Origin of the sequence: Streptomyces sp. NPDC005791, assembly GCF_042871485.1 — a bacterium.
Taxonomy (GTDB): domain Bacteria; phylum Actinomycetota; class Actinomycetes; order Streptomycetales; family Streptomycetaceae; genus Streptomyces.
Genome location: NZ_JBIAIP010000010.1, coordinates 285,810 through 337,783 on the forward strand (window position 1 = coordinate 285,810; position 51,974 = coordinate 337,783).

Below are 51,974 nucleotides of genomic sequence, written 5' to 3' on the forward strand. Positions count from 1 at the left end.
GCGCCCGCTTGGCCGCACCCGAGTCGATCGACTCGGCGGCCCGTGCGATCTTGGCGGCGAGCTGCTCGTCGAGAGTGCCCTCGCCCGGGTCCAGCGCGACCAGCGCGGCAGCGGAGTTGAGCAGCACGGCGTCACGTACGGCGCCGGTCTCCCCGTCGAGCAGCCGACGGGCCACATCCGCGTTGTACGAGGAGTCCGCGCCACGCAGCGCCTCGACGGGAACCAGGTCGAGGCCGACGTCCCGTGGGTCGAAGGCCTCCTCGCGGACGGTGCCGTCGCGGACGATCCAGACCCGCGACGTGGCCGTGGTGGTCAGCTCGTCGAGGCCGTCGTCGCCCCGGAAGACGAGCGCCGAATTCCCCCGGTCCGCCAGCACGCCCGCGACGATGGGCGCCATCCTGGGGTCGGCGACCCCGATCGCCTGCGAGCGCACCCGGGCCGGGTTGGTGAGCGGGCCCAGAATGTTGAAGGTGGTCTGCGTGCCGAGTTCCTTGCGCGCCCTGGCCGCGTGCCGCAGGGCGGGGTGGAACTTCACCGCGAAGCAGAAGGTGATGCCCGCTTCCTCGGCGACGGCGACGACGCGCTGCGGCGTCAGTTCGAGATTGACGCCGAGCTTCTCCAGCACGTCGGAGGCGCCGCTCGCCGACGAGGAGGCGCGGTTGCCGTGCTTGACGACCTTCGCGCCCGTCCCCGCGACGACGATCGCCGACATGGTGGAGATGTTGACCGTCTTGGCCATGTCGCCGCCGGTCCCCACGATGTCGACCGTACGGCCGGGCACATCGATGGTGTGGGCGTGTTCGTACATGGCGCGGACGAGTCCGGTGACCTCGTCGACGGTCTCGCCCTTGGCGCGCAGCGCGATCGCGAATCCGGCGATCTGGACGTCCGTGGCCTCGCCGCTCATGATGCGGTCCATGGCCCACGCGGTGTCGTCCGCGCCGAGGTGCTCGCCTCGCAGGAGGGGTGTCAGCACGCCGGGCCAGGTCCGGGCCGCCACGCTGTCGCCGCCGTCCTGGGTCACCACGTTCATGGTCCGCTCCTGGGGGTCCACAGCCGATACAAGGATGCCTCCCACCCTATCCAGGCCCCGGGGCAGCGAAGAGCCCCGTCCATCGGATGGACGGGGCTCCCGCTGTGGCGGTCAGCTGAGGTGATCAGTGGTGGCCGTGGCCGCTGGTGATCTCCTTGTACTCCTCGGCAGTGGGCTTGGCGATCTGGTTGTTCTCGCCGTAGTAGCTCTTGCTGAGCCTGGCCCGCAGCCTCTGCAGCGCCGACGGCTTGCGCTGGACACCGTTCTTGTCGACCGTCGGGCCGAGCTCGAGCGGCTTGTACTGCTCGTGCGCCGTGAGCGTGTGCAGCTGCTCCTGGCTGAGCGGCTCGTGGATCTCCACGAACTCACCGTGCGGCAGGCGCTTGATGGTGCCGGACTCGCGTCCGTGCAGCACCTTCTCCTTGTCGCGGCGCTGGAGGCCGAGGCAGATCCGCCGGGTGACGATGAACGCGAGGACCGGGCCGACGAAGAAGGCGATCCGTACGAACCAGCTGATCGCGTTGAGCGACAGGTGGAAGTGGGTCGCCCAGATGTCGTTGCCGCCGCCGATCAGCATGACGAAGTAGATCGTCACCCAGGCGACACCCAGCCCGGTGCGGGTCGGAGCGTTGCGCGGACGGTCCAGGATGTGGTGCTCGCGCTTGTCGCCGGTGATCCACGACTCGATGAACGGGTAGAGCGCGAGCGCCCCGAGGACGACACCGAACAGCACCAGCGGGATGAGCACGCCCAGGACCAGTGTGTGGCCCCAGAGGTTGATCTCCCAGCCGGGCATCACACGGACGAAGCCTTCCGCGAAGCCCATGTACCAGTCCGGCTGGGCGCCCGTGGACACCTGGTCGGGACGGTACGGGCCGAGCGCCCAGATCGGGTTGATCGTGGCGATCGCGGAGAGGATCGCGATGAAGCCGAAGACCAGGAAGAAGAAGCCTCCGGCCTTGGCCATGTACACCGGCAGCAGCGGCATGCCGACGACGTTCTTGTTCGTCTTGCCCGGGCCGGCGAACTGCGTGTGCTTGTGGAAGAAGACCAGGATGAGGTGGCCGACCACGAGCCCGAGCATGATGCCCGGCAGCAGCAGGATGTGGATCGAGTAGAACCTCGAGATGATGTCCGTACCGGGGAACTCCCCGCCGAACAGGAACATCGAGATGTACGTGCCGACGATCGGCATCGACAGGATCGCGCCCTGTGTGAAGCGCACACCCGTACCGGAGAGCAGGTCGTCCGGGAGCGAGTAGCCGGTGAACCCGGTGAACATACCGAGCACGAACAGCAGGAAGCCGAACAGCCAGTTGATCTCACGCGGCTTGCGGTACGCCCCGGTGAAGAACACCCGGAACATGTGCACGAACATGCCGGCGAGGAAGATGATCGCGGCCCAGTGGTGGATCTGGCGGACCAGCAGACCACCGCGGACGTCGAAGCTGATGTCCAGCGTCGAGGCGTAGGCCGCGGACATCCGGATGCCCTGCATCGGCTCGTACGAGCCGTGGTACACGACCTCGTTCATGCTCGGGTTGAAGAACAGCGTCAGATACACACCCGTGAGGATGATGATGATGAAGCTGTACAGGCAGATCTCACCCAGCATGAAGGACCAGTGGTCCGGGAAGATCTTGCGCATGTTGGCCTTGGCCAGGCCGTAGATGCCCAGCCGGCCGTCCGCCCAGTCGGCCACCCGCTCACCGGCGGGCGCCTTGCGCTGTGTTTCCGTCGCAGTACTCATCCGCGCTCCCAGAAGGCAGGACCGACGGGCTCTTCGAAGTCACCGAGCGCCTCGAGGTTGCCCTCGCTGTTCACGCCGATCTGCAGCTGCGGAAGGGGGTGACCGGCCGGACCGAAGATGACGCGGGCGCCGTCGGAGAGGTCGAAGGTGGACTGGTGGCACGGGCAGAGCACGTGATGCGTCTGCTGCTCGTACAGGCTGATCGGGCAGCCGACGTGGGTGCAGATCTTGGAGAAGGCCACGATTCCCTCGTGGGCCCACTCGCGCTCCCGCGGGTCCTTGATGTTCTCCGGCTCGATGCGGATGATCATCAGGGCGGCCTTGGCGATCTGCGTCTGGAAGTCGTGCGCGTCCTCCTCCAGGCCCTCGGGCATGGCGAAGGTCAGCGAACCGACGACGACGTCCTCGGGACGCAGCGGCTCCATGGTGTTCATGTTGACGAGCTGCTTGCCCTTGGCCCACATGGTCTTGCGGAGCTTCTTCTCCGGCAGCGGACCGAGGTCGCGCAGCAGCACCACACCGGAGAGCGGCACCAGGGCCAGCGCACCGAACATGGTGTTGCGGATCAGCTTCCGCCGCCCGATCGCGGACTCCTGGGCACCGGCCGCGAAGTCGGCCATGACCTTGGCCTTGACCTCAGGCGTCGCCTCGATGGCGTGCCGGTCGTCGGCGACCTCCACGTCGGACATCAGGGTGCGCGCCCAGTGGACGGCCCCCGCGCCGATGAGGAAGAGCGCCAGGCCCAGGGTCAGACCCAGGGAGAAGTTCAGCGCGCTCACGTGGCCGAACGGCCAGATGTAGACGATCTTGTCGACCGGGAAGATGACGTAGGAGGCGATGAAGCCGACCGTCGCCAGCATGGACAGCGTGAACATGAAGGCGACGGCTCGCTCGGAGCGGTTCGCGGCCCGTTCGTCGATGTCCTGGATGCGCGGCTTGTGGGCCGGCAGCCCCGGGTCGGCGAACGGGTCGCCCGCACCCTCTACCGCGCCGTGCGCGGTGCCCTGCTCTACCGGCAGGTTCTCTTCTGGAATCTGTTGGCTACTCATGACTTCTTGGCCTTAGCGGTGTGGGCCGCGACCCATACGGCGATGGCGATCAGGCCGCCCAGGCCGAAGATCCAGCCGAAGAGACCTTCGCTGACGGGGCCGAGACCACCGAGCGCGAGCCCGCCGGGGCTCTCGGAATTGTTGCCGTTGACGGTCTGGACGTACGCGATGATGTCCTTCTTCTGCTGCTCCGGCATGGTGCTGTCCGGGAAGGAGGGCATGCTCTGCGGGCCGGTCTGCATGGCCTCGTAGATGTGCTTCGGGCTCACGCCTTCGAGGTCAGGGGCGAACTTGCCTTCCGTCAGCGCACCACCCTTGCCCGTGAAGTTGTGACACTGCGCGCAGTTGTTGCGGAACAGGTCGCCGCCCTTGGCCACGTCCGCGCCCGCGGGGTCGACCTGGCTTTCGGTCGGCGTGATCGGACCGGCGCCCAGGGACGCGACGTATGCCGCGAGCTGGTCGATCTCGGCCTGGGTGTAGATGACCGGCTTCTTCGGGACCTGGGCGCCCGGCTGCTGAGCCGGCATACGTCCGGTACCGACCTGGAAGTCGACGGCGGCGGAGCCGACGCCCACGAGGGACGGCCCGTCGGTGGTGCCCTGACCGCCGGTTCCGTGGCAGCTTGCGCAGCCCACGGTGTAGAGCTTCTTGCCCTCGTCGATGGCGAGGGACTGGGCGGTTTCGTCGGCCTGCGCCTTACCCGCAGGCGCAAACGCGGCGTACAGCCCCCCGGTAGCCGCCAGCGCGAGGAGTAGTACGACGACTGCCGCCAGCGGATGGCGTCGTCGTGCGGAGAGCTTTTTCACGGATTACCCCGGTGTCAGGATCTTCTGCGTCGATGGTGGGTGGGTGCGAACCCGGTTACTTGATCATGTAGATCGTGGCGAACAGACCGATCCAGACGACATCGACGAAGTGCCAGTAGTAGGACACGACGATGGCCGCGGTGGCCTGTTCATGGGTGAATCTCGAGGCCGCGTACGTCCTGCCCAGGACGAGCAGGAAGGCGATGAGACCGCCTGTCACATGCAGACCGTGGAAGCCGGTCGTCAGGTAGAACACCGAACCGTACGGGTCGGAGGACAGCGAGAGACCCGCTTCCTTGACCAGCTCGGTGTACTCGAGGACCTGACCTCCGATGAAGATCGAACCCATCACGAACGTGATGATGAACCAGGTGCGGAGCTTCTTCACATCGCCCCGCTCCGCGGCGAAAACGCCGAGCTGGCAGGTGAGAGAGGAAAGCACCAGGATCGTGGTGTTCGTCGCCGAGAACGGGAAGTTCAGATGGTGAGCCATCTCCTTCCAGTGATCGGGTCCCATCACCGATCGCAGGGTGAAGTACATCGCGAAGAGGGCCGCGAAGAACATCAGCTCGGAACTCAACCAGATGATGGTTCCGACGCTGGTGAGGTTCGGCCGATTGACCGACGGGTGCGCGTGCCCGGTTTCTACTGTCGTTGCTGTCGCCACGACCGACATTATGTCGGTCGCTTATCCCGCCCTCACTCCCGGGGGTGCCGTTCGGTGTGTCAGAGCCGTGTGTCCTCACCGAACGGCCCATCGAATCGCTGTCCTTACCGGTGCTGACAGGCAGTCCGCCGGAGTACGATCCGCCCATCGGTTCATGCCCGGAGAGCCCCGAAGACACAGACGTCACGGAGGAACAATGCAGCCGACCGCCACGGTCCTGGTCTACAGCGACGACGCCAACACCCGTGAGCAGGTGAGGCTGGCAGCCGGGCGCAGGCCCGCGGCGGACGTCCCACCTGTGGAGTTCCTGGAGTGCGCGACCCTGCCGGCCGTCCTGAGCGCACTGGACCGGGGCGGTGTCGACGTCTGCGTGCTGGACGGTGAGACGGCCCCTGCGGGCGGTATGGGCGTCTGCCGGCAGATCAAGGACGAGATCTTCGACTGCCCGCCCGTGCTGCTGCTGATCGGGCGCCCGCAGGACGCCTGGCTGGCCACGTGGAGCCGCGCGGACGCCGCTGTGACCCATCCGGTCGACCCCGTGGGCTTCGCTGACGCCCTGGCCTCCCTGCTGCGCCAGAGGTTGTCCGTGGGGGCCTGAGGCCGAGTGGCCCCGCGCCCCTGCGCGGTGTCCTGCCGGGGCCCGGCTCGTTCCCGGCCGGATCAGACCTGGGGGCGCAGCCGCGCCGCCTGGACATCGGTGCCCGTGGCCGGCGTGGCGCCGCCGTGCAGGGCGCTGCCCTTCTGCCAGGCTTCCCATGACAGGTTCCAGTCGCCGAAGCCGTTGTCGAACGGCGTCATCATCTCGCCGTCGCTTCCGACGACCTCGACGATGTCGCCCTCGCGCACGGTCTCGAAGAACCACTCCGCGTCGGCGGTGCTCATGCCCGTACAGCCGTGGCTGACGTTCGCGCTGCCCTGTGAACCTGTGGACCAGGGCGCCGCGTGGACGTACTCACCGCTCCAGGTGACCCGCGTCGCCCAGTAGACCGGCAGGTCGTAGGACTCCGAGGAGCCGGCGGCGATGCCGATGCTCTCGCCGCGCATACGTACGAACTGCTCCTTGGCGAGCACGACCTTGACGCCGTTGCGGGTGTCGAAGCCCGGTTTGCCCGTGGTGACCGGCATGGTGTTGATCACTTCGCCGTTGCGCAGAACGGTCATGGAGTGGGCCGCGGCGTCGGTGATCGCTTCTATGCGGTCGCCGGTGGAGAGCTTCAGGGGTTTCGCGGCGGCCCCGTAGAGGGCGTTGGTGACCTTTATGCCCTTCAGGTTGCTGCGGATGTCGATGCTGGCGTCGGCGGGCCAGTACTCCTGGGGGCGGTAGTGCAGGGTCTTGGCATCGACCCAGTGCCAGGATCCCGTGACGGCGGGTGCGGACCGGACCTGGAGCCCGCGTTCCACGGTGGCTCTGGCGGCCCTGTCGGTGACCGGAGCGCTGAGTTCCGCCGTGAGGGGCTGTCCGACGCCGTAGGTGCCCGCCTGCGGGCCGAAGGTGACCTTCAGGAACTTCTTGGCCGAGGTCGTACCGAAGGCGTACGTGAGGCGGCCAGGAGCGCCGTCGCCGTTCTCGGTCGAGACCTTGACGGTGTAGCGGGTGCCGGCCGCGAGCGGGGTGGTGGAGTGCCACCGCTTGCCGTCGGCGTCGAGTTCGCCCGCCAGATGGCGTCCCTCGGTGTCGACGGCCGTCACATCCGTGACTTTCGTGTCGTCGTCCTTGACGGTGACTTCGAGGGGCTTGTCGGGGTCGGCCTTCTCGCCCTTGGACGGGCCGTTGAAAGAGACCAGGTCGGCTGCGTCGTGGGACTTCAGCGACAGCGGATGACCGTCGGGCTCGCCACAGGCGGTCGCACCTGCGACCAGGGTCACGACCAGCAGAGTGCAGCTCACTACGGTGCGGATGCGCGGCGTGTGGTTCATGCACCCACGCTAAGAAGATTCATCCGATCCAGCGCGTTCAGTGACTGCAAACGGGGGCCCGGCCCGCTCGTTGCTGAGCGGGCCGGGCCCCCGTACGGGTGCGACATGTCCTGTGCGGGCGTGTCCTACTGGGTGCGGTTCTCGCCCCGGTAGTACTCGAAGACCCAGCCGAAGAGGCCGATCAGGAGCAGCGGGGCCGAGAAGTAGGCCAGCCACCAGCCGAAGACGACGGCCATGAACAGGAAGGCGCCACCGATGGCCAGCGAGAGCGGCTGCCAGCTGTGCGGGGAGAAGAAGCCCACCTCACCGGCTTCGTCCGCGACGTCGGCTTCCTTGTCGTCCTGGGCCATCGCGTCGACCCTGTTGGCCGTGAAGGCCAGGTAGAAACCGATCATGATGGACAGCCCGAAGGCCAGGACCAGTGCGGTGGTACCGACCGGCTCCTTGGACCAGACGCCGTACGTGACGGCCATGGCCAGCATGAAGACGCTCAGCCAGATGAAGAGCTTGCCCTGGATCTTCACTTGCCGTCCTCCTTGCCGCCGACGAGGACCTTCTCACCCTCGGGCAGGTGATCCAGCTGCTCGAGCGCCGCGATCTCCGGGTGGTGCAGATCGAACGCCGGGGATTCGGAACGGATCCGCGGCAGGCTGAGGAAGTTGTGCCGCGGCGGCGGGCAGGACGTCGCCCATTCGAGCGAACGGCCGTAGCCCCAGGGGTCGTCGACCTCGATCTTCTTGCCGTACTTCGCGGTCTTCCAGACGTTGTACATGAACGGAAGCATCGACAGTCCGAGCACGAACGAGGAGATCGTCGAGATCGTGTTCAGGGCGGTGAAACCGTCGGCCGCGAGGTAGTCCGCGTAACGTCGCGGCATGCCCTCGGCACCCAGCCAGTGCTGCACCAGGAACGTGCCGTGGAAGCCGATGAACAGCGTCCAGAAGGTCATCTTCCCGAGCCGCTCGTCCAGCATCTTGCCGGTGAACTTCGGCCACCAGAAGTGGAAGCCGGCGAACATCGCGAAGACCACGGTGCCGAAGACGACGTAGTGGAAGTGCGCGACGACGAAGTACGAGTCGGAGATGTGGAAGTCCAGCGGCGGCGAGGCCAGGATCACGCCGGTCAGACCACCGAAGGCGAAGGTGATCAGGAAGCCGACCGACCAGAGCATCGGTGTCTCGAAGGACAACGACCCCTTCCACATCGTGCCGATCCAGTTGAAGAACTTCACACCGGTCGGCACCGCGATGAGGAATGTCATGAAGGAGAAGAACGGCAACAGCACGCCGCCGGTGACGTACATGTGGTGTGCCCACACCGTCACGGAAAGGCCGGCGATGGCGATCGTCGCGCTGATCAGACCGACATAACCGAACATCGGCTTGCGGCTGAACACCGGAATGATCTCGGAAATGATTCCGAAGAACGGAAGAGCGATGATGTACACCTCTGGATGGCCGAAGAACCAGAAGAGGTGTTGCCAGAGCAATGCGCCACCATTGGCCGCATCGAAGATATGTGCGCCGAATTTCCGGTCGACCTCCAGCGCGAAGAGCGCGGCGGCCAGAACGGGGAAGGCCAGCAGGACCAGGACACCGGTCAGCAGGACGTTCCAGGTGAAGATCGGCATGCGGAACATCGTCATGCCGGGGGCGCGCATGCAGATGATCGTGGTGATGAAGTTGACCGAGCCGAGGATCGTGCCGAAGCCGGAGAAGGCCAGACCCATGATCCACATGTCGGCACCGACACCCGGCGAGCGGACGGCGTCCGACAACGGGGAGTAGGCGAACCAGCCGAAGTCGGCCGCGCCCTGCGGCGTGAGGAAGCCGGCGACGGCGATCAGCGAGCCGAAGAGGTACAGCCAGTACGCGAACATGTTCAGCCGCGGGAACGCCACGTCGGGCGCGCCGATCTGCAGCGGCATGATCCAGTTCGCGAACCCGGCGAAGAGCGGCGTCGCGAACATCAGCAGCATGATCGTGCCGTGCATCGTGAACGCCTGGTTGAACTGCTCGTTCGACATGATCTGCGTACCCGGGCGGGCCAGCTCGGCGCGCATGAAGAGCGCCAGGAGGCCACCGATGCAGAAGAACGCGAACGAGGTGACCAGGTACATCGTGCCGATCGTCTTGTGGTCAGTGGTGGTCAGCCACTTGACGACGACACTCCCCGGCTGCTTGCGCCGCACCGGCAGCTCGTCCTCGAACGAGTCGTCTGCTGCCGCGGCACCCTGGGATTCATTGAGGATGCTCACAGTTTGTTCGTCTCCGCATTCCTGGCCGGGTCCGTCTGCTCGATGCCTGCCGGCACGTAGCCCGTCTGACCCTTCTCCGCCAGCTCCTTGAGGTGCTGCTGGTAACGCTCGGGAGAGACGATCTTGACGTTGAAGAGCATCCGGGAGTGGTCGACGCCACAGAGCTCGGCGCACTTACCCATGTAGGTGCCCTCCTTCTTCGGCGTGACCTCGAAGGAGTTGGTGTGGCCCGGAATGACGTCCTGCTTCATGAGGAACGGCACCACCCAGAAGGAGTGGATGACGTCACGCGAAGTCAGGACGAAACGGACCTTCTCGCCCTTCGGCAGCCACAGGGTCGGGCCCGGGTTGCCGTTCTGCGGGTTGCGCGTACCGGGGATGCCCACGTCGTAGACGCCGCCGGCGCCCTCGGGGAAGTCCTTGCGGTACTTGTCGGGGATGGCGTCGAGCTCCTTGGGGACCTCGCTGCCGGCGGAGGGCTGGCCCTCCACCTTCTCGATGTAGTTGAAGCCCCAGCTCCACTGGTAGCCGACCACGTTGATGGTGTGGGCCGGCTTCGGAGTGAGCTCGAGGAGCTTCGATTCATCGCGCGCGGTGAAGTAGAAGAACACCGAGACGATGATCAAGGGGACCACTGTGTACAGCGCCTCGATAGGCATGTTGTACCTGGTCTGCTGAGGTACCTCCACCTTGGTCTTGCTTCGCCGGTGGAAGATGACGCTCCACAGGATCAACCCCCAGACAAGGACGCCCGTGGCGAGCGCTGCCGCCCACGAGCCCTGCCAGAGGGAGAGGATCCGAGGGGCCTCTTCCGTTACCGGGGTGGGCATACCGAGGCGGGGGAAATCCTCCCAGTTGTATGAACAACCGGAGGCCGTCGCCAGGACCAGGCCCGCAGTCAGCACCTGCGGCAGCTTCCGCCGCATCGGGCGCCGCGACGAGCGGTCGGAGCCGTTGGGACTCACGTAGCGCCTTCCCGAGAGTCTCGCCCGCACGGTCGGCGCGCCCGTCTCACTTGGTCGGTCGCCGGCCCTGACGCGGGCAGGGGTTTGGATGTTTATGCGGACCAAACCCTACTGGACGCTATTTGGGGTCGCGCGGGGAGGGTGCCCAACGCGCCGCACGACACCCCGAAGGGATGGAATGCACGCCTCCGGCCGCCATCTGACGCCCCCTCTCCCCCGTGGCACAGCGGCCGGTCTCCTGACCACGCCCCCGCGCGGGCTAGCGTGACGGTGTGCCCTACTTCGATGCGGCTTCCTCCGCGCCCCTGCATCCCGTCGCCCGCCAGGCGCTGCTTGCCTCACTGGACGAGGGCTGGGCCGATCCCGCCCGGCTCCACCGCGAGGGGCGGCGTGCCGCGCTGCTGCTGGACGCGGCCCGGGAAGCCGCGGCGGAGGCCGTCGGCTGCCGTCCGGACGAGCTCGTCTTCACCTCGTCCGGCACCAGGGCGGTGCACTCGGCGATGGCCGGAGCGCTTGCCGGGCGTCGGCGCGCCGGCCGCCATCTGGTCCTCTCGGCCGTCGAGCACTCCTCACTCCTCCATGCGGCCGCGGCCCTGGAGTCCGAGGGCGGCTCGTTCACCGAGGTGGCGGTGGACCGTACCGGGGCGGTGGATCCGGGGGCATTCGGCAGGGCCCTTCGTGGGGACACCGCGCTGGCCTGTCTGCAGTCCGCCAACCACGAGGTGGGAACCGTGCAGCCGGTGGCGGAGACCGCCGAGGTCTGCGCCGAAGCAGGCGTGCCCCTGTTGGTGGACGCCGCCCAGTCACTGGGCTGGGGGCCGGTGCCCGGCCGCTGGTCGCTGCTGGCCGCGAGCGCCCACAAGTGGGGCGGGCCCGCCGGGGTCGGCCTGCTCGCCGTGCGCAAGGGGGTCAGGTTCGCTCCCCAAGCCCCCGCCGACGAGCGGGAGTCGGGCCGGGCCGCCGGCTTCGAGAACATCCCGGCCGTCGTGGCGGCTGCGGCATCGCTGCGAGCGGTGCGCGAGGAGGCCGAGGCGGAGGCCGCGCGGCTGCGCGCCCTGGTGGACCGGATCCGAGCCGCGGTGGGGTCGCTGGTGCCTGACGCGGAGGTGGTGGGCGATCCGGTGCGGCGACTGCCGCATCTGGTCACCTTCTCCTGTCTCTATGTCGACGGAGAGACGGTGCTCCATGAGCTGGACCGTGCCGGCTTCTCCGTGTCGTCCGGGTCGTCCTGCACGAGCAGCACCCTGACACCCAGCCATGTCCTCAAGGCGATGGGGGTGCTCACGGAGGGGAACATCCGTGTCTCGCTCCCGGCCGGGACGACGGACGAAGAGGTCAGCGACTTCCTCGACGCACTGCCGGGCGTGGTGGCCGCGGTGCGGGAGCGGCTCGGCGCGCCCGCCTCGGCAGCCCCCTCCCCCACACCGCGGGACTCGCTCGTGGTCGACGCGCTGGGCAGGCGCTGCCCGATTCCGGTGATCGAACTCGCAAAGGTGATCGGAGAGGTACCCGTGGGCGGCACGGTGACGGTGCTCTCGGACGACGAGGCCGCCCGCCTGGACATCCCGGCCTGGTGCGCGATGCGCGAACAGGAGTACGTGGGCGAGGAGCCGGCGGACCGTGGCTCGGCCTATGTGGTCCGCCGGCTCCTCTGAGCCGGTCCGTGCCGCTGCCACACCGCACTCGGAGGCCGGCCCCCAGTCACCCGCGTCAACAACCCTGCGGGTCAATACACCTAGGAGAGGTGCTTCCTGACCTCGGAGGCCGCCTCGTCCCCGTAGGCCTTGGTGAAGCGGTCCATGAAGGTGGTGCGGCGCAGGGTGTACTCCTGCGTACCGACCGTCTCGATGACCAGGGTGGCGAGCATGCAGCCGACCTGGGCGGCTCGCTCCAGGCCCACACCCCAGGCGAGACCGGAGAGGAAACCGGCCCGGAAGGCGTCGCCGACGCCGGTCGGGTCGGCCTTGCGCTCCTCCTCGGCGCATCCGACCTCGATCGGGTCCTGGCCGGCGCGGTCGATGCGGACACCGCGGGCGCCGAGGGTGGTGACGCGATGGCCGACCCTGGACAGGATCTCCTCGTCGCTCCAGCCCGTCTTGGACTCGATGAGGCCCTTCTCGTACTCGTTGGAGAAGAGGTACGTCGCACCGTCGAGGAGGATCCGGATCTCCTCTCCGTCCATCCGGGCGATCTGCTGCGAGAAGTCCGCGGCGAACGGGATGCCCCGCGTGCGGCACTCCTCGGTGTGGCGGAGCATCGCCTCGGGGTCGTCGGCCCCGATCGAGACGAGGTCGAGACCGCCGACGCGGTCGGCGACGCTCTTCAGCTCGATCAGCCGGGCCTCGCTCATGGCACCGGTGTAGAAGGAGCCGATCTGGTTGTGGTCGGCGTCCGTGGTGCAGACGAAGCGCGCCGTGTGCAGGACCTCGGAGATCCGGACCGATCCGGTGTCGACGCCGTGCCGGTCGAGCCAGGCGCGGTAGTCGTCGAAGTCGGAGCCGGCGGCCCCCACGAGGATCGGCTGCGTGCCGAGCACGCCCATGCCGAAGGCGATGTTCGCGCCGACTCCGCCGCGGCGCACGTCGAGGTTGTCGACCAGGAAGGAGAGCGAGACCGTGTGCAGCTGGTCCGCGACCAGCTGGTCGGCGAATCGGCCGGGGAAGGTCATGAGGTGGTCTGTGGCGATGGAGCCGGTGACTGCGATACGCACGGGGAGGCTGCTCCTGCGGAAGGCGAAGGGAACGCGTGAGCGCGCCCTCCGGGACGGCGTGACAGTTCACGCTACCCGGTGGCGCCACCGTGCCCGAAAGGGCAAAACTACCCGATAGTAGGTCTTTCTACCTGGCCCTCACGTGCGTACGGTGCGGATATGTCGAACAACATCGTTCCCCGCGAGTCCGAGATGAGCCTGGCCGAGCTGCGCGGTGACTGCGCACGGATGGCGCCGCACTGGGTCGTGCCCGCGAGGACCGCCACGAAGCCGGTGGAGCCCTCCCGCATCCACGGCGTCACGGTGCCACCGTCCTCGGCCCGTCTGATCGACGCCATGTCCGACTACGGGGACTGATCCGGTCCGCCGGGCGGCTCCCCCCGCGCATTCGGTGGAACCACGCGCTCCCCTGGCCCGTCCCACCGGCGTCCCCGCCCCGGGGGCGGATGATGGGCCGGTGACGGCCAGGCAGCCGAAGGAGCGATCCGGTGAGCAGCGAGCGACCAGATGACGACGTGACCGGCCCCCGGCGGCGGCGTCCGCCGCTCGCCGTGGCCTCGGTGGCTGCGGCCGTGCTGCTGACCGGGGGCGGAGCGGCGTACTGGGCCTCGGCCGCCTCCGGGGACAGCGGTACGGAGGCCGGCCTGCCGGCCTCCGGGGGGAGTTCCCCTCCGCCGCTCGCGCTGGACCTCTCGGACAGTTCGTCGGCGCGGCCGCCGGGGATCGCACCCGGTGAACCCGATCCGCACGGCAGCGGGGTCGTCTACCGCGCCTCAGGCGCGCTGCCGGACGGCCCCGGCAGCGCCGCCGTCCGTCGCGCCGCCGGCACGGTGACCGCGGCAGAGGTGGCACGGCTGGCGAAGGCGCTCGGGCTGCAGGGCACGCCGCACACGGACGGCGCGGCGTGGAAGGTGGGCAGCGACGGCGACGGCTCCGGTCCGGTGCTGAAGGTGACCGAGCGGTCGCCCGGGACGTGGACGTTCGCCCGCTACGCCTCCGGCGGCACGGACGCGTGCGAGTCGCCCACGGTCTGCTCGAAGTCCGCGACGCCGGGCACCGGCACCGGCTCGCCCATCGGAGAGAAGGCCGCGAAGGCGGCGGCGGCGCCGGTCCTGAAGGCCGTGGGACAGGACGACGCCGCGCTCGACGCGGATCAGCTGATGGGTTCCGTACGTGTGGTCAACGCCGATCCCGTGGTGGGCGGGCTGCCGACGTACGGCTGGTCGACCGGGATCCAGGTGGGCGCCAGTGGTGAGATCGTCGGTGGCAGCGGGCACCTGAAGGGCCTGGAGAAGGGCGACAGCTATCCGGTGACCGGCGCGCACGAGGCGCTGAAGCAGCTGAACGCGAAGAGCGCGGGCGCCACGGGCTCCGGCACCGGCGGCTGCGCGACCCCCGTGCCCCTGGAGGGCGGCTCCGTCTCCCCGAAGGCCGACTGCGGCTCGAAGGGCGGGACCCCGCCGGCCACCATGTCGGTGGAGAAGGCCGAGTTCGGGCTCACCGCACAGTACGCGGACGGAGAGCGGATTCTCGTGCCCTCGTGGCTCTTCTCCGTGCGGCCCGAAGGGGGCGGCCCCGGGAACACGGTCGTCCAGGTCGCGGTGGAACCGGATCACCTGACGTCGGAGAGCACCCGGCCCGCTCCGGAACCCACCGGGAAACCGGACGGCTCGGGCACGGGGATCACCTCGTACAGCTCGAACGGCCGAACGCTGGAGGTGACGTTCTGGGGCGGCGTGTGCAGCACGTACACGGCCCGCGCCACGGAGGACGGCTCGACGGTGCGGGTCACGGTCGACGAGTCGGAGCCCGATCCCGGCAGGGCCTGCATCATGATCGCCAAGGAGCTGACCCGGACGGTGACGCTGGACGAGCCGCTGGACGGCCGGAAGGTGGTCGACGCCGGGTCGGGCGAGACGGTACCGCGCACCTGAGACGCGTATGCCAAGACGACAGCGGCGGCGTTCCCGGATCCGGGAGCGCCGCCGCTGTCGTACGACCTGGGTTCAGCTGAAGGAGTCACCGCAGGCGCAGGAGCCCGTGGCGTTCGGGTTGTCGATCGTGAAGCCCTGCTTCTCGATGGTGTCCACGAAGTCGACGGAGGCGCCGCCCAGGTACGGGGCGCTCATCCGGTCGGTGACGACCTTGACGCCGTCGAAGTCCTTCACGACGTCCCCGTCGAGCGAACGCTCGTCGAAGAAGAGCTGGTAGCGCAGGCCCGAGCAGCCGCCGGGCTGAACGGCGACGCGCAGCGCGAGGTCGTCCCGGCCCTCCTGCTCCAGCAGGGTCTTGACCTTGGCTGCGGCGGCGTCGGACAGGAGGATGCCGTCGCTCACGGTGGTGGTCTCGTCCGATACGGACATCTGCTTCTCTCCCGGGTTGTACGGACTGCTTGCCGACGGTCCAACCATCGGGGCCGCGGATTCATTCCGGGCCAGGCGCGTGTCTGTTCCCTTCATGCTCGCACACCACATGCGCCAGGGGATGCGTCACATCGACGCTATGGACATCGTCAAGCTGACATGAAGCGGTTATGATAGATAGCGTCAATTAGACGAAAAGGCGTTTCGCAAAAAGAAAGGGTGCGTGTCGTGACCACCGCCCAGCCCCTGGATGTCAAGCCGTCGCCCCTCGCCCTGCTGCTGCTCGGCCGTGAGGCCGACCCGCGGAGCGAGCGCGGGGTCGAATGCCCGGGCGACCTGCCCTCCCCGTCCGACCCGGACCTGGTTGAGCGTGCCCGTGCCGCCAAGGAGAAGCTCGGGGACAAGGTCTTCGTGCTCGGCCACCACTACCAGCGTGACGAGGTCATCCAGTTCGCGGACGTCACCGGCGACTCCTTCAAGCTCGCCCGGGACGCGGCGGCGCGGCCCGAGGCGGAGTACATCGTCTTCTGCGGCGTGCACTTCATGGCCGAGTCCGCGGACATCCTGACGGGCGACGACCAGAAGGTCGTCCTGCCGGACCTGGCCGCCGGCTGTTCCATGGCCGACATGGCCACCGCGGAGCAGGTCGCCGAATGCTGGGACGTGCTGACGGAGGCGGGGGTCGCCGACCAGGTCGTGCCGGTCTCGTACATGAACTCCTCCGCCGACATCAAGGCATTCACCGGCAGGCACGGCGGCACGATCTGCACCTCGTCCAACGCGAAGCGGGCTCTGGAGTGGGCCTTCGAGCAGGGCGAGAAGATCCTCTTCCTCCCTGACCAGCACCTCGGCCGGAACACGGCCGTGCGGGACATGGGGATGACCCCGGAGGACTGCGTCCTCTACAACCCGCACAAGCCGAACGGCGGCCTGACCGCAGAGCAGCTGCGCGACGCGAAGATGATCCTGTGGCGCGGGCACTGCTCGGTGCACGGGCGCTTCTCCGTGGAGTCCGTCAACGACGTACGGGAGCGGATCCCGGGCGTCAACGTGCTGGTGCACCCGGAGTGCAAGCACGAGGTCGTGGCCGCCGCGGACCAGGTGGGTTCGACGGAGTACATCATCAAGGCCCTGGAGGCCGCACCGGCCGGCTCCAAGTGGGCCATCGGCACGGAGCTGAACCTGGTGCGCCGGTTGGCGAACCGTTTCGCCGCGGAGGACAAGGAGATCGTCTTCCTCGACAAGACGGTGTGCTTCTGCTCGACGATGAACCGGATCGACCTGCCGCACCTGGTGTGGACGCTGGAGTCGCTGGCCGAGGGGAACCTCGTCAACCGGATCCAGGTCGACCCGGAGACGGAGAAGTTCGCGAAGCTGGCGCTGGAGCGGATGCTGGCGCTCCCGTAGCCCCTCTTGTCAGGGAGAAGGCCCCCGATGCCGCTGGGCGGCGTCGGGGGCCTTCTGTGTGGCTCTGCGGGCGGGTCCGTCAGGCCTTCGCCGGCTCCGGCTCCGCCGAGGTGGCGTCCTCCGCCGCGTCCGGGGCCGCAGCGCCGGACTGTGCCGCACGCCTGTCCGCCTTCTTCTTCGCGCGGCGCTCCTTGCGGAGCTCGACCATCGCGTAGAGCGTCGGCACCAGGAGCAGGGTCAGCAGCGTGGAGGTGATCAGACCGCCGATCACCACGACCGCCAGCGGCTGCGCGATGAAGCCGCCTTCGCCGGTGACGCCGAGCGCCATCGGCAGCAACGCGAAGATCGTCGCCAGGGCCGTCATCAGGATCGGACGCAGACGGTGGCGGCCGCCCTCGACGACTGCCTCGACCACGCCCATGCCCTGCGACCTGTACTGGTTGATCAGGTCGATCAGCACGATCGCGTTGGTCACCACGATGCCGATCAGCATCAGCATGCCGATCATCGCCGGAACTCCCATGGGGGTGCCGGTGGCGACGAGGAGGCCGATGGCGCCCGTCGCGGCGAACGGGATGGAGACCAGCAGGATCAGCGGCTGGATCAGCGACCGGAAGGTGGCGACCAGAAGGATGAAGATGATCGCGATGGCCGCCAGCATGGCGAGGATCAACTTCGCGTTGGCCTCCTGTTGATCCTGGGAGACACCACCGATGGTCGCGGTGGCACCGTCCGGGAGGTCCAGGGCGTCGATCTTCTTCTTGAGGGTCGTGCTGACCGCACCCGTGTTGTCGCTGGTCGGCTTGGCGGTGATCGTCGCGGCACGCTGGCCGTCGATCCGGGTCATCGTGACCGGGCCGGGCACCAGCTTCACGTCGGCGATCCGGCCGAGCTCGACCGGGCCGAGCCGGAGGGCCTTCAGCTCCGCCATCGTGGTGGCCGGCCGGGCCGACCTGACCAGCACGTCACGCTCGGTGTCGTCCATGATCGCGGTGCCTGACGGGGTGCCGCGCACCGCGCCGGCGACCGCCGCGCCGAGGGTGGTCTCGTTGAATCCGGCGTCGGCCGCCTTGTCGTTGGCCTTGACCGAGATGCGCGGGACGCTCTGCGCCAGGTCGCTCTGGACATCGGTGACGTCGTCGAGCTCGGCCACCTCGGCGCGCACTGCTTCCGACGCCTTCTCCAGGACGTCCGCGTCGGCGGCCTTCACCACGACGCTGAGGTCCTGGCTGCCGAAGCCGCCGCCCGCGGCGATCGTCGTGTCGCCGATGCCGTCGAGCTCGCCGAGGGCCTCGTCGATCCGCTTCTCGGTGGTCTCGTGGTCCGCCGAGTCCTTGAGGGTGATCTGGTACGAGGCCTGGTTGGTTCCCGAACCACCGCCGAAGGCCGCCATGAAGCCGGAGGAGCCGACGGTGACCTGGTAGTCCTCGACGCCCTCGTCTGCGGCGAGGACCTTCTCCACCTTCCGCGCGGCCTCGTCCGCCGCCTCCAGGCTGGTGCCGGGAGTCAGTTCCTGGCTGAGGGAGAGGACCTCCTGCTCGCCCGCGTCGAAGAAGTTCGTCTTCAGCAGGGGCGCCATGCCGAACGTGCCGAACAGGACCACGAAGGCGATGACGATACTGGTGATGCGGCGCCGGGTGGCGAAGCGCAGCACCGGGACGTAGAGGCGCTGGAGCCGGCTGGCGGCTTCCTTCTCCTCGGCCTTGCGACGGGCCTCGTCCGGATTCTCCTCGGTGCCCTTGGGTGCGCGCAGGAACCAGTACGAGAGGACCGGGACGACGGTCAGGGACACCAGCAGGGAGGCCAGCAGGGCCGCCGTGACGGTGAGGGAGAACGAACCGAAGAGCTGGCCGACCATGCCGCCGACCAGACCGATGGGCAGGAAGACCGCCACGGTGGTGAGCGTGGACGAGGTGACCGCGCCGGCCACCTCCTTGACCGCGGTGGTGATCGCCGACTGGCGCTCCTCGCCGTAGCCGAGGTGCCGCTTGATGTTCTCCAGGACCACGATCGAGTCGTCGACGACCCGGCCGATCGCGATGGTGAGCGCGCCCAGGGTCAGCATGTTCAGCGACAGGTCGCGGGTCCAGAGCACGATCAGCGCGAGGACCACGGAGAGCGGGATGGAGACCGCGGTGACCAGCGTCGAGCGGATCGACGCGAGGAAGACCAGGATCACGACGACCGCGAAGAGCAGGCCGAGCGCGCCCTCCGTGGTCAGGCCGGAGATCGCCTTGGAGACGGCGGGGCCCTGGTCGGAGACGACGGTCAGCTCGGCACCGGCGCCGAGGTCCTCGCGCAGGCCGGGGAGCTTGTCCTGGACGGCGTCCGAGATGGCGACGGCACTGCCGTCCTTGTCCATCGTCGCCATCACGGCGAGGCTCGGCTTGCCGTTCGTACGGGTGAGGGAGACCGCCGCGGCGGGCTCCTGCTTCACCGTGGCGATGTCACCGACCCGCACCGGCTTCCCGAGCTTGCCCGTCGCCGGGTTCGCCGCGGAGACCTTCAGGTCCTCGATCTGCTGGAGCGAGCCGAAGGCGCCGCCGACCTGGATGGTGCGGTTCTTGCCCGACTCGGAGAAGGAACCGGCCGGGAGGGTGGCGCCGCCGGCCTGCAGGGCCTGTGAGAGCGAGGCGGTGCTCAGTCCTGCCGCGGCGAGCTTCTTGTCGTCGGGGACGACGGAGACCTGGAGGTCCCTGACGCCGTCGACGGCGACCTGGCCGACGCCTTCGATGTCCTCGAGTGCCGGGACGACCGTGCGGTCGAGCTGGTCGGCGAGTGCCTGCTGGTCCTTGTCGGAGGTGACCGCCAGGACGACGGTGGGCAGGTCGTCCGTCGAGCCGGCGACGACCTGCGGGTCGACGTCCTCGGGCAGCTGGCTGCCCGCCCGGTTCACCGCCTGCTGGATGTCCGCGACGAGCTGCTTGGTGCCCTCGTCGCCGAAGTCGAAGCTCGCCATGATGACGGCGCTTCCCTCACCGGCGGTCGACGTGATGCCCTCCACGCCGTCGACGGCCTTGATGGCGTTCTCGAGGGGTTCGACGACCTGCTTCTCGACCACGTCGGGGGACGCGCCCTGGTAGGGGGCCAGCACCGACACCATCGGGAGTTCGATGGTGGGCAGCAGTTGCTGCTTGAGCTGCGGTATCGCGATCGCCCCGAAAACGAGCGCGACGATCGAGATCAGCCCGATCAGCGCCCGTTGCGCGAGGCTGAATCTGGACAGCCAGGACATGGGTGGGTCTCTCTTCTGTGGCGTACGCGGCAGATGGGCGGCTGTTCGGTGCTCACTCAGGTGCTCACAGGGACACAGCCCGCCACCTACACGATCGCCGGTCCCGTGAGCGAAAACGTCGGCCCCCGGGTTGCTTTCCTGTCCGCCGCATACCGCAGTTGGAGTATCCGGACCTCCACCCGCTACTCCACCCTGGGGCGGACCAGGCCCGATTCGTACGCAATGACGACCAATTGGGCGCGGTCCCGTGCGCCCAGTTTCGCCATCGCCCGGTTCACATGGGTCTTCACCGTGAGAGGACTGACGACCAGCCGCTCGGCGATCTGGTCGTTGGAGTGCCCGCCCGCGACCTGGACGAGCACCTCGCGCTCGCGCCCGGTGAGCGCGGCGAGCCGCGCGGAGTACTCCGCGCCGTCCGGGTTCTCGCCCGCGCTGCCGCCCTGGGCGAGGAAGCTGGCGATGAGGCCCTTGGTCGCGACCGGGGAGAGCAGCGCCTCGCCGGCCGCGGCGACGCGGATGGCGTTGAGCAGTTCGTCCGGTTCCGCGCCCTTGCCCAGGAAGCCGGAGGCGCCGGCGCGCAGGGACTGCACCACGTACTCGTCCACCTCGAAGGTGGTGAGCATGACGATCCGTACGCCCGCCAGGTCAGGGTCCGCGCTGATCATCCTGGTGGCGGTGAGTCCGTCGGTGCCCGGCATCCGGATGTCCATCAGCACGACGTCGGCGAGGGTCGATCGGGCCAGTTCGACGGCCTGGGCCCCGTCCGCGGCCTCACCGACGACCTGCATGTCGGGCTCCGAGTCGACCAGCACCCGGAACGCGCTGCGCAGCAGTGCCTGGTCGTCGGCGAGCAGCACCTTGATGGGCGTCATGCGCGTCCCCCCGTCGTCTCCGCCGCGCCCGGCCCCTCCGACGCGCGTGTGCGGGACGTGACGGGCAGGATCGCATGGACCCTGAACCCGCCTCCGTAACGGGGCCCCGCCGTGAGGGTGCCACCGAGGGCGGTGACGCGCTCACGCATGCCGATCAGGCCGTGCCCGCCGCCGTCGGCCGGTCCGGGGCGGGGATGCGTCGCCGTGCCGTTGTCGAGCACGGTGATCTCCGCGGTCCCCCCGACGCGCACGACGCTCACCTCGGCCTTGGCGTCGGCGCCCGCGTGCTTGCGCACGTTGGTGAGGGCCTCCTGGATGATCCGGTACGCCGCGAGGTCGACCGCCGCGGGCAGGGGGCTGTCCGGGTCGGTGCGGGCCACCTCGACGGGCAGCCCGGCGTTACGGAAGGTGTCGACCAGGGCGTCGAGGACGGCGAGCCCCGGGGCAGGTTCCGTGGGCGCCTCCGGATCGCCGGACTGGCGCAGCAGCCCGACTGTGGTCCGTAGTTCGTTGAGGGCGGAGCGGCCGGCCTCCCGTACGTGGGCCAGCGCCTCCTTCGCCTGGTCGGGGCGCTTGTCCATGACGTGGGCCGCGACCCCGGCCTGGACGTTGACCAGGGCGATGTGGTGGGCGACGACGTCGTGCAGGTCACGGGCGATCCGCAGCCGCTCCTCGGCGACCCTGCGGCGGGCCTCCTCCTCGCGGGTGCGCTCCGCGCGTTCGGCCCGTTCCCGGATCGCGTCGATGAACGCGCGTCTGCTGCGTACCGCGTCGCCGGCGGCACCGGCCAGGCCGGTCCAGGCGAGGACACCGAGGTTCTCCTGGCTGTACCAGGGCGTCGAACCGTCCACCATGGCGGCCATGGCGAGCGCCCCCGTGGTCAGCAGGCCGACCCGCCAGGTGGTGGGGCGGTCGGTGCTGGCCGCGACGGTGAAGAGCGCGATGACCGCGCTCACCACGACGGGGGCGGGCGGGTCCATGAGGACGAACTCGGCGACGGACAGCAGCCCGGTCACGGCGAGCACGGTCATGGGCCTTCGTCGGCGCACGACGAGCGCCCCGGCACCGAGCACCATCAGCACCACGCTCGACACCTCGGGCACCCGGGTCCCGAAGACGGGCCCGTGGCGGCCCGGGTTCGGCTCGGCGAACGACGCACTGAGCATGCAGGCGAGCACGGCCACCGCGAGGCCGGCGTCGAAGGCGAGGGGATGGCCTCGCATCCAGCGGCGGGGGCGCACGAGCCCGGTTCCGAGGGGGGTCACGTCGAGCTACGGTACGGCGTGTCGTCCACGGGGCGGGCCGGGCGGCAGCGGAACGAGGTGCGCACAGCGCACCGCCCCGCGCCGGAGGGGCCGGCGCGGGGCGGTGCGGGGAGCGTGGAGCGGGCGCGCCCGGTCAGCCGGGGATCAGCCCGTCGTCACGGAGCATGGAGCGCACTTCTTCGAGGGTGGCGTCGGGTGACGGCAGGATCAGTTCGGACGGCTCCAGGGAGTCGTCGGGGAGCGGCGAGCCGAGCTCGCGCACCTTGTCCAGCAGCGCGTGGAGCGTGGTCCGGAAGCCGGGTCCGTCACCGCTCTCCATCTCCGCGAGGAGGATGTCGTCGAGCTTGTTCAGCTCCACGACATGACTGTCGGCCAGTTCGACCTGGCCCTCCCCCATGATCCGTACGATCATGACGCCGCCCTCACTGTTTGTCGAACTTGTGCGGGGACTGCTGCGACTGCGGGGCCGCGTTCTCGGCACCGCCCTCGATGGCCTGCTGCTGCCCGGCGGAACCGCCGGCCAGTTCGGCCTTCATACGCTGCAGTTCCAGCTCCACATCCGTACCACCGGAGATCCGGTCCAGCTCGGCGGCGATGTCGTCCTTCGCCGTGCCGGACGCGTCGTCGAGGGCGCCGGAGGCCAGCAGCTCGTCGATGGCTCCCGCACGTGCCTGGAGCTGCTGGGTCTTGTCCTCGGCGCGCTGGATCGCCAGGCCGACGTCGCCCATCTCCTCGGAGATGCCGGAGAAGGCCTCGCCGATCCGGGTCTGGGCCTGGGCCGCGGTGTAGGTGGCCTTGATGGTCTCCTTCTTCGTGCGGAAGGCATCGACCTTGGCCTGCAGACGCTGGGCCGCGAGAGTGAGTTTCTCCTCCTCGCCCTGCAGCGTCCGGTGCTGCGTCTCCAGGTCGGTGACCTGCTGCTGGAGGGCGGCGCGCCTCGACAGCGCCTCGCGGGCCAGGTCCTCGCGACCGAGCGCGAGCGCCTTGCGGCCCTGGTCCTCCAGCTTGGACGACTGTCCCTGCAGCTGGTTCAGCTGCAGCTCCAGCCGCTTGCGCGAGGTCGCCACATCGGCGACGCCGCGGCGTACCTTCTGAAGCAGCTCGAGCTGCTTCTGGTACGAGTAATCGAGGGTCTCGCGCGGATCCTCGGCCCGGTCAAGGGCCTTGTTTGCCTTCGCGCGGAAGATCATTCCCATACGCTTCATGACACCGCTCATGGGCTTCGCGCGCCCCCTTCTGACGGACTGAACTCCGACACTCCAACAGAACCCACAGTACGGGCCCTGTCTCTATTACCGCACTGTTCGGACGCGGATGTGCTCCTACCCAAGGACGACTGCCGCCCGTGACCGCTCCCGCCCAGGGAGTAGGCGAACATCAGGGAAAGCGTCGGCAACGTCCGTTCTGCCCCTGTCGGGACACTTTTCGGGACGCAGGCCGTTGCCGGATCGTTCCCGGCCGGTCCCCGGTACCGGCGGCCGACCCCGTACCCTTGGGTTTTGTGTTCCGTAGCCGTTCCAAGGAAGAGAAGGCCCCCACCAACAAGGTGACGGCGGACCTCTCCAAGCAGCCCCGCGACCCTCAGGCTCCCAAGGGTCGCCCCACCCCCAAGCGCAGCGAGGCCCAGACGCAGCGCCGACGTGCCTCCAGCGGTACGCCGACCGATCGCAAGGAGGCCGCGAAGCGCCAGCGCGAAGCGCGTCGAGCGGACATGGCCCGGCAGCGGGAGGCGCTCGCATCGGGCGACGAGCGCTACCTGCCCGTACGTGACAAGGGGCCGGTGCGCCGCTATGTCCGTGACTTCGTGGACTCGCGCTTCTGCATCGCGGAGTATTTCCTTCCGCTCGCGGTGATCATCCTGATCCTCAGCGTGATCCAGGTCCAGAACATCCAGAACATCTCGCTGCTCCTCTGGCTCGGCGTGATCGTGCTGATCGTCGTGGACTCCATCGGCCTCGGGTTCCGTCTCAAGAAGCAGCTGGCCCAGCGCTTCCCTGACACCCCGAAGCGCGGCGCGGTGGCCTACGGCCTGATGCGTACGCTCCAGATGCGCCGACTGCGGCTGCCGAAGCCGCAGGTCAAGCGGGGAGAGCGGCCCTGAGCACGGAGACCTCCGGCTTCACGGGGGTCTCGTCCCAGTGGCTCGACGGGCTCGGTGGACTGCGCAACACCGTCCGCCAGGAGCTCGTCGCGAGACAGCTCGACGAGCAGATAGCCGCGCGTTTCCCCGTGGGGCAGCGGCTGCGGGTGCTCGACGTCGGCATGGGCCAGGGCACCCAGGCCCTGCGTCTGGCGCGGGCCGGGCACTCCGTGACGGGCCTCGAGTCCGACGGCGAGATGCTGCGGTCGGCCCGGGAGTCCCTCGCGGGCGAGCCCGAGGGCATCCGGGAGCGGGTGCGCCTCATCGAGGGCGACGGCCGTGAAACCGGGGTGCACTTCCTGCCCGGCAGCTTCGACGTGGTGCTCTGCCACGGCGTGCTGATGTACGTCTCGGAGCCGGACGCGCTGCTGGCCGGCCTGGCACGGATGCTGGCGCCCGGCGGACTGCTCTCGCTGCTCGTGCGGAACGCGGACGCGCTGGCGATGCGGCCGGGGACGGCCGGGGACTTCGGCGCGGCCCTCGCGGCTTTCGACACGGACACGTACACCAACAGGCTCGGTCTCGACGTCCGGGCGGACCGGCTCGAGGTGCTGCGGGCCACCCTCGCCGGGATCGCCGCCCCGCTGCACGCCTGGTACGGCGTGCGGGTCTTCACGGACAACGTGAGCAACGAGGTGGAGCTGCCCGGCCCCGAGGAGCTGGCCCGGGTGTTCGCCGCCGAGGACCGGGCGGGACGGACCGATCCGTACCGCGGGGTGGCCGCGCTGCTGCACCTGTGCGGCGTACGCGGCTGACGCCGTTTCACGGCCGCCCGCCCCGCCGGCGCACGGCCGTACGCCTGATCGGCCCACCAGCGCAGGCCGTCCGCCGTGGGCCCTGGCGATACTCCGGGCATGGACGCCACTCCCTCCCGCAGCCGGGTACGCCGCTCACTCACGCCTCTGGCCGCCGGCGCCTGCGCGCTCGCCCTGGCGGGAGGATGCACCGGGCCGGATCCCGCCCCGTCCGCCGCCCCGGCCCAGCAGGCGGCGGCCCCACGGGCCGCCGGCGACCTGGAGGACCGGTACCAGGCCGTCATCGAGGACGTGTTGCCCTCCGTCGTGCAGATCGGCGCCGGGGACGGGCTCGGCTCGGGCGTCGTCTACGACGACCAAGGCCACATCGTCACGAACGCCCATGTCGTGGGCGACGACAAGAGCTTCGACGTCAGCGTCGCCACGGGCGAGAAGGTGCTCAAGGCGTCCCTGGTCTTCTCCTATCCTGAGCAGGACCTGGCCGTCATCAAGCTCGACGACCCGCCCGACGGGCTGCGGGCCGCGGAGTTCGGGAACACCGACGAGGTCGAGGTGGGCCAGATCGTCCTGGCGATGGGCTCACCCCTCGGACTGTCCAGCAGCGTCACCCAGGGCATCGTCTCGGCCGTGGGGCGGACCGTCAGCGAGAGCGGCTCCGGCGGCACCGGGGCGACGCTCGCCGACATGGTGCAGACCTCGGCGGCGGTCAACCCGGGCAACAGCGGTGGCGCCCTGGTGAACCTGGACAGCGAGGTCATCGGCATCCCGACTCTCGCGGCCACAGATCCCCAGCTGGGTGACAGCGCGGCGCCCGGGATCGGCTTCGCCATCCCCGTCTCCATGGTGCGGACGATCGCCGACCAGATCATCGAGTCCGGGAAGGTCACCGACTCGGGCCGGGCGGCACTGAACATCACGGGCCGTACCGTCGTCGACGACGCGTACCAGCCGGCCGGCGTCGCGATCGTCAGCGTCGAGAAGGGCGGGGCCGCGGAGAAGGCCGGTATGCGCGCCGGGGACATCATCACCCGGATCGGCGACACCCGGATCACGACGATCACCTCGCTCTCGGAGGCCCTGGCGGGCGACGAGCCGGGCCAGAAGGTCAGGGTGACGTACACGCGCGGGGACGCCGCGAAGACCGCCGAGGTCACCCTGGGCGAGATCTGAGAGCCGGTCAGGGGCCGTCCGGGCGCGGGAGGGCGGCCCGCCCGGAGACCTGCCGGGCGGGCCTGCGGGCCTCAGTCGGCCTGGAGGCTCATCGGGCCGTAGATCCTCGTCGCGTCCTCGAAGAGGGTCACCTGGTCCGCGCCGCCCTCCAGGAGCTCCTTCCAGAACTCACCGATCCAGGACTCCGCGTCGCCCTGGGTCGTGAATTCCTCCGGCTGCAGCGCCGGCTCCGTCTCCGTACCGTCGGACTTCTCGAACCGCCACGTCCACGCCATGTCCGCCTCCTGGGTCACGTTGCTCCCCGAAGACTAGTGGGTGTCCCGGGCGCGCAGGTGGTACATGGACACGGGAGGATCAGAGCGTGGAACTGACACTGCTCGGCACCGGAGCCCCCGACGGGCTGCCGCGGCCCGACTGCCCCTGCGCCGTCTGCGCGTCCTCCCGCGGCGTGGGGGCGCGCGCCGCGACCTCGCTGCTCGTGGACGACGCCCTGCTGCTGGACCTCACCCCGGGCGCCGTGTTCGCCGCCGCCCGCGCGGGACGTTCCCTCGCCGCCGTTCGGCAGGTGCTGCTGACCCATCCCCATGACGGGCCCGCGATGGAGCTGCCCGCCTCGCTCCCGCCGGCGGGGCGTGTCCCGGACGGACAGGAGCTGACCCTGATCAGCGGGCACCGGATCCGGGCCGTGGCCATGGACGCCCCGGGCACCGGTTACGAGGTGACGTCGCCGGAGGGTGAACGTCTGATCTATCTGCCGCCCGGGGCCTCCCCCGCCGGTCTGACCGACCGGGCGACGGAGCCGTACGACATGGTCGTGTGCGATGTGATCACGCGACCGGACGCCGTGGCCAGGCTGCGGGCCGTCGGGGCCGTGGGGCCCACCACCGAGGTGATCGCCGTGCATCTCGGCCATGACGCGCCGCCAGGCGCCGAGTTGGAGCGCCGGCTCGCGGCCGGCGGGGCGCGGGCCGTGCCGGACGGGACGACGGTGCCGGTGGGCGCGCACCCCGCGGTGCCCGAGGTGCCCCGGCGCACGCTGGTCACCGGCGGGGCCCGGTCGGGGAAGTCGGTGGAGGCCGAGCAGCGCCTGGAGACCTTCCCGGAGGTGGTGTACGTCGCCACGGGCGGCCGGCGCGAAGGTGACGCGGAGTGGGAGGCCCGGATCGGACTGCACCGGGAGCGCCGGCCTGCCGCATGGCGCACCGAGGAGACCTGCGAGTTGACGGGGCTGCTGGCGGAGGACGGCCCTCCGCTGCTGATCGACTGTCTGTCGCTGTGGCTGACGGACGCGATGGACCGGGTCGGCGCGTGGGACGACGGCCGGTGGGCGGACGGCGGCGCGGAGGAGCTGCGCGCACGGGTCGCCGAGCTGGTCCGCGCGGTGCGCGGAACACCTCGTACCGTCGTCGCCGTGACCAACGAGACCGGCTCGGGTGTCGTCCCGGCGACGGCCTCCGGGCGGCGCTTCCGGGACGAACTGGGCCGCTTGAACGCCGGGTTCGCGGCCGAGTGCGAGCAGGTGCTGCTGGTGGTGGCGGGGCAGGCACTGGTGCTGCGGGGCTGAGGCGCGGGCGGGTGCGGACCGGGGGTGCGGGAAGGAGTGCCGGGTACTGTTCCGGACAGGAGCCCCCCGGCGGGTTCCGGCCCACCCTGTGACGACCCCGCGAGGCAGACCCCCGTGAATCTGGACGACTTCTCCGACCTGATCGAACGCCCCGACGGGGGCGTGCGGCGTGATGCCGAGGAACGCCGGGAGCGGCTCGCCGTTCCCGGCGGCGCGCTCGGCCGGCTCGACGAGTTGGGTGAATGGCTGTCGGCCGCCCAGCAGTCGGTCCCCGTCAAGCCGATCGAGCGGCCGCGCGTCGTGCTGTTCGCCGGTGACCACGGCGTGGCGGAGCTGGAGGTGTCCGGCCGGGCTGCCGGGACCGCGCACGAGCTGGTGCGGGCGGCGCTGGACGGTGCGAGCCCCGTCGCCGTGCTGGCCCGCCGCTTCTCCGTCCCCGTGCGGATCGTGGACGCCGGCCTGGACTGTGATGCGGAGCTGCTGCCCGACGTCGTCGTACGTCACCGGGTGCGGCGCGGCAGCGGCCGGATCGACGTCGAGGACGCGCTGACGGCCGAGGAGGCCGTGCAGGCCGTACGGCTCGGGATGCGCATCGCCGACGAGGAGGCCGACTCCGGCACCGATCTCGTGGTGCTGGGCGATCTGAGTGTCGGCGGTACGACGGCGGCCTCGACGCTGATCGCCGCCCTGTGCGGTACGGACGCCTCGGTGGTCACCGGACGTGGCGGTGCGGGCATCGACGACCTGGCGTGGATGCGCAAGTGCGCGGCGGTCCGGGACGCGCTGCGGCGGGCCCGGCCGGTCCTCGGTGACCAGCTCGAACTGCTGGCCGCCGTGGGCGGCGCGGACCTGGCGGCCATGACGGGCTTCCTGCTGCAGAGCGCGGTGCGCCGGATGCCCGTGGTGCTGGACGGCGTGGTCTCGGCGGCGTGTGCGCTGGTGGCTCAGCGGGCGGCTTTCCGGGCCCCGGACTGGTGGCTGGCGGGTCAGCTCAGCGGGGAGCCGGCCCAGCTGAAGGCGCTGGACCGGATGGCGCTGACCCCGCTGCTGGATCACGGGGTGACGGTGGGCGAGGGCAGCGGGGCCCTGCTGGCGCTGCCGCTCGTCCAGGCCGCGGCCGCTCTGGCGGCGGAGCTGCCCGAGCGTACGCCGGAACCCGCCGAGGAGCCGGCCGAGGACGCGGAGCCGGCGGACACGACCGCCTGAGGGGCTTCAGGTTCCGCCGCCGGGGCGGGATCCCGGCAGCGGGGCCCGGTCCGGGGCCCCGCCGATCAGGTCCTGGAACCTGCGTCGCGGTCCCGCCCAGCGCACATCGTGGTGGTACGCCCTCAGCACCGCCTTGGCGCGGGCCCGGTGGCGGCGGCGGTAGAAGCGCTTCGCCCAGAGCGAGGCCGGCCGCGCCAGCCGGAGCGCGCCGATCACCGCGATGAACGGGACGAGGGTGCCGATCACCGCCATCCGGGCCTTGCCCTTGAACAGGGCGGTCAGCACGAAGCCGAAGTTGACGACGTAGGTCAGGACGGCCCCCAGCCGGTTCTGCTGCTGCTCCCCGCTCAGCTCGTCCACGCCCAGCGGTGAGAAGCCGGCGAGGACGAGCAGGACGAGCGAGGCGGTGAGGACCACGACCTCGACGCTCTGGCGGCCCTCCTCGGACCAGTACACGTCGTCCAGGTGCAGGATCAGCGCGAACTCGTCGAGGACCAGGCCGGCCCCGATCCCGAAGACCACCGCGAGGATCCCGGCGGCGACGCCGTGCCGGCCGCCGGCCACCGCGCCGAAGCCGCCGACCACCGTGAGCACGACACCGGGCACCACGTGATGGACGTGCACACCGCCGGGCCTGATGTCGCGGAACGGGCCCTTCCCCGCCCTGATCATCCGGGTGATCACCCGGGTGACGGTGAAGGTCAGCACGAAGGCGCCCAGGGCGAGCAGCAGCGGGAGTTTGCCCGGCTCGACGATGTTGTCCTGCAACCAGTGACCCATGCCACCTCCACCCGGAGACCCGTATATGCGGCTTCGGGTCACTCTGACCGATCCGACGCGCCACCGCACCGGCTAGCCTGCGCGCGGTGACCTCCCTGAACAGCCACGGCCTGCGCTTCGCCTTCGGCACCCTGACCGCGCTCCCCGTCGGCGTGTCCCGCTGGGACCGCGCGACCGCCCGCACCGGCATGCTGTGCGCCCCGCTCGCCGGACTCGCGGTGGGGCTGCTCGCGGCGGTTCCCGGAGTGCTGTTCCTGCTCGGCGGGTCGGGGCCCCTGACGGCGGCGGTCGCCTCCGTCGCCCTCCCCGCCGCACTGACCCGTGGGCTCCACCTGGACGGGCTCGCGGACACCGCCGACGGGCTCGGCAGCGCCAAGCCCGCCGAGGACGCGCTGCGGATCATGAAGCAGTCGGACATCGGCCCGTTCGGTGTGATCACCCTGCTGTTCGTGCTGCTGGCGCAGGTCGCCGCGCTCTTCGAGCTGTACGGACGCGGCTGGGCGGACGGCGCCCTGGGCACGGTCGCCGCCGCCGTCACGGCCCGGCTCGCGCTCACGCTGGCCTCACGCCGTGGCGTCCCGTCCGCCCGGCCGACGGGCCTCGGCGCGGCGGTCGCGGGCACCGTCCCGCCCGGGGGCGCGGCGGCCGTGGCCTGCGCGGCGGTCGTGTGCTGCGCGGGGGCGGGCGCCCTGCTGGGCGGCTACGGCGCCGCACTGCACCTCACCCTCGCGGCCCTGGCGGGCCTGGGGGCCGCGCAGTTGATGCTGCGTCACTGTGTGCGGCGCTTCGGCGGGGTGACGGGCGACGTGTTCGGCGCACTGGAGGAGACGGCGGGGACAGTGGCCCTGCTGGCACTGTCGCTGGGCTGAGGGCTGTCCGCGGGCACCGGGCCCGACGTCCGGGGCCCGCACCCGTACGGCCCGCCCCCGTGAGCCCGGGGCGCGGGCGCGCGTAGGCTCGTCACCGGCGCATTGCGGCGGGATCTACGATGCGCCGGGCACGGTCGGCCTACCCCTCGGCCGTCACAGACCGGCACACAACTCAACGGAAGCGAGAATTCACCACCGTGACTGCTCTCACTCTCAGCACCTCAGGTGCGGCGACGCTGCGCGCCGACGCACTCGTCGTCGGTATCGCCAAGGGCGCTGGGTCCAAGTCCGGGAACCTGGTCGTCGCACCGGGCGCCGAGGCTGTGGACAAGGCGTTCGACGGCAAGCTCGCCACCGTCCTGGAGACCCTGGGCGCCTCCGGTGCCGAGGGCGAGGTGACCAAGCTCCCCGCCCCGTCCGGCTTCAAGGCCCCCGTCGTCCTCGCGGTCGGGCTCGGCCCGGTCCCGGCGAAGGACGGCGCGTACGACGCCGAGGCGCTGCGCCGGGCCGCGGGCAGCGCCGCGCGTGCGCTGAAGGGTTCGAAGAAGGCCGGTTTCGCGCTGCCGACGGAGTCCGCCGAGGACGCCGGGGCCATCGCGGAAGGCGCCCTGCTGGGGGCGTACGCCTTCACCGCGTACCAGGGCGGCGAGAACAAGCTCGCCCCCAAGGGCGCCAGGTCCGACGTGAAGCTTCCGCTCGCCGAGGTCGCCCTGCTGGGCGCCAAGCCGCGTGACAAGGCCTTCAAGGCGGCCGCCGAGCGCGCCGTGGCGGTCACCGAGGAGATCAACCGGGCCCGAGACCTGATCAACACCCCGCCGAACGACCTGTACCCCGAGTCCTTCGCCGCCGTGGCCACCGCGGTCGGCAAGGAGCACGGCGTCAAGGTGCAGGTCCTGGACGAGAAGGCGCTCGTCAAGGGCGGCTTCGGTGGTCTGCTCGGCGTCGGCCAGGGCTCCACGCACGGCCCGCGCCTGGTCAGGCTGTCCTACAGCCATCCCAAGGCGGAGAAGACGCTCGCGCTGGTCGGCAAGGGCATCACGTACGACTCGGGCGGCATCTCGCTCAAGCCGGCCGGGCACAACGAGACGATGAAGTGCGACATGAGCGGTGCCGCCGCCGTGTTCGCCGCCGTCGTCTCCGCCGCCCGCCTCGGCCTGCGGGTCAACGTCACCGGCTGGCTGGCCCTCGCCGAGAACATGCCGTCCGGCAACGCCACCCGCCCCGGCGACGTGCTGCGCATGTACAGCGGCAAGACCGTCGAGGTCCTCAACACCGACGCCGAGGGCCGTCTGGTCCTCGCCGACGCGCTGACCCGCGCCTCCGAGGAGAAGCCGGACGCGATCGTCGACGTCGCGACCCTCACGGGCGCGATGGTCCTCGCACTCGGCAACCGCACCTTCGGTGTGATGGCCAACGACGACGCCTTCCGTACGTCGATCCACGAGATCGCCGAGGAGGTCGGCGAGGCCTCCTGGCCGATGCCTCTCCCCGCCGACCTGCGCAAGGGCATGGACTCCCCGACCGCCGACATCGCCAACATGGGCGAGCGGATGGGCGGTGGCCTGGTGGCCGGTCTCTTCCTGCAGGAGTTCGTGGGCGAGGGCATCGCCTGGGCGCACCTGGACATCGCGGGCCCGGCCTTCCACGAGGGCGCGCCGTACGGCTACACGCCCAAGGGCGGCACCGGTTCCGCGGTCCGCACCCTGGTGCGGCTGGCGGAGCGCACCGCGGACGGCGACCTCGGCTGAGTCCGGAGCCGGGGCCCGCATGCGACCCCTCGCGAGGTTCACTCGCTGCGTGGACGGCCCCGGGCATACGTCCGGGGCCGTGAGCGTTCATCCCGGGTGGGCGCGACCCGGCGTTTTTCCGGAGATCTGCCCACATCGGTAACCGCCCGGCCCGGATCCTCGTCCGGCCCGGAGCAGGGGCCCGCGTCCCGTTCGCCCGCAACAAGTGCGAAGATGGGTTCTCGGCAGGACAGGGCCCCCACCACAGGGCCGAATAACGCAAGCGGCCGAACACCAGCCGACCGGCCGGTCACACCCCAGCGACGGGGCCCGGCATACGGCGCACATGCATGGAGGACGTGACGTGGCGAACGACGCCAGCACCGTTTTCGACCTAGTGATCCTCGGCGGTGGTAGCGGCGGTTACGCCGCGGCCCTGCGCGGAGCTCAGCTGGGCCTGGACGTCGCACTGATCGAGAAGGGCAAGGTCGGCGGCACCTGCCTGCACAACGGCTGTATCCCCACGAAGGCGCTGCTGCACGCCGGCGAGATCGCCGACCAGGCCCGTGAGGCCGAGCAGTTCGGCGTGAAGGCCACCTTCGAGGGCATCGACATGGAGGCCGTCCACAAGTACAAGGACGACGTGATCTCGGGCCTGTACAAGGGTCTGCAGGGTCTCATCGCCTCGCGCAAGGTGCACTACATCGAGGGTGAGGGACGGCTCTCGTCGCCCACCTCGGTGGATGTGAACGGCCAGCGCGTCCAGGGCCGCCACGTGCTGCTGGCGACCGGCTCCGTGCCGAAGTCGCTGCCCGGCCTGGAGATCGACGGCAACCGCATCATCTCCTCGGACCACGCTCTGAAGCTGGACCGTGTGCCGAAGTCCGCGATCGTCCTGGGCGGCGGCGTCATCGGCGTCGAGTTCGCCTCGGCGTGGAAGTCCTTCGGCACCGACGTCACCATCGTCGAGGGTCTGAAGCACCTGGTCCCGGTCGAGGACGAGAACAGCTCCAAGCTCCTTGAGCGCGCGTTCCGCAAGCGCGGCATCAAGTTCAACCTCGGCACCTTCTTCGACAAGGCCGAGTACACGCAGGACGGCGTGCGGGTGACCCTCGCCGACGGCAAGACCTTCGAGGCGGAGGTGCTGCTGGTCGCGATCGGCCGCGGCCCGGTCTCGCAGGGTCTGGGGTACGAGGAGGCGGGCGTCGCGATGGACCGCGGCTACGTCCTCGTCGACGAGTACATGCAGACCAACGTCCCGACGGTCTCGGCCGTCGGTGACCTGGTCCCGACCCTCCAGCTCGCGCACGTCGGCTTCGCCGAGGGCATCCTGGTGGCGGAGCGTCTCGCCGGCCTCAAGACCGTTCCGGTCGACTACGACGGCGTGCCGAAGGTGACGTACTGCCACCCCGAGGTCGCCTCCGTCGGCATCACCGAGGCCAAGGCCAAGGAGATCTACGGTGCGGACAAGGTCGTCGCCCTCAAGTACAACCTCGCGGGCAACGGCAAGAGCAAGATCCTGAAGACCGCGGGCGAGATCAAGCTCGTCCAGGTCAAGGACGGTGCCGTGGTCGGCGTCCACATGGTCGGTGACCGTATGGGCGAGCAGGTCGGCGAAGCCCAGCTGATCTACAACTGGGAGGCGCTGCCGGCCGAGGTCGCGCAGCTCATCCACGCCCACCCGACGCAGAACGAGGCGATGGGCGAGGCGCACCTGGCCCTGGCCGGCAAGCCTCTCCACTCCCACGACTGATCCAGTCCCGGGGACGACCGACCACTTCCGCACATTCGTAAGGAGCAACTGAAACCATGTCGGTTTCCGTAACCCTTCCGGCGCTCGGCGAGAGCGTCACCGAGGGCACTGTCACCCGTTGGCTGAAGGCCGAGGGCGAGCGCGTCGAGGCCGACGAGCCGCTGCTCGAGGTCTCGACCGACAAGGTCGACACCGAGATCCCCGCGCCCGCCTCGGGTGTGCTCGCGTCCATCAAGGTCGCCGAGGACGAGACCGTCGAGGTCGGCGCCGAGCTGGCGGTCATCGACGACGGCTCGGGCGCGCCCGCCGCCGCCGAGGCTCCGGCCGCCGAGACCCCCGCTGCCGAGACCCCTGCTGCCGCTCCGGCCGCCGAGGCCCCGGAGCCCGCTGCCGAGGCCCCTGCCGCCGAGACTCCCGCCGCCGCTCCGGCCGGTGGTGCCTCCGGCACCGACGTCACCCTTCCGGCGCTCGGCGAGAGCGTCACCGAGGGCACCGTCACCCGCTGGCTGAAGGAGGTCGGCGAGGAGGTCGCGGAGGACGAGCCCCTGCTCGAGGTCTCCACGGACAAGGTCGACACCGAGATCCCCGCACCGGTCGCCGGTGTGCTGCTGGAGATCGTCGTCGGCGAGGACGAGACCGCCGAGGTCGGTGCCAAGCTCGCCGTCATCGGTGCTCCGGGTGCCGCTCCGGCCGCCGCCCCGGCGCCCGCCGCGGCCCCGGCCCCCGCCGCTGCGGCTCCCGCCCCTGCCGCCCCGGCACCGGCTCCGGCCGCCCCCGCTCCGGCAGCACCGGCCGCGCCCGCCGCTCCGGCTCCGGCTCCGGCTCCGGCAACTCCTGCACCGGCTCCGGCTGCAGCCGCCCCGGCCGCCCCCGCCGCGCCTGCCGGTGACGACGGCGCGTACGTCACGCCACTGGTCCGCAAGCTCGCCGCCGAGAACGGCGTCGACCTGGGCGCGGTCAAGGGCACCGGCGTCGGTGGCCGTATCCGCAAGCAGGACGTCGTCGCCGCCGCGGAGGCCGCCAAGGCCGCCGCTGCCGCTCCGGCTCCGGCTGCCGCCGCCCCCGCGGCGGCCAAGGCCGCGCCGAAGCTCGAGGCGTCCCCGCTGCGCGGTCAGACGGTCAAGATGACCCGCATGCGCAAGGTCATCGGCGACAACATGATGAAGGCGCTGCACTCGCAGGCCCAGCTGACCACGGTTCTCGAGGTCGACATCACCAAGCTGATGAAGCTGCGCAACCAGGCCAAGGAGGCCTTCGCCGCGCGCGAGGGCGTCAAGCTGTCCCCGATGCCGTTCTTCGTGAAGGCGGCGGCCCAGGCGCTGAAGGCCCACCCGGTCGTCAACGCCCGGATCAACGAGGACGAGGGCACCATCACGTACTTCGACTCGGAGAACATCGGCATCGCCGTGGACGCCGAGAAGGGTCTGATGACCCCGGTCATCAAGGGTGCGGGCGACCTGAACATCGCCGGTATCGCGAAGAAGACCGCCGAGCTGGCCGGCAAGGCCCGCGGTGGCGGCCTCACCCCGGACGACATGTCCGGTGCCACCTTCACCGTCAGCAACACCGGTTCGCGCGGCGCGCTGTTCGACACGGTCATCGTGCCCCCGAACCAGGCTGCCATCCTGGGCATCGGCGCCACCGTCAAGCGTCCGGCGGTCATCGAGACCGCCGAGGGCACCGTCATCGGCGTCCGTGACATGACGTACCTCTCGCTCTCCTACGACCACCGTCTGGTGGACGGCGCGGACGCCGCCCGCTACCTGACGACGGTCAAGGCGATCCTCGAGGCGGGCGAGTTCGAGGTCGAGCTCGGCCTCTGAGCAGTACAGCTGTAACCAGCCTCACCAGCGGCGCCCCCGTCCGGAACCCTTCCGGACGGGGGCGCCGCCGTATTGTCTAGACACCACCGGTCGCCCGAGGCCGCCGTACCGGTGGAGAGCAGCACCGGTTTGTTCGCCCGAAGGAGCCCTCATGACCCCGCCCGTCGTCCACTCGCTGCGCGAACAGATCCGCGAGCACATCGTGGAAGGGATAGTCAGCGGGCGCTGGAAGCCGGGTGAGCGGATCGTGGAGCGTCGTATCGCCACCGAGCTGGAGGTCAGCCAGACGCCCGTGCGCGAGGCGTTGCGCGAGCTGGAGACGCTGCGGCTGATCGAGTCGGCGCCCAACAAGGGGGTGCGGGTCCGCAATCTCACCGCGGCCGATCTGGAGGAGAGCTACCCCGTGCGGGCCGGGCTCGAGCAGATCGCGGCGGAACTGGCGGCCCCGGCACTCGGCGAGGACTGCTCGGTGCTGACCCCGCATGTGGCGGCGCTGTACGAGGCGGACCGGCTGGCCGACGGCGAGGCACAGGTGCGGCACACGGTGGCCTTCCACCGGGAGATGGTGCGGGCCGCCGGGAACGCCGTACTGCTGCACACCTGGGAGGGGCTGGGCATCGAGGTGTTCACGGCCCTGTCGATCCGGTGGCTGGGCACCGTGCAGAAGTCCTACGCCGAGGAGCACCAGGCGCTGACCGAGGCGTTCCTGCGGCGGGACCCGCAGATCGCCGTACTGGTGAAGGAACACGTCCTCGGCTGCGCGCCTCGCGCCTGAGACCGCGCCGCGGACGGTCGCCCATCTGCGACGCGACCCGCTCCGCCGTGCAGGTCAGCGCCCGTTTCGCCCCGTTGGTCCCGTCACTCCGTGCCCTGTTTCGCGGCACCGCATGCCACTTTTCTTCATATCGAGAAGTTTTGCCGTTCACCCTTTGATCGATCATCGATCGGCGACTTACAGTTCATCCGCGGGCCCACCGGCCCGATCGCCCTGTCCTGCCAGTCAGGGCCTTCTCCACCCCCCTCCACTCCGGAAGGCGGCGATCATGACCGACCCCGTAGCAAAGCTTCCGAGCGAGCTCGACCAGCTCCCGGACCGCGACCCCGAGGAGACCGCCGAATGGGCGGCCTCCCTGGACGCCGTCACCAAGGCCGCGGGCCCGCACCGCGCCGCATATCTGATGCGGCGTTCGCTCCAGCACGCTGAGGGCGCCGGCATCGCGCTGCCCAAGCTGCTGGAGAGCGATTACGTCAACACCATTCCCACCTCCGCCGAGCCCGCGTTCGACGGTGACCTGGAGATGGAATCGAAGATCACCGCGTGGAACCGCTGGAACGCGGCCGCGATGGTCACCCGTGGCGCCCGGTACGGCGTCGGCGGCCACATCGCCACCTTCGCCTCGGCGGCCTGGCTGTACGAGACGGGCTTCAACCACTTCTTCCGCGGCAAGGAAGGTGACGGCTCCGGCGACCAGCTCTACATCCAGGGCCACGCCTCGCCCGGCATCTACGCCCGCGCCTTCCTCGACGGCCGCCTCAGCGAGCAGCAGCTCGACAACTTCCGCCAGGAGTCCGGTGGCGACGGCCTGCCGTCCTACCCGCACCCGCGGCGGCTGCCCTGGCTGTGGGAGTTCCCCACGGTGTCGATGGGCCTCGGCCCGCTCTCGGCGATCTACCAGGCACGCTTCAACCGCTATCTGGCCAACCGCAAGATCAAGGACACGTCGAACTCGCACGTCTGGGCCTTCCTTGGCGACGGCGAGATGGACGAGCCCGAGTCGACCGCCGCCCTCGCCCTCGCGGCCCGTGAGCAGCTCGACAACCTGACCTTCGTCATCAACTGCAACCTGCAGCGGCTCGACGGCCCGGTCCGCGCCAACTTCCGCGTGGTCCAGGAGCTCGAGGGCGCCTTCCGCGGAGCCGGCTGGAACGTCGTCAAGACGCTCTGGGGCAGCGCCTGGGACGAGCTGTTCCAGCTCGACACCACGGGTGCGCTGGTCCGCCGTCTCCGCGAGGTCCCGGACGCGCAGTTCCAGACGTACGCGACGCGCGACGTGGCCTACATCCGCGAACACTTCTTCGGCGCCGAGCCCGCCCTCGCCGAACTGGCGAAGCTGCTCAGCGACGCGAAGATCGCGGAGTGTTTCTACAGCTCCCGCGGCGGTCACGAGGCCCGCAAGGTGTACGCGGCCTACCGCGCGGCTCTCGCCCACAAGGGTGCGCCGACCGTGATCCTGGCCCAGACGGTCAAGGGCTACACGCTCGGCAAGGGCTTCGAGTCCAAGAACGCCAACCACCAGATGAAGAAGCTGTCGATCGACGAGTTCAAGGGCATGCGCGAGCTGCTCGGCCTCCCGATCCCCGACAGTGCCTTCGAGGACGGGCTGGTCCCCTACGGCCACCCCGGCGCCGACTCCCCCGAGGTCCGCTACCTCCAGGAGCGTCGTGCCGCTCTCGGCGGTCCGGCCCCCGCCCGCCGGGTGCACGCCGTGGCGCTGCCCCAGCCGGAGGAGCGTGCGTTCCAGGCCCTGTACAAGGGCTCGGGCAAACAGGAGATGGCCACCACCATGGCGTTCGTCCGCCTGGTGAAGGACCTGATGCGGGACAAGGAGACCGGTAAGCGCTGGGTTCCCATCGTCCCGGACGAGGCCCGTACCTTCGGGATGGAGTCCTTGTTCCCGTCGGCCGGCATCTACTCGCCGATGGGCCAGACGTACGAGCCGGTCGACCGCGACCAGCTGATGTACTACAAGGAAGCCAAGGACGGCCAGATCCTCAACGAGGGGATCACCGAGGCCGGTGCCATGGCCGACTTCATCGCCGCCTCCACGTCGTACGCGACGCACGGCGAGACGATGATCCCGTTCTACATCTTCTACTCGATGTTCGGCTGGCAGCGGACCGGCGACCAGATGTGGCAGCTCGCCGACCAGCTCGGCAAGGGTTTCATCGTCGGCGCCACGGCCGGCCGTACGACCCTGACGGGTGAGGGCCTGCAGCACGCGGACGGCCACTCGCACCTGATCGCGTCCACCAACCCGGCGTCGCTCAACTACGACCCGGCGTTCGCGTACGAGATCGCGGTGATCGTCAAGGACGGTCTGCGCCGGATGTACGGCCCGGACGCCGAGAACGTCTTCTACTACCTGACGGTCTACAACGAGCCGAAGCAGCAGCCCGCGATGCCCGAGGGCGTCGAGGAGGGCATCGTCAAGGGCCTGTACCGCTTCAAGGAGGGCACGTCCGCCGCGGCGGACGCACCGCGCCTCCAGCTGATCGGTTCCGGTACGGCGATCCACTGGGCCCTGGAGGCCCAGGAGCTGCTGGCCGCCGACTGGGGTGTCACGGCCGACGTCTGGTCCGCCACCTCGTGGGGCGAGCTGCGCCGCGACGCCCTGGAGTCCGACGAGGCGCTGCTCCGCGGCGAGGAGCGCGTGCCCTACGTGACCCAGGCGCTCTCCGGCGCGCCGGGCCCCGTGCTCGCGGTCAGCGACTGGATGCGCGCGGTCCCGGACTCGATCAGCCAGTGGGTGGAGCAGGACTGGTCCTCGCTGGGCACGGATGGCTTCGGCCTCTCCGACACCCGCGAGGGCGCCCGTCGCCACTTCGGCGTCGACGCCCGGTCCGTCGCGGTCGCCGCGCTGGCCCAGCTGGCCCGTCGCGGCGAGATCCCGGCCTCGAAGGTCAAGGAGGCCCGGGAGAAGTACGGGATGTGAGTCCGCGCGGGGGCGGGTACCGGTCGTCCGGTGCCCGCCCCCGCCGCGCCTGGCCGCACCACCCCACAATGGGTCCATGCGTGCTGCCCGGCTCATCAAGATGGTGCTGCTCCTGCAGTCCCGGCCCTCCATGACCGCCGCCGAGCTGGCCGCGGAGCTGGAGGTGTCCGAGCGCACCGTGACCCGGGACGCCCAGGCGCTCTCCGAGGCGGGCGTGCCCGTGTACGCGGAACGCGGCCGGGCCGGTGGTTACCGGCTCGTGGGCGGCTACCGGACCCGGCTCACCGGGCTGGCCCGTCACGAGGCCGAGGCCCTCTTCCTGTCCGGGCTGCCGTCCGCGCTGCGCGAGATGGGGCTCGACGACGCCGCTTCTGCCGCCCGGCTGAAGGTCTCGGCCGCGCTGCTCCCCTCGCTCCGCGACGCCTCGCACACCGCCGCCCAGCGCTTCCATCTGGACGCCCCCGGCTGGTACCACGATCCGGCCACCCCCGAACTGCTGCCCTCCGTCGCGGAGGCCGTCTGGGACGACCGGCTGGTCCGGGCCCGCTACCGTCGCCGGCCGTCGGACGACGAGGTGGGGCGGGAGCTGGCTCCGCACGGACTCGTCCTGAAGGCCGGGGTCTGGTATCTCTGCGCCCGGGCCGGTGACGACTTCCGGGTGTACCGGATCGACAGGTTCACCTCCGTCGCCGTGTCGGAGACCCGCTTCGTACGGGACGAGGACTTCGACCTGCCGCGCTTCTGGGAGGAGCGGGCCGCGCAGTTCGCCCGGTCGATCCTGCGTGCCGAGGTGACCGTACGGCTGTCGGCGGAAGGCGTACGGCGGCTGTCGCACGTCATGGACCGGGCCGCCGCCGACGAGGCGCTGGCCGGGGCTACGGACCCGGACGGCAACGGCCGGCGCACGGTCGTCCTGCCGGTCGAGTCCGAGGAGGTGGCGTACGACCAGCTGCTCGCGCTCGGACCCGAGGTGGAGGTCCTCGCGCCCGCCGCTCTGCGCGAACGCTTTGCCGATACCGGCGAACGACTGCGCGAGCTCTACCGCTGAAGTGGCCCGGAAGTGATGCCGGAGGCATCATTTCGGTGTCTGGGCGTGCATCGCCAGCCGTCGGGGCAGATGCTGGACCCGTGATGGACGAGACGGAGTTCTGGGAGATCATCGACAGCACCCGCGAGGCCGCCGAGGGCGACCCCGAGGACCACGCCGACCTGCTCGTCGAACGGCTGGTGCAACTCGATCCCGACTCCGTGCTGGACTTCGCCCGGCACTTCGAGGCCCGCTACAACCGTGCGTACAGCTGGGACCTGTGGGGCGCGGCGGCCGTACTGCTGGGTGGGGCGAGCGACGACGCGTTCGACTACTTCCGCTGCTGGCTGATCGGGCAGGGCCGGGAGGTCTTCGAGGACGCGGTGCACGACCCGGACAGCCTGGCCGAGTTGCTCGACGACTTCGACGAGGAGATCGACGGGGACGGCGAGGACCTCGGCTACGCCGCCGACGAGGCCTACGAGCAGCTCACCGGGGTGGTCGCCCCCGACCTGGGGCTGCCACCCCAGCCCACGGAGCCGGTGGGGACCCCGGTCGGCTTCGAGGACGACGCGGCGCTGGCTGCGCGCTTCCCCGCGCTCTGGGACCGTTTCGGCACGGTCTGAACGCGCCGCCCCGGCTGTTCACGGAGCGAGCGGACGGCCCATCAGTACATCGTCGACGTAGCGCCCTTGCAGGAAGAACTCGCCGCTCAGCACGCCCTCCACCACGAACCCCTCGCCGGTGTACAGCGCGCGTGCCGGAGCGTTGTGCCCGAGCACGCGCAGCGTGATCCGGTTCGCCCCCTGCCGCCGCGCTTCGGCGAACGAGGCCCGCAGCAGGGCCCGCGCGACGCCTGACCCGCGCGCCCACTCGGCCACCGCCAGCCCCTGTATCTGCCGCACATGCGCGTTGCAGGCCAGCGGGGTGGGCGGGACGATCCGGATGTACCCGGCCAGGCGCGGTCCACCATCCGGAACGTCGGTCTCGGCGACGAGCACGTCCTCGGGCCGGTGCCGCTCGTCGAAGAACGGTTCGTAGGGCGGCTGGGGCCTCGGCTGCACCGCGTGCAGCGTCGACCACGTGGCCCGGTCGAGCTTCCCCAGGGCGTCGCCGTCCCCGGGCACGGCGCGACGGACGGGACACGGGGAGAACGGGATCATGGAATCACTCTGCCCTGCAGCATCCCGCGTGATGCATGGGGCAGGATGGCTCCATGCCGCCCTCCCGTATCGCCGTCAGCGGATCGTCCGGACTCATCGGAGCGGCCCTGGTGCGCTCGCTGCGCGCCGACGGGCACGAGGTGGTGCGCCTGGTGCGCCGTCCGCCCACCACCGGCGACGAGGTGGAGTGGGACCCGAAGCGCCAGTACGTCGATGTGGCGGGCCTGGTCGGATGCGACGCGGTCGTCCACCTCGCCGGCGCGGGGGTCGGGGACCACCGGTGGACCGACGCCTACAAGCGGGAGATCCGCGACAGCCGGGTGCTGGGCACCGCGGCCGTCGCCGAGGCGGTGGCCTCCCTGGACACCCCGCCGAAGGTACTGCTGTCCGGGTCCGCCATCGGCTTCTACGGCGACACCGGTGACCGTGCCGTCGACGAGAGCGCGCCGCCCGGCGACGGCTTCCTGCCCTCCGTGTGCGTGGAGTGGGAGGAGGCCACGGCTCCCGCCGAGGAAGCGGGCGTCCGCACGGTCCACGCCCGGACCGGACTGGTCGTCTCCCGGCAGGGCGGGGCCTGGGGCCGGCTCTTCCCGCTGTTCAAGGCGGGGCTCGGCGGGCGGATGGGCGACGGCCGGCAGTACTGGAGCTTCATCGCGCTGCACGACCAGATCGCGGCACTGCGGCACATCCTGGACACGGAGACGCTGTCCGGCCCGGTGAATCTGACGGGCCCGTCCCCCGTCACCAACGGCCAGGTGACGGCCGCCATGGGGCGGGTGCTGCGGCGCCCGACCCTGTTCACCGCCCCGGCGCCCGCGCTGAAGGTCGCGCTCGGGGAGTTCGCCGGGGACGTCCTGGGCAGCCAGCGGGTGCTGCCCGGCCAACTTCTCGACTCGGGCTTCGCGTTCGCCTTTCCCGGAATCGACGACGCGATCCGCTCCGCACTGCGCTGACCACGGCCTGGTCCGCCGGGGACCCCGGCGCCGGGGCGCCGTGCGACCCCGTGCCCCGGTGCCCGGGGTGCGTGCGACTGTGCCTCAATCGGCCATACACCTAGCCTCGACCCGAACTCGGGTATTCCGGGGGCCTGTCGGGGGCAATAGCCCCCCACCAGCCGCACCGACTCGGGGAGGGGCACGTGCTCACGGCACACACAGCAGACCACGCGGATGTGGTCATCATCGGGGCCGGGATCGCCGGCCTGTCGGCGGCCCACCAGCTGATCGGCGCAGGGGTGGGCGTCAGCGTTCTGGAGGCCGCTGCGCACGTGGGCGGCCGGATGGCGACCGACGAGGTGGACGGGTTCCGGCTCGACCATCTGGGGCCGCTGCTCAATTCCGCGTATCCGGAGCTGAGCACCACTCCGGGTCTCGGCGGCCTGGTGCTGCGGGACTTCGCTCCCGGGGTGCTCGTGCACAGCGGGGGGCGGCAGTACCGCGCCGGCGACGTACGGAGCGCACGGGGCGCGCTGCGTGCCGTGCGCTCCCGACCGAGCGCCCCTCACGCGCCCCTGGGCGGGGCGATCGAACAGGCCAGGCTCGGTGCCTGGCTGGCCCGTCTCGCGGCCACTCCGGAGTCCCGGATCCTGGCCCGGCCCGACCGGGCCGCCCTCGAGGCCCTGTCGGCGCGTGGCCTCTCGCCCCGTGCCGTCGAAGGCTTCCTGCGCCCCCTGCTCTCCGCGCTGCTGGGCGATCCCGGGCTCACCACGTCGAGCCGCATGGCCGACCTCACCCTCCGCGATCACGCACGCGGCCGGCTCTGCGTGCCCGCGGGTGGCTCGGCCACGCTGCCCGAGCTGCTGGCGGCCACCCTGCCGCCCGGAACCGTACGCACGGGGGTCCATGTGACGGCCGCCGACATCACCTCCGTACGCACCAAGGAGCACGGCGAGCTCGGCTGCCGCTCGCTCCTGCTGGCCACCGGTGCGGGAGCCGCCGCCGAACTGCTGCCGGGGCTGCGGACGCCCGCGTTCCACCCGGTGACCGTGCTGCACCACACCGCGGCCGAGGCTCCGTCGGCCGGGGGCCGCCTGCTGCTGGACGCGGACCGCTCGGGGCCGGTCTCGCACACCGCCGTGATGAGCGAGGTCGACCCCTCGCGCGCCCCGCACGGCCGGGCCCTGATCACCTCGACGGTGCTCGGCACCCCGCCCCCGGACCTCGACGGCGAGGTGCGCGCGCACCTCGCCAGGCTGTACGGCACGCCCACCGACGACTGGGAGCTGCTGGCCGCCCGTCATGACCCGGAGGCGGTACCGGCCATGCCACCGCCGCACGATCAGCAGCGGCCGGTCCGGCTCCTGGCCGGGCTGTACGTGTGCGGCGACCACCGCGACGCCAGCACGGTCCGGGGCGCCCTGCGCTCGGGCAGGCGCGCCGCCTCGGCGATCCTCACCGATCTGGGGGTACGCCGGGGACCGGCGGACGGGACGGAGCTGCCCGCCGCCGCGTAGGCCGGGCCGGGTCAGCCCAGCGCGGCGACCCGGTCGCGGTATCCCCGTACCGCGACGGCGTCCCGGTACGGCTCCAGACGGCGTTCGAAGTCCCGAACGTATTCCGTCGCGCGCACCGACCTCATCTCGGCGGCCTGCTGGGCCGCCTCGGCACCCAGCAGGCACGCCTGGTCCAGCTCACCGAGCCCGAGCCGCGCGGATGCGAGCACCACCCGGCAGAACAGTCTGCTCCGGGCGTACGCCGGTGCGCGTAGCTGGAGGGACCGCTCGGCGTGCTGGGCGGCGGCGCGGTACTGCTGCAGGTCGCGGTGGCAGTGGCCGAACTCGTCGGCGAGCTGGGCCTCGTCGAAGTGGCGGGCCCAGTGCGGCACCTCGTCCCCGGGCCGGGAGATCCCCAGTGCGCGTTCCGCCCGCGCCAGCGCGGCGGCGCAGGCCCTGGTCTCGCCGAGCACACCGTGTCCGCGCGCCTCGACCGCGTGCAGCAGGGCCAGGACGACGGGCGGCACGGAGGAGCCGATGCCCTGCTGGGCGACGCGGGCGAGCTGGACGGCCTCCCGGCCGTGCCCCAGATGGATCGCCTGCCGGCTCATGGTGATCAGGACGAAGGCACCGTACGCCCGGTCCCCGGCGGCCTGGGCGAGCCGCAGCGCCTGGACGAAGTAGCGCTGGGCGAGACCGTGCGCCCCGATGTCGTACGAGGTCCATCCCGCCAGCCGGGTCAGATCGGCCGCGGCGGCGAACAGCCGGCGGCCCGTCGTCTCGCCGTAGCTCCCCCGGAGCATGGGCTCCGCCTCGTGTTCCAGATACCGGATGAGGGCTTGGCGCGCGTGGCCGCCGCCGTAGGCGTGGTCCAGGGTGCGGAAGAGCTCGCACACCGAGCGCAGGGCGGCGACGTCGCCGCTGCCGACCCGTTCGCCCGCGCTGCGGTCGGTCTGCCGCTGGCGCGGGACGCCCAGGGGCGGCGCCACCGGTGCGGGCGGGCGGGTGGAGCCGGGGCCGCGGGGACCGCCGGCCCGCACGCCGTGGACACCCGCTGTGCGCACCGCGCCGGGGGCACCCGCCCCGATCGTCTGGTGGAGCCCGTGCGGGTCCCGGGTGCCGTCGGCCTCGGTGGGCACACGTGGAGCGGGCAGACCGGTGGCGCCGTTCACGCGGGTCGGCGACTCACCGCGGCCGACCCATTCGTCGGCGCGCCCGATGAGCCAGTCCCTGCTGGGGACGACCAGGCCGGCGGGTGTGAAGGCGATCTTGCGCAGCTCCGCGTGGCTGCCCGAGTCCTTGCGCCACAACCCGCTGACGATGTCGACTGCCTCTGCGGGCGTGGCCGCGAACTCCAGGCCCGCGTAGACGGGGGCGCACGCGTCCAGCCCCAGGTCCTGCGCGGAGAGCCTGCGGCCGAGCCGCCGGGTGAAGACCTCGGCGATCAGCGCGGGGGTGGTGCCCCGGGGCTGCTGGCCGCGCAGCCAGCGGGTCACCGAGGTCTTGTCGTATCGCAGGTCGAGCCCGTGTTCGAGGCCGAGCTGGTCCACCCTGCGGGCCAGGCCCGCGTGGGAGAACCCGGCCTCCGCGATGAGGGCAGCGAGCCGCCGGTTAGGGGTGCGCTGCGGAGGTCGTTCCGACATCAGCTGTAAGGTCTCCTGCCTTCGGCGCCGGGCGGGCAGCCCTTACGGGCTCCCCCACAAGTGGGAGCGGGCGAGCCCGTCAAGGAACGGCGCGAACTTAACCGCCCTGACAGTGGCGCCGACGCCCTTCGCTCCACGTTCATCCGATCGTGTGAGAATTGTCGGACCGCTGACGGGAAGCGCCCTGCCCGTAACCTGCCCGGCTCCGTGTTCCGGAGCGGTCGTACAGTGGCTCAGGGCGCACATGCAAGGTGGCGCGGCTCCGGGGACACCCTCCGGTCCTCCGGCACCGCGAGTAGGGAGGCACCCGAGTGAGTGAGCTGCGGTTCGTCCGGCTGGGCTTCGGCGAGGAAGCGGTCGACTACCAGGAGGCCTGGCAGAAGCAGCGCGAGGTGCACGCCGCCCGGTTCGAGGACGCCGTGCCCGACACCTGCCTGCTCCTCGAGCACCCGCCCGTCTACACGGCGGGACGGCGTACCACGGAGAGCGAACGCCCGCTGGACGGCACCCCCGTCATCGACGTCGACCGTGGCGGGAAGATCACCTGGCACGGTCCTGGGCAGCTCGTCGGCTACCCGATCCTGAAGCTTCCCCGGCCGGTGGACGTGGTCGCCCATGTCCGTCGTCTGGAGGACGCGCTGATCCGCACGGCCGCGGAGTTCGGCGTGGTGACCAGCCGGGTCGAGGGCCGCAGCGGTGTCTGGGTCCTCGGCGACCCGGTCGAGGACCGCCCGGCGGTCGGCGGGCTCTCCCTGGACTTCGACCCCCGGCTGCACGACGAGGAGTTCGACCCCCGGCTGAACGGGCCCGAGTACGCGCCGTCCAACGCGGGCCAGCGCCGCGAGGACCGCAAGCTCGCAGCGATCGGCATCCGGGTCGCCAAGGGCGTGACCATGCACGGCTTCGCGCTGAACGTGAATCCGGACAACACCTGGTTCGACCGGATCGTGCCCTGCGGCATCCGGGACGCGGGCGTGACCTCACTCTCGTACGAGACGGGCCGCGAGATCACGATCGCCGACGCCCTCCCGGTCGCCGAGAAACACCTCAGGGACGTCCTGGAGAACGCGGAGCTCGCTCCTCGTGTCGTCGCGCCGAAGGAACCGGCTGTGGAGCCTGCCGCAGAGCCGGCCGCCTCGGCCTAGGGAATAGGCCCTGTCGGCCACAGGTTGGCCAGACGCAAGGCCGTTCTAACCACGGGCGTACCCTGGTGTTCGCCGAAGAATCCAATGCAGCGAAAGCAAAGGGGTGCCGGAGTGTCCGGTGTCGCACCCGACGGGCGCAAGATGCTGCGCCTGGAGGTCCGAAACAGCCAGACCCCCATCGAGCGCAAGCCCGAGTGGATCAAAACCCGGGCGAAGATGGGCCCCGAGTACACGAAGATGCAGGCGCTCGTGAAGGGCGAGGGACTGCACACCGTGTGCCAGGAGGCCGGCTGTCCGAACATCTACGAATGCTGGGAAGACCGCGAGGCGACGTTCCTCATCGGTGGCGACCAGTGCACCCGGCGCTGCGACTTCTGCCAGATCGACACGGGGAAGCCGCAGGCGCTGGACCGTGACGAGCCCCGCCGGGTGGGCGAGTCCGTCGTGACGATGGACCTGAACTACGCCACGATCACCGGCGTCGCGCGCGACGACCTGGACGACGGCGGAGCCTGGCTGTACGCGGAGACCGTGCGCCAGATCCACGCCCTGACCGCGGGCCGGGAGAGTGGCGCCACCAAGGTGGAGCTCCTCATCCCCGACTTCAACGCGGAGCCGGAGCAGCTCGCCGAGGTCTTCTCCTCGCGCCCCCAGGTGCTCGCGCACAACGTCGAGACGGTGCCGCGCATCTTCAAGCGCATCCGCCCCGGCTTCCGTTACGAGCGCTCCCTGGAGGTCATCACCCGGGCCCGCGAGGCCGGCCTGGTGACCAAGTCCAACCTGATCCTCGGCATGGGCGAGACCCGTGAGGAAGTCAGTGAGGCGCTCAAGGACCTGCACGACGCGGGTTGCGAGCTCATCACGATCACGCAGTACCTCCGGCCCTCCGCGCGGCACCACCCCGTCGAGCGCTGGGTGAAGCCGCAGGAGTTCGTGGAGCTGAAGGACGAGGCCGACGCGATCGGTTACTCCGGCGTCATGTCGGGGCCGCTGGTGCGTTCCTCGTACCGCGCGGGACGTCTCTTCCAGCAGGCGATGGAACGCCGCGGCGCGACCGCCGCGTCCGCGTCCGCCGTGTGAATCGGCGCACAGGACACAACTGAACGGTAACGGCCTCGACGACGCGGCCCGTACGCCCCCGCAGGTCGGTGGCCCGTATGGGCCGCGTCGGCGTGCGGTGGGCCGGAATCAGAGTTTCATTGGTGTTTGACCGACCGGTCATGCACTGGTAACACCGAGCAGTGACCCTAGGTACATGAGCGGTGGCTCCCACAGCCGCCGCCCGTCATTGCTTCCCGCTACTCAGTGCGCGCCGGGCGCGCATCCGCTCCGAGGGGGAACACCCACGATGCACGCCGCACCGGTTCGAGCCAACGCCATCCCGACCGTCACCACCGCGCTCCGCGCGGTCGAGTCGCTGCTCATGAGCGGCGGCCAGCGCACCGCCCGCCGCAACGCCTGGACGGCGGTCCTGGAGGACCGCCGCAGGGCGCAGGACCGGGTCGAGGCGGAGCATGTACTGAAGGCTGTGGCCGACCACCGTTCCTAGGTCGGTCCCGCGCCACGTAAACTTCGGAACATGGCGAGGAAGGCAAACACTGACGGCGCGGACAGCGCCGAGAACGCGGGGCGGCTCAAGCAGATCGCCCTGACCTACAAGATGACCAGGCGGTCGGACCCGAAGGTGGGTCTTGTCGTCGCGGGTGTGGGAATCGTCACCTTCGGTGTCCTCCTCGCCATCGGTTTCCTGATCGGTCACCCCATCTACGCGGGCATCCTGGGCTTCGTGCTGGCCTTCCTCGCGATGGCGATCATCTTCGGACGCCGCGCCGAGCGCGCGGCCTTCGGCCAGATGGAGGGCCAGCCCGGAGCGGCGGCGGCGGTGCTGGACCGGGTCGGCCGCGGATGGACCACGACTCCGGCCGTGGCGATGAACCGCAGCCAGGACGTCGTCCACCGGGCGGTCGGCAAGGCCGGCATCGTCCTGGTGGCGGAGGGCAACCCGAACCGGGTGAAGAGCCTGCTGGCAGCCGAGAAGAAGCGGATGGCCCGCATCGTCATCGACGTACCGGTGCACGACATCATCGTCGGCGACGGCGAGGGCCAGGTGCCGCTGAAGAAGGTGCGCACCACGATGCTGAAGCTCCCCCGGGTCCTGACCGGCCCGCAGGTGACGGCGGCCAACGACCGGCTCCGGGCGATGGGTGACCTGATGAGCAACATGCCACTGCCGAAGGGGCCCATGCCGAAGGGCATGCGGATGCCGCGCGGCGGAAAGATGCGCTGACCGAGCGCACACGAGAGCGGCCCCGGACGACATGCCCGTCCGGGGCCGCTCTTCGTCTTCCGTACGCCTCAGGTACGGACCTGGACGGCGCGGGCCAGCCGGTCGTGGAGGCCGCGGCTGTCGCGGTCCCACACGATGGCCGGGATCACCAGGAGGAGCAGCACGCTCCTGACGACGACCCGCACGACGCCGAGCCGCCCGCCGTCCTCGCCGATGACCCGCAGGCCCAGAATGCGCTTGCCCGGGGTGGAACCGACCGTTCCGACCGTCAGCAGGCTCATGACGAGGAAGACGCCGAGCGCCCAGTTCCCGGCCGCCTGCTGGTCACCGCGAGCGAGCAGCCCGTATGCGATCAGCATGCACACGGCCCAGTCGATGAAGAGGGCCCCGAAGCGCCGGCCGAGCGGGGCCACGGACCCCGGGCCTTCCCGGGGCAGACCGAGGCGCTCGCCCCGGTGACCGAAGTCGGCGCCCATCTCCTCGGCCGCCGCGCGCGGCCCCGAGAGCCACGATCCGATTGCTTGCCTGTTGTCCACCCGTCCACGGTACTGCGCCCCCGTTTGCACCAGGCCGGGCGGGGCACCGAACACGTCACCGAGGTGCCGCCCACGACCGGGCTGGTTAACTTGAGCGAAACAAATGGGTCATGCTGGAGAAATCCCGTCTGCCTATGGTCGGGTCCAGCGTGTGCCACCGCACTGGCCGCACGGACGAGCTGCAACCCCGCCCTTTCCCGGGTCGGGAGTAGGAGGAGTTGGATGTTCCAGAACGCCGACGAAGTCCAGAAGTACATCGCCGACAACGACGTCAAGTTCATCGACGTCCGGTTCTGCGACCTGCCGGGTGTGATGCAGCACTTCACGATTCCGGCGGCGACCTTCGACCCGGCCGAGGAACTGGCGTTCGACGGATCCTCGATCCGCGGCTTCCAGGCCATCCACGAGTCCGACATGGCGCTCCGTGCCGACCTGTCGACGGCCCGTGTCGACCCGTTCCGCCGCGACAAGACGGTGAACGTCAACTTCTTCATCCACGACCCGATCACCGGCGAGCAGTACAGCCGTGACCCTCGGAACGTGGCCAAGAAGGCCGAGGCCTACCTCGCCTCGACCGGCGTCGCCGACACCGCGTACTTCGGCCCCGAGGCCGAGTTCTACGTCTTCGACAACGTCCGCTTCCAGACGTCGGCGAACGAGAGCTTCTACCACATCGACTCCGAGGCCGGCGCCTGGAACACCGGTGCGGTCGAGAACAACCGTGGTTACAAGGTCCGCTACAAGGGCGGCTACTTCCCGACCCCTCCGGTCGACCACTTCGCCGACCTGCGCGCCGAGATCTCCATGGAGCTGGACAAGAACGGCCTCCAGGTCGAGCGCCAGCACCACGAGGTCGGCACCGCCGGCCAGGCCGAGATCAACTACAAGTTCAACACGCTGCTCGCCGCGGCCGACGACCTGATGCTCTTCAAGTACATCGTGAAGAACGTCGCCTGGCGCAACGGCAAGACCGCGACCTTCATGCCCAAGCCGATCTTCGGTGACAACGGCTCCGGCATGCACGTGCACCAGTCCCTGTGGTCCGGCGGCTCCCCGCTGTTCTACGACGAGCAGGGCTACGCGGGCCTCTCCGACATGGCGCGCTACTACATCGGCGGCATCCTGAAGCACGCCCCGTCGCTGCTGGCCTTCACCAACCCGACGGTGAACTCCTACCACCGTCTGGTCCCCGGCTTCGAGGCCCCGGTCAACATGGTGTACTCGCAGCGCAACCGCTCCGCCGCGATGCGTATCCCGATCACGGGCTCCAACCCGAAGGCCAAGCGCGTCGAGTTCCGCGCCCCCGACCCGTCCTCGAACCCGTACCTGGCGTTCTCGGCCCTGCTGATGGCCGGCCTGGACGGCGTCAAGAACAAGATCGAGCCGCCGGAGCCGATCGACAAGGACCTCTACGAGCTGGCTCCCGAGGAGCACGCGAGCGTCCAGCAGGTCCCGACCTCGCTCCCGGCGGTCCTCGACGCGCTCGAGGCCGACCACGAGTACCTCCAGGCCGGCGGCGTCTTCACGCCCGACCTGATCGAGACGTGGATCGACTACAAGCGCACCCACGAGATCGCCCCGATCCAGCTGCGCCCGCACCCGCACGAGTTCGAGCTGTACTTCGACCTCTGAGCAGCGAGGTCGGGTGACCTCGGCGGAAGCTTGCAAGGACTGCGTGACCTGCGAGAGCTCTTCTCGCCAGTTCTCGCTGTGACCACCTGCTTCCCGCCCTTCACGCACCGCCCGGCCGATGCACGGACTTGATGTCAGAAACACCAGCGAGGGCCGCCACCCCACAGTCGGGGTGGCGGCCCTCGCTGGTGTTTCAAGGTGCGGTGTGCGACCGCATACTGCTAGGGCGTGTTTCGAAAGTAGCGCCGTCCGCCCGAAGGGCGGGCCTGGCGGCGTCTGGTGCGTGCGATCGCAAGGCGGAGGGTCGCCCCGAT

46 protein-coding genes (1 of these 46 only partly in view) are annotated in these 51,974 nt (G+C 70.4%); 25 read left to right on the forward strand and 21 right to left on the reverse strand.

Annotated features, from left to right (window positions below):
- The 5 genes from trpD to ACFYSH_RS21535 all read right to left on the reverse strand — a co-directional run.
- On the reverse strand, positions 1 to 1,033 hold the 5' portion of the coding sequence (gene trpD / locus ACFYSH_RS21515; protein ID WP_359475852.1) for an anthranilate phosphoribosyltransferase. Its footprint begins 32 nt before the window's first position; 1,033 of the gene's 1,065 nt are visible here — the first part of the coding sequence; it begins with the start codon at positions 1,031 to 1,033; the stop codon falls past the left edge of the window.
- A gap of 124 nt (positions 1,034 to 1,157) precedes the next feature.
- On the reverse strand, positions 1,158 to 2,783 hold the full coding sequence (locus ACFYSH_RS21520; protein WP_359475849.1) for a cytochrome bc complex cytochrome b subunit: 1,626 nt from the start codon (positions 2,781 to 2,783) through the stop codon (positions 1,158 to 1,160).
- The gene (locus ACFYSH_RS21525; protein ID WP_359475846.1) at positions 2,780 to 3,832 is read right to left on the reverse strand and encodes a Rieske 2Fe-2S domain-containing protein; all 1,053 of its coding nucleotides are present in this window, start codon (positions 3,830 to 3,832) and stop codon (positions 2,780 to 2,782) included. Before ACFYSH_RS21525 ends, ACFYSH_RS21520 begins: the two co-directional genes overlap by 4 nt.
- Positions 3,829 to 4,638, reverse strand: coding sequence for a c-type cytochrome (locus tag ACFYSH_RS21530; protein WP_359475843.1), 810 nt, complete (start codon positions 4,636 to 4,638; stop codon positions 3,829 to 3,831). Before ACFYSH_RS21530 ends, ACFYSH_RS21525 begins: the two co-directional genes overlap by 4 nt.
- 55 nt (positions 4,639 to 4,693) lie before the next feature.
- Complete coding sequence (locus ACFYSH_RS21535) at positions 4,694 to 5,314, reverse strand: heme-copper oxidase subunit III (protein WP_359475841.1); 621 nt, start codon at positions 5,312 to 5,314, stop codon at positions 4,694 to 4,696.
- A 187-nt stretch (positions 5,315 to 5,501) separates the two neighbouring features.
- Between ACFYSH_RS21535 and ACFYSH_RS21540 the strand changes: the two genes are divergently transcribed.
- Positions 5,502 to 5,903 (forward strand): hypothetical protein, encoded by a 402-nt coding sequence (locus tag ACFYSH_RS21540; protein WP_351271621.1) that lies wholly within the window; start codon positions 5,502 to 5,504, stop codon positions 5,901 to 5,903.
- Between the two features lie 62 nt (positions 5,904 to 5,965).
- Here ACFYSH_RS21540 and ACFYSH_RS21545 read toward each other — a convergent pair whose 3' ends face one another.
- The 4 genes from ACFYSH_RS21545 to coxB all read right to left on the reverse strand — a co-directional run bounded on the left by ACFYSH_RS21545 (position 5,966) and on the right by coxB (position 10,444).
- Positions 5,966 to 7,222, reverse strand: coding sequence for an Ig-like domain-containing protein (locus tag ACFYSH_RS21545; protein WP_359475837.1), 1,257 nt, complete (start codon positions 7,220 to 7,222; stop codon positions 5,966 to 5,968).
- A gap of 125 nt (positions 7,223 to 7,347) precedes the next feature.
- A complete protein-coding gene (locus tag ACFYSH_RS21550) occupies positions 7,348 to 7,746 on the reverse strand; it encodes a cytochrome c oxidase subunit 4 (RefSeq protein WP_359475834.1) in 399 nt (132 codons plus the stop codon).
- On the reverse strand, positions 7,743 to 9,479 hold the full coding sequence (ctaD, locus tag ACFYSH_RS21555) for a cytochrome c oxidase subunit I (protein ID WP_359475831.1): 1,737 nt from the start codon (positions 9,477 to 9,479) through the stop codon (positions 7,743 to 7,745). Before ctaD ends, ACFYSH_RS21550 begins: the two co-directional genes overlap by 4 nt.
- Positions 9,476 to 10,444 (reverse strand): cytochrome c oxidase subunit II, encoded by a 969-nt coding sequence (coxB, locus tag ACFYSH_RS21560; RefSeq protein ID WP_359475828.1) that lies wholly within the window; start codon positions 10,442 to 10,444, stop codon positions 9,476 to 9,478. Before coxB ends, ctaD begins: the two co-directional genes overlap by 4 nt.
- A 272-nt stretch (positions 10,445 to 10,716) precedes the next feature.
- Here coxB and ACFYSH_RS21565 point away from each other — a divergent pair, with 272 nt between their 5' ends.
- Complete coding sequence (locus tag ACFYSH_RS21565) at positions 10,717 to 12,099, forward strand: aminotransferase class V-fold PLP-dependent enzyme (RefSeq protein WP_359475826.1); 1,383 nt, start codon at positions 10,717 to 10,719, stop codon at positions 12,097 to 12,099.
- 80 nt (positions 12,100 to 12,179) lie between these two features.
- On the opposite strand, the gene ACFYSH_RS21570 is transcribed toward ACFYSH_RS21565, so the two are convergent.
- Positions 12,180 to 13,154: a carbohydrate kinase family protein gene (locus tag ACFYSH_RS21570; protein ID WP_359475823.1), complete on the reverse strand. Its 975-nt coding sequence runs from the start codon at positions 13,152 to 13,154 to the stop codon at positions 12,180 to 12,182.
- A gap of 159 nt (positions 13,155 to 13,313) precedes the next feature.
- On the opposite strand from ACFYSH_RS21570, the gene ACFYSH_RS21575 reads away from it, so the two are divergent.
- Positions 13,314 to 13,511, forward strand: coding sequence for a hypothetical protein (locus ACFYSH_RS21575; protein WP_359475820.1), 198 nt, complete (start codon positions 13,314 to 13,316; stop codon positions 13,509 to 13,511).
- 131 nt (positions 13,512 to 13,642) lie between these two features.
- Positions 13,643 to 15,088 carry a hypothetical protein gene (locus ACFYSH_RS21580; RefSeq protein ID WP_388754457.1) on the forward strand — a complete coding sequence of 482 codons (1,446 nt, stop codon included), beginning with the start codon at positions 13,643 to 13,645 and terminating at the stop codon, positions 15,086 to 15,088.
- 72 nt (positions 15,089 to 15,160) lie between these two features.
- On the opposite strand, the gene erpA is transcribed toward ACFYSH_RS21580, so the two are convergent.
- A complete protein-coding gene (gene erpA, locus ACFYSH_RS21585) occupies positions 15,161 to 15,517 on the reverse strand; it encodes an iron-sulfur cluster insertion protein ErpA (RefSeq protein ID WP_033299961.1) in 357 nt (118 codons plus the stop codon).
- A 219-nt stretch (positions 15,518 to 15,736) separates the two neighbouring features.
- On the opposite strand from erpA, the gene nadA reads away from it, so the two are divergent.
- The gene (nadA, locus tag ACFYSH_RS21590; protein WP_388754460.1) at positions 15,737 to 16,924 is read left to right on the forward strand and encodes a quinolinate synthase NadA; all 1,188 of its coding nucleotides are present in this window, start codon (positions 15,737 to 15,739) and stop codon (positions 16,922 to 16,924) included.
- A gap of 79 nt (positions 16,925 to 17,003) precedes the next feature.
- Here the strand turns inward: nadA and ACFYSH_RS21595 are convergent, their stop codons facing one another.
- The 5 genes from ACFYSH_RS21595 to ACFYSH_RS21615 form a co-directional block, all read right to left on the reverse strand.
- Positions 17,004 to 20,159: an efflux RND transporter permease subunit gene (locus ACFYSH_RS21595; RefSeq protein WP_388754462.1), complete on the reverse strand. Its 3,156-nt coding sequence runs from the start codon at positions 20,157 to 20,159 to the stop codon at positions 17,004 to 17,006.
- Between the two features lie 182 nt (positions 20,160 to 20,341).
- Positions 20,342 to 21,031, reverse strand: a complete 690-nt coding sequence (locus tag ACFYSH_RS21600; protein WP_388754465.1) for a response regulator — start codon at positions 21,029 to 21,031, stop codon at positions 20,342 to 20,344.
- A complete protein-coding gene (locus ACFYSH_RS21605; protein ID WP_359475804.1) occupies positions 21,028 to 22,296 on the reverse strand; it encodes a sensor histidine kinase in 1,269 nt (422 codons plus the stop codon). The genes ACFYSH_RS21600 and ACFYSH_RS21605 overlap by 4 nt, the downstream gene beginning before the upstream one ends.
- A gap of 133 nt (positions 22,297 to 22,429) precedes the next feature.
- Positions 22,430 to 22,708, reverse strand: a complete 279-nt coding sequence (locus ACFYSH_RS21610) for a hypothetical protein (protein ID WP_359475801.1) — start codon at positions 22,706 to 22,708, stop codon at positions 22,430 to 22,432.
- A 10-nt stretch (positions 22,709 to 22,718) separates the two neighbouring features.
- Positions 22,719 to 23,501: a PspA/IM30 family protein gene (locus tag ACFYSH_RS21615; RefSeq protein WP_359475798.1), complete on the reverse strand. Its 783-nt coding sequence runs from the start codon at positions 23,499 to 23,501 to the stop codon at positions 22,719 to 22,721.
- A 296-nt stretch (positions 23,502 to 23,797) separates the two neighbouring features.
- On the opposite strand from ACFYSH_RS21615, the gene ACFYSH_RS21620 reads away from it, so the two are divergent.
- The 3 genes from ACFYSH_RS21620 to ACFYSH_RS21630 all read left to right on the forward strand — a co-directional run bounded on the left by ACFYSH_RS21620 (position 23,798) and on the right by ACFYSH_RS21630 (position 26,361).
- Positions 23,798 to 24,397, forward strand: coding sequence for a DUF3043 domain-containing protein (locus tag ACFYSH_RS21620; protein WP_359475795.1), 600 nt, complete (start codon positions 23,798 to 23,800; stop codon positions 24,395 to 24,397).
- Between the two features lie 59 nt (positions 24,398 to 24,456).
- On the forward strand, positions 24,457 to 25,191 hold the full coding sequence (locus ACFYSH_RS21625) for a methyltransferase domain-containing protein (RefSeq protein ID WP_359475883.1): 735 nt from the start codon (positions 24,457 to 24,459) through the stop codon (positions 25,189 to 25,191).
- A 99-nt stretch (positions 25,192 to 25,290) separates the two neighbouring features.
- Positions 25,291 to 26,361, forward strand: coding sequence for a S1C family serine protease (locus ACFYSH_RS21630; protein ID WP_388754469.1), 1,071 nt, complete (start codon positions 25,291 to 25,293; stop codon positions 26,359 to 26,361).
- A gap of 71 nt (positions 26,362 to 26,432) precedes the next feature.
- On the opposite strand, the gene ACFYSH_RS21635 is transcribed toward ACFYSH_RS21630, so the two are convergent.
- Positions 26,433 to 26,636 carry a hypothetical protein gene (locus ACFYSH_RS21635; RefSeq protein ID WP_351271669.1) on the reverse strand — a complete coding sequence of 68 codons (204 nt, stop codon included), beginning with the start codon at positions 26,634 to 26,636 and terminating at the stop codon, positions 26,433 to 26,435.
- Between the two features lie 86 nt (positions 26,637 to 26,722).
- Here ACFYSH_RS21635 and ACFYSH_RS21640 point away from each other — a divergent pair, with 86 nt between their 5' ends.
- Positions 26,723 to 27,925, forward strand: coding sequence for a bifunctional adenosylcobinamide kinase/adenosylcobinamide-phosphate guanylyltransferase (locus tag ACFYSH_RS21640; protein WP_388754473.1), 1,203 nt, complete (start codon positions 26,723 to 26,725; stop codon positions 27,923 to 27,925).
- 114 nt (positions 27,926 to 28,039) lie between these two features.
- A complete protein-coding gene (gene cobT / locus ACFYSH_RS21645; RefSeq protein WP_388754476.1) occupies positions 28,040 to 29,131 on the forward strand; it encodes a nicotinate-nucleotide--dimethylbenzimidazole phosphoribosyltransferase in 1,092 nt (363 codons plus the stop codon).
- A 6-nt stretch (positions 29,132 to 29,137) separates the two neighbouring features.
- Here the strand turns inward: cobT and ACFYSH_RS21650 are convergent, their stop codons facing one another.
- On the reverse strand, positions 29,138 to 29,911 hold the full coding sequence (locus ACFYSH_RS21650; RefSeq protein ID WP_359475782.1) for a hypothetical protein: 774 nt from the start codon (positions 29,909 to 29,911) through the stop codon (positions 29,138 to 29,140).
- Positions 29,912 to 29,997: 86 nt separating this feature from the next.
- On the opposite strand from ACFYSH_RS21650, the gene ACFYSH_RS21655 reads away from it, so the two are divergent.
- From ACFYSH_RS21655 to ACFYSH_RS21690, 8 genes are all read left to right on the forward strand, one after another.
- A complete protein-coding gene (locus ACFYSH_RS21655; RefSeq protein ID WP_359475779.1) occupies positions 29,998 to 30,780 on the forward strand; it encodes an adenosylcobinamide-GDP ribazoletransferase in 783 nt (260 codons plus the stop codon).
- A 197-nt stretch (positions 30,781 to 30,977) separates the two neighbouring features.
- A complete protein-coding gene (locus tag ACFYSH_RS21660) occupies positions 30,978 to 32,528 on the forward strand; it encodes a leucyl aminopeptidase (protein ID WP_359475776.1) in 1,551 nt (516 codons plus the stop codon).
- A gap of 343 nt (positions 32,529 to 32,871) precedes the next feature.
- Complete coding sequence (gene lpdA / locus ACFYSH_RS21665; protein ID WP_359475773.1) at positions 32,872 to 34,260, forward strand: dihydrolipoyl dehydrogenase; 1,389 nt, start codon at positions 32,872 to 32,874, stop codon at positions 34,258 to 34,260.
- Between the two features lie 56 nt (positions 34,261 to 34,316).
- On the forward strand, positions 34,317 to 36,083 hold the full coding sequence (gene sucB, locus ACFYSH_RS21670; protein ID WP_388754481.1) for a 2-oxoglutarate dehydrogenase, E2 component, dihydrolipoamide succinyltransferase: 1,767 nt from the start codon (positions 34,317 to 34,319) through the stop codon (positions 36,081 to 36,083).
- Between the two features lie 151 nt (positions 36,084 to 36,234).
- Positions 36,235 to 36,858 (forward strand): GntR family transcriptional regulator, encoded by a 624-nt coding sequence (locus ACFYSH_RS21675; RefSeq protein ID WP_359475767.1) that lies wholly within the window; start codon positions 36,235 to 36,237, stop codon positions 36,856 to 36,858.
- A 268-nt stretch (positions 36,859 to 37,126) separates the two neighbouring features.
- A complete protein-coding gene (aceE, locus tag ACFYSH_RS21680; protein WP_388754484.1) occupies positions 37,127 to 39,796 on the forward strand; it encodes a pyruvate dehydrogenase (acetyl-transferring), homodimeric type in 2,670 nt (889 codons plus the stop codon).
- A gap of 76 nt (positions 39,797 to 39,872) precedes the next feature.
- Positions 39,873 to 40,844 (forward strand): WYL domain-containing protein, encoded by a 972-nt coding sequence (locus tag ACFYSH_RS21685; protein ID WP_359475761.1) that lies wholly within the window; start codon positions 39,873 to 39,875, stop codon positions 40,842 to 40,844.
- An 83-nt stretch (positions 40,845 to 40,927) separates the two neighbouring features.
- A complete protein-coding gene (locus tag ACFYSH_RS21690; RefSeq protein ID WP_359475880.1) occupies positions 40,928 to 41,449 on the forward strand; it encodes a DUF4240 domain-containing protein in 522 nt (173 codons plus the stop codon).
- 18 nt (positions 41,450 to 41,467) lie between these two features.
- Here ACFYSH_RS21690 and ACFYSH_RS21695 read toward each other — a convergent pair whose 3' ends face one another.
- Positions 41,468 to 41,986 (reverse strand): GNAT family N-acetyltransferase, encoded by a 519-nt coding sequence (locus tag ACFYSH_RS21695; RefSeq protein WP_359475758.1) that lies wholly within the window; start codon positions 41,984 to 41,986, stop codon positions 41,468 to 41,470.
- 53 nt (positions 41,987 to 42,039) lie between these two features.
- On the opposite strand from ACFYSH_RS21695, the gene ACFYSH_RS21700 reads away from it, so the two are divergent.
- Entirely contained in the window at positions 42,040 to 42,939 is a 900-nt protein-coding gene (locus tag ACFYSH_RS21700) for a TIGR01777 family oxidoreductase (protein ID WP_359475755.1), read from the forward strand.
- A gap of 185 nt (positions 42,940 to 43,124) precedes the next feature.
- On the forward strand, positions 43,125 to 44,438 hold the full coding sequence (locus ACFYSH_RS21705; RefSeq protein WP_388754488.1) for an NAD(P)/FAD-dependent oxidoreductase: 1,314 nt from the start codon (positions 43,125 to 43,127) through the stop codon (positions 44,436 to 44,438).
- An 11-nt stretch (positions 44,439 to 44,449) separates the two neighbouring features.
- Here ACFYSH_RS21705 and ACFYSH_RS21710 read toward each other — a convergent pair whose 3' ends face one another.
- Positions 44,450 to 46,060, reverse strand: coding sequence for a regulator (locus tag ACFYSH_RS21710; protein ID WP_359475749.1), 1,611 nt, complete (start codon positions 46,058 to 46,060; stop codon positions 44,450 to 44,452).
- Positions 46,061 to 46,371: 311 nt separating this feature from the next.
- On the opposite strand from ACFYSH_RS21710, the gene lipB reads away from it, so the two are divergent.
- From lipB to ACFYSH_RS21730, 4 genes are all read left to right on the forward strand, one after another.
- Positions 46,372 to 47,205, forward strand: a complete 834-nt coding sequence (gene lipB / locus ACFYSH_RS21715) for a lipoyl(octanoyl) transferase LipB (RefSeq protein ID WP_359475746.1) — start codon at positions 46,372 to 46,374, stop codon at positions 47,203 to 47,205.
- 111 nt (positions 47,206 to 47,316) lie between these two features.
- On the forward strand, positions 47,317 to 48,285 hold the full coding sequence (gene lipA, locus ACFYSH_RS21720) for a lipoyl synthase (protein WP_359475743.1): 969 nt from the start codon (positions 47,317 to 47,319) through the stop codon (positions 48,283 to 48,285).
- 268 nt (positions 48,286 to 48,553) lie between these two features.
- Positions 48,554 to 48,754, forward strand: a complete 201-nt coding sequence (locus ACFYSH_RS21725; RefSeq protein WP_356707364.1) for a hypothetical protein — start codon at positions 48,554 to 48,556, stop codon at positions 48,752 to 48,754.
- Positions 48,755 to 48,784: 30 nt separating this feature from the next.
- The gene (locus ACFYSH_RS21730; RefSeq protein ID WP_359475738.1) at positions 48,785 to 49,492 is read left to right on the forward strand and encodes a DUF4191 domain-containing protein; all 708 of its coding nucleotides are present in this window, start codon (positions 48,785 to 48,787) and stop codon (positions 49,490 to 49,492) included.
- Between the two features lie 68 nt (positions 49,493 to 49,560).
- Here ACFYSH_RS21730 and ACFYSH_RS21735 read toward each other — a convergent pair whose 3' ends face one another.
- Positions 49,561 to 50,028 carry an RDD family protein gene (locus tag ACFYSH_RS21735; protein ID WP_359475735.1) on the reverse strand — a complete coding sequence of 156 codons (468 nt, stop codon included), beginning with the start codon at positions 50,026 to 50,028 and terminating at the stop codon, positions 49,561 to 49,563.
- A 222-nt stretch (positions 50,029 to 50,250) separates the two neighbouring features.
- On the opposite strand from ACFYSH_RS21735, the gene glnA reads away from it, so the two are divergent.
- On the forward strand, positions 50,251 to 51,660 hold the full coding sequence (gene glnA, locus ACFYSH_RS21740) for a type I glutamate--ammonia ligase (protein WP_359475732.1): 1,410 nt from the start codon (positions 50,251 to 50,253) through the stop codon (positions 51,658 to 51,660).
- Positions 51,661 to 51,974: the final 314 nt, after the last annotated feature.

Coding starts and splice junctions, on each gene's coding strand:
- ACFYSH_RS21695 (WP_359475758.1), bottom strand. CDS start 41,986: ATGATCCCGTTCTCCCCGTGTCCCGTCCGTCGCGCCGTGCCCGGGGAC.
- ACFYSH_RS21630 (WP_388754469.1), top strand. CDS start 25,291: ATGGACGCCACTCCCTCCCGCAGCCGGGTACGCCGCTCACTCACGCCT.
- ACFYSH_RS21730 (WP_359475738.1), top strand. CDS start 48,785: ATGGCGAGGAAGGCAAACACTGACGGCGCGGACAGCGCCGAGAACGCG.
- ACFYSH_RS21595 (WP_388754462.1), bottom strand. CDS start 20,159: ATGTCCTGGCTGTCCAGATTCAGCCTCGCGCAACGGGCGCTGATCGGG.
- ACFYSH_RS21700 (WP_359475755.1), top strand. CDS start 42,040: ATGCCGCCCTCCCGTATCGCCGTCAGCGGATCGTCCGGACTCATCGGA.
- ACFYSH_RS21545 (WP_359475837.1), bottom strand. CDS start 7,222: ATGAACCACACGCCGCGCATCCGCACCGTAGTGAGCTGCACTCTGCTG.
- ACFYSH_RS21575 (WP_359475820.1), top strand. CDS start 13,314: ATGTCGAACAACATCGTTCCCCGCGAGTCCGAGATGAGCCTGGCCGAG.
- ACFYSH_RS21535 (WP_359475841.1), bottom strand. CDS start 5,314: ATGTCGGTCGTGGCGACAGCAACGACAGTAGAAACCGGGCACGCGCAC.
- glnA (WP_359475732.1), top strand. CDS start 50,251: ATGTTCCAGAACGCCGACGAAGTCCAGAAGTACATCGCCGACAACGAC.
- ACFYSH_RS21525 (WP_359475846.1), bottom strand. CDS start 3,832: ATGAGTAGCCAACAGATTCCAGAAGAGAACCTGCCGGTAGAGCAGGGC.
- sucB (WP_388754481.1), top strand. CDS start 34,317: ATGTCGGTTTCCGTAACCCTTCCGGCGCTCGGCGAGAGCGTCACCGAG.
- ACFYSH_RS21600 (WP_388754465.1), bottom strand. CDS start 21,031: ATGACGCCCATCAAGGTGCTGCTCGCCGACGACCAGGCACTGCTGCGC.
- ACFYSH_RS21615 (WP_359475798.1), bottom strand. CDS start 23,501: ATGAAGCGTATGGGAATGATCTTCCGCGCGAAGGCAAACAAGGCCCTT.
- ACFYSH_RS21540 (WP_351271621.1), top strand. CDS start 5,502: ATGCAGCCGACCGCCACGGTCCTGGTCTACAGCGACGACGCCAACACC.
- ACFYSH_RS21650 (WP_359475782.1), bottom strand. CDS start 29,911: ATGGGTCACTGGTTGCAGGACAACATCGTCGAGCCGGGCAAACTCCCG.
- ACFYSH_RS21725 (WP_356707364.1), top strand. CDS start 48,554: ATGCACGCCGCACCGGTTCGAGCCAACGCCATCCCGACCGTCACCACC.
- ACFYSH_RS21635 (WP_351271669.1), bottom strand. CDS start 26,636: ATGGCGTGGACGTGGCGGTTCGAGAAGTCCGACGGTACGGAGACGGAG.
- ACFYSH_RS21675 (WP_359475767.1), top strand. CDS start 36,235: ATGACCCCGCCCGTCGTCCACTCGCTGCGCGAACAGATCCGCGAGCAC.
- ACFYSH_RS21520 (WP_359475849.1), bottom strand. CDS start 2,783: ATGAGTACTGCGACGGAAACACAGCGCAAGGCGCCCGCCGGTGAGCGG.
- erpA (WP_033299961.1), bottom strand. CDS start 15,517: ATGTCCGTATCGGACGAGACCACCACCGTGAGCGACGGCATCCTCCTG.
- ACFYSH_RS21685 (WP_359475761.1), top strand. CDS start 39,873: ATGCGTGCTGCCCGGCTCATCAAGATGGTGCTGCTCCTGCAGTCCCGG.
- ACFYSH_RS21610 (WP_359475801.1), bottom strand. CDS start 22,708: ATGATCGTACGGATCATGGGGGAGGGCCAGGTCGAACTGGCCGACAGT.
- ACFYSH_RS21710 (WP_359475749.1), bottom strand. CDS start 46,060: ATGTCGGAACGACCTCCGCAGCGCACCCCTAACCGGCGGCTCGCTGCC.
- aceE (WP_388754484.1), top strand. CDS start 37,127: ATGACCGACCCCGTAGCAAAGCTTCCGAGCGAGCTCGACCAGCTCCCG.
- ACFYSH_RS21690 (WP_359475880.1), top strand. CDS start 40,928: ATGGACGAGACGGAGTTCTGGGAGATCATCGACAGCACCCGCGAGGCC.